Origin of the sequence: Alteromonas gilva, assembly GCF_028595265.1 — a bacterium.
Taxonomy (GTDB): Bacteria; Pseudomonadota; Gammaproteobacteria; order Enterobacterales; family Alteromonadaceae; genus Alteromonas; species Alteromonas gilva.
Genome location: NZ_JAQQXP010000003.1, coordinates 172734 through 230404 on the forward strand (window position 1 = coordinate 172734; position 57671 = coordinate 230404).

The following is a 57671-nucleotide window of genomic DNA, read 5'->3' on the forward strand; positions in this document are numbered from 1 at the left end:
TCGGCAGGACAGCCCTTTCTGGCAGTACTGCCATGACATGGAAGTGCCTGAAACGCTCAAGCATCGCATGCAATTGTTTAAAGATTTTGGGCATGCTTTTCAGGAGGATGGAGAGTTGTTCAGAGTCGACTCCTGGACACAGGTAATGCTGGGGCAGGGAATAATGCCGGAAAGTTATCATGCCAGTGTGAAAGGGATGCCGGTGAGCGAGCTTCAGCGATTTTTACAGGGGATTGAAATGTCAGTAGAGAAAGGGCTGCAAAATATGCCCTCGCACGAGGCGTTTTTGCAACATTATTGCAGTAAAGGTTAAGACCCTTATCGTTACGATGCTGATCAGGAAAAGCGAAACCCTTTCGTCTTTCACGCATCGATATTGATGACCTGTGCAGAATATTTAACACCTCAAAGCAGGCCGGATGGCCTGTCTTGAGATGTTTCTGCGAACGTTGTTGAACGCAAACAGTGCAAATAAAAGTGCTTAATGGCGCTTATTTTATTTAATTTGACTCTTCTTCTGCTGAATCTAAATCGGTAACCGTAACACGACCTTCACCGCCGAAATTAATTGCACGTACCCGCATAAGCTCCCTGAGTTTTAATACCTGCGCATACGACTTTCCGCCTTTGTACGCTCTGGGATCGGTTGAGACACTGCCTTCATGATTTCGATAGGTGCCGTAAATATCGGCAATGCGGTAATTTCTGACATTGGCCACCACAGTGTCATCTTGTGAAATATTCGATTTGGTATAAGGGTCGGCATAGACAAGCAGGTGGCTTTTTAAGTCTTCCTCAAAATTAGGAAAGAACATGGCATTTCGTTGATAATATTTCGAAACCCTTACTGTGTCGCTGCTACCGTTAAACTGCGTGCCTCTGTTTGAGTTAATAAATTCCTGAGCGTTATCCTGCAGGTTTTTGAACACGTTTTTGCCGGTGTAGGCTTTCTTACGAATATTCGGACTCCCTTTATAACCCTGGTACAAGCCATAAATAACCAATGGTTCATCAGGATACAGCGCCGGAATAATATCAAAATGAATGTCGTTTAAGCTAAGTTCAACGCCTTCTACATTCAACAGCTTTTGGTGAAAGAATGAGTTTTCATCTTCCAGTAAATCTCTGAAACTCTCTATGGGGTAGAGCTTGGCAATCTCATTAATAACCGTCACGTTATAAAGATTAAGCCAGTATGCCAGTTGCTGCTCTTTGGTTAGCAGCTTCATGGGAGTTACCGTTGGGATGGCTTCGAGTTCTTTTCTTAGCTTAAGTATTTTAACCTGCTCTTGTGCTAAGTTTTCGTAAAAGAAGCGGTTTGCTTCATTCTCGGTGGCGCCATCAATGGGTTGTCTCATTCTGGTGCCAGTAAGTGGTGTGGCTTTGTCAGCGTACTTTCTTGTGGAGCGGCCCATATTGAGCACCCCCGCGTGTAATAACTGATTCAGCACTGAATAATCTAAAGACTGCGTGGCGCGTTCGGCGTGCTGGTTAAAATGTACATGGGCTTTAGGCTCACTGCTCGTTGCGGCAACATTCATTGCTACTGAACAAACCAGGCCGGTAATGAGTATTTTTACTGCCTTATTTTTACTAAACATAACTTCCATATCCTTTTATTAATCCGTTGCCGTTAAAGTATAGAACAAAATTTATACTATCTCAGAAGAATAAACAGCTGTCCATTGGGCGGTATTTTTATGGGGTGTATCGCTCAACGTTAACCGCCTGGTCACCCATTCACGTTATGCCCTGCCAAATGTAACCGTCACATTTCAGCGACATTTTAGTCACATTGGTTTTGTTAACCTCCCTGTGTTTCAGCAAATAAGTGCGGTCAATGTTTGGGATGTTTGGAGAACTGGTAACATGAATGAGCAGTTGATTTACGTATTGCGTGAAGTACACAAAGAGGTAACGCCATGAGCCGGCAGTTTAAGTTATTCGCATGGTTGGCATTGTGGCTACTTTGGAGCGGTTTTTCGCCAGTTACCCGCGCTGCCGAAGCGCCTGGTGCATTGACGATGATAGTCAGTGATCAACGCTCCGACAGACCGTTGTCAGGTGCGCAGATTATACTCAAAGAACGGCAAACCGAATCGACGCAAACCTTAGTCACCGATGAGCGAGGACGCGCGGTTGCAGAACAACTCGACCCCGGCCTTTACTCGGTAAACATCACTAACAGCGGGTTTTCGTCTTTTTATGAACCGAGCATACGTGTTGTGACACGCAAAAATACCAAGCTCGAATTTACCCTGCTGGCGAATCCGGTTGAGGTGGTGGAAATCAGAGCGCAGCGAAGCAATGCTTACGCTTCAGGCTCTACTACTTATCTTGACAGAGAAGCACTGCGAAGTGCTGTGGGAGGCGGTGCTGATCCACTCTTGTCGCTGGATGGCTTGCCCGGTCTGGCCTCGGCCAGTGAATTTGCCAGTTTTAGCGTACGCGGTCGTGGGCCGAGAGATAATTTAATACTGGTCGATGACCTGCCGTTTGATAAAGCGGTGCATTTTGATGCCACGCTGGGCGAAGAGGAAGATATTGGTGGCGGCGGTCGCTTTTCTATTTTCGCTCCGAATGTAATCAGCGGCGCAGAATTTTCACCCGGTGGTTGGGGCCCCGCATACGGCGGCCGCGCGGCCTCCCTGCTCAAACTGGAAGTCGCCGGAGGCAACCCCAGTCCGTCAGCGAGTTTACGCCTTGATCTGGCAGGTTTTGAAGTGGGCTATGACGGCCCGACCGGTATCACTGATGACTCAACCATGCTCGTATCCGCCCGGCGGCTCGATTTCGGCGCACTGTTTGAAACCATCGAAGAATTAGACATTGGCGAACCAGTGTTAAGAGACGTCATTGTTAAGTCGGTGGTGCCTGTTAATCAGAACCACACCTTCGAAGTATTGCTGGTGGATACGCATGAAGACTATACCCGGGATGTAACACATGTGTTTGCGTCGCCTGATTTTGAAGATGCTGCGCTGCTCGATTTTGAGCAGGACAGCGACCTGTACGGTGTGACGTTGCGCTCGTTAATCGGCGAAGAGGCGGTGTGGACAAATAAAGTTTACTATCGCAAAAGTAATAAGCTGAGTAGCGAGGGCGAAGCGTTTCCGGACCTTGTCCCCGACGGAACACCCGCTGCCGGCTTTCCGGTGCGGGAGAACATCATTACCATTGGTGAAAATGAAACGGAAATTGGCTGGCGCAGCGACTACGAAACCGCCAACCACTGGGGCCGGTTCAGCGCTGGTGTTCGGCTTACGCAAGTGGAACTGGACTACAACACGGTCCTGGATGGTAATTGGAACCGTTATGTTTACGACGAAGATGATTTCAGAACTGATCCCGCGCAGCGTTTTATCGTATTGACGCCAGAGAACATTAACGCCTCGATTCAACAACAAGAAACGAGCGTGGCTGGCTACGCCGATCAGGAGTTTGAGTTGGATGACTGGGCATTTTCTGCTGGCTTACGGGTTGAGCGTGACGGTTTTGCTGATCAGAGCCTGGCGTCTCCTAGGTTCAGCGTCAACTGGCAACCGATGAAAACGGTGCGGTATTTTGCCACTGCTGGCCTGTTTCACCAGTCACCACGCTATTTAGAACTGGCAGCGGATGCGTCAAACGATCTCAGGAACGAAACCATCACGCATGCCAGCGTGGGGGTTAACTATTTTCCGTACAACCAGTGGTCGGTATTAGTGGAGGCCTATTCTCAACACCTGGATAAGCTGGTTGTGGATTTGGACCGCGCAAACGGGACCTTTGCCAATCGTGGGGAGGGGGCGTCCTATGGCCTCGATATTGTGCTTAACGGGACGATTTTTGAGGGGCTTTACGCTACGGCTACCTATTCGTATAACGATGCGGTTGTAGATCGCAAAGACGGCCGCGGTGAGGTTGCCGCTGAATTTAGCCGCGAGCATGTTGCAACCCTGGGCCTTACCTGGGAAATCAGCGATCGCTGGAAAGTCGCAGGCCGTTATAAGTACCTCTCCGGCAGACCAGATGACCAGTTTATTATTCACTCTGATGTATTGGGGCCTGGTCAGCCCCTGCGCTATTCTAAAGAAATTACGGCGCGGAATGTCGGCCGCAAAAGTGGTTCAGGCTTGTTAAACGTTCGCGTAGACTACCGCCGGGCAGTTGGCCCCATAGACATAACGGCTTTCCTGGATGTGATCAACGTGACAGCAGCATCGTCGGGCGATGACAGCGAGTTTGACTATCGTCGGGGGGTTGAAGTGAAAGACGAAAGTGAAGCCGAACCGCTTATTGGGTTAAGGCTGGATTACGCATGGTAGAGGAAAGGTTCATATGGTGAACAGGCTGGGGGCAGCGCCAACCAGAGTGTTGATAGTTGAAGATAACCGCGATATTTGCGAAAACATTGCGGCGTATCTCGAAAAGCACAACTATATTCTGGATTTTGCTTATGACGGAATAAGCGCCATGCACCTGGCACTGACCAATCCCTATGATCTTATTGTTTTAGATCTGATGTTACCGGGCATGGATGGCTTAAGTTTCTGCCAAAAGCTGAGAACAGAGGCCAAAGCAGACACGCCCGTACTTATGTTAACGGCCAGAGATACACTCGATGATAAGCTCAGGGGGTTTGCCGCGGGTGCCGACGATTATCTGATAAAACCATTTGCCTTACAGGAACTGCACGCACGAATACAGGCGTTGTACAAACGCAGTCACGGCAACACCGATAACCTGTTAACGGTGGGCGATCTGACCTTTAACAAAGACACCTTACAAGTGCATCGCGCCGGACGACGTGTGGTGCTCAATCCCACTGGCTTGAAGCTCCTGCAGCGTTTAATGGAGGAGTCCCCCTCGGTGGTGCCCCGCAGTACGTTAGAAACCTTGTTATGGGCCGATGAGCTGCCTGATGGTGACGCGCTTCGATCGCACATGTACAAATTAAGACAGGCCGTCGACAGACAGTTTGCTAGTGCGCTTATTCATACAGTGCATCGTATTGGTTACCGAATTGCTGAGGATGAGCAGTAATGTACCGGCAAAGTCTGCGTAAACGTGTGGCCATTGCTTTTGCTGTGTGTGTTGCGCTGCTGAGCGTGGTATGGGGGTTCGCCTTCTTCGCGGCGATCAGGTTGAGTGAAGATCGGGTGTTGTCGCAACAGTTGCAGGTTGCGGCCGAAAATTATCCTGCGTTATCGATGAACCTGCGCGGCTACACAGCGGTGAATGATTTGCCCGAATCACTCCGGACATGGGCGCAGACCAATCCTGTTGAGGGCTTATATGAGTTTGATGGCGAAGAACTGCATGTGGCGGTGATCCCCGGCGATAATGAACGGCCACACGCCTTTGTGGTGTTCGATGTTGCTGGCATTGAGGCGGCGTCGTCAGAAGACTGGTGGTTGCTGCTCATGATTACCGGTGTTGTGGGCACGCTGGGTGTGTTGGGCTTTGGTTTAGGGGTGTTAGTAATGCGCCGGGCCGTCGCGCCAGTAGTAGAACTGGCAACCACGGTGGCAGGCATCGATCCTCAAAAACTGGCGGCGGATGATCATAAACGCATTCAGGCCCAGCGCTTCGGCGATGATGAGGTGGGACTACTCGCCGCGACGATTGAGCAGACTTTTGCGCGGATCAGCGCGTTTGTTGAGCGGGAGAGAAACTTTACGGATTCGGCCAGCCATGAATTGCGAACACCTATCACTGTTATCACCGGGGCACTCGAGTTGCTGGAACAAAGCGAGCTGTCAGCAAGCGATGCAAAAACACTGGATCGGGTCAGGCGTGCAACCCTCGACATGAAAAACATGATTGAAATGTTTTTGTGTCTTGCCCGGGAAACCGATGACGCATTGCAACACGAGCAGTTTTTGGTCGCACCGCTGGTGAGCAAAGCTGTCGAGCAACAACGTTACCTGTTAAGAGGCAAACTCGTTAACGTTGAAATCGACGCTCTCGCCAATCCGGGACTTTTTGGCCACCCCCAGGCATTTTCGATAGCGGTCAACAATCTTGTTCGAAACGCCTTTGAGCATTCGCTGGCGCGGCAGGGGGCAATCACGATACGTATTAAGGAGCATGAGCTATTGGTGAGCAACCAGGTCAGCAGTGAGGCGTATGAGCGGCAAACGCAGAGCGACATACCATCCCCTCAGGGATATGGCCTGGGATTGGGGATCGTGCAGCGCCTGTGCGAGCGCAACGGTTGGCGGTTCGTGCTAACCACTGAACAAGATCACGTCATTGCCCGGTTCTCCTGGTGACAGCGCGCCTGGTGATTGTGAGCTTATTAGATAATGACTTTCTTACAAAGACTGGTTCAACCAACACATTTTAGGATGTATAAAAGATGAAAAAAATTAGCATATTGGTGTTGTTTTCGTTGATTAGCGGGCTGACATTTCAATCAGCTCTGGCAAGCGACAAGAGTAAAGCGCTGGTGCCTTTGCCCTCGCTGGATGATTTTACCCAGGGCAATGATGGCTGGGCTTTTGGGCTGGGTGTTGGTGTTGAATATGAAACAGCGTACGAGGGCTCCGACGAATTTGGCTTTGAGATCCAACCCGCGGGCGCCGTGCAGTGGCGTCGCGGTGACAATATTTACTACTTTGCCGGGGAAGCCTTCGGCTGGCGTGGCCGGTATGATGACAAATGGCTGCTCGAAGCGTTATTAGGGTTTGAGGAAGGTCGTGAAGAAGACGACTCCGACGACGGCCACCTGGATGGCTTAGGCGAACAGGACGAAGGCTTTGAACTAGTGCTTCAAGGGCGGCGGGCTTTTACTGCCGACTGGCGTTACTGGCTGGTGGGCCGGATCGTGACGGGCGGGGATGGAAACCTGGGCCTGTTTGGTGTGGGCCGTCGGTTTGGAGAGCAAAACGATGGAACCGGTCATGAGGTGAATCTGGTTGCCGTTTTTCATGACAGCGAATATGCCAATAAGGGATTCGGCATAAACGCTACGCAATCTGCCGCTTCTGGCCTGGCTGCAACCACCCTCAGTGGCGGACTGCGCTCGGTTGGCATTGATTATAGTTTCCGACGTTATATCAATGCCAACTGGCAGGTTTACGGCGAGGCGCTTTTTGAATACTACAGCAGCGAGGTTCGTGACAGTCCAATTGCTCGCAGTGATTACGAGACTGAGGTGGGGCTTGGCGTTATATATGTTTTCTAACCTCAGGGCAGGCAGGCTCAATGGTTAACGCAAACAATAACCTGTTGCAGTACGGCGTGTTTAGGCCAGCCGCCAGGACTTGTTATTTATGCCCGGTTGTTGCAATGTGTGGCAGTCATTCAACGGTGGTCGCGATTTAATAAAAACCGCATAACCCGCCTCAACCTACTATTTGGATAGCTGCATGCACATTGCCCAGGTCGGCGAAGCCGTACTCAAACAACCGGCCCAGGATGTCCCCGATGAGGCATTTGGCACGTCAGGCCTGAAAAATTTTACAGCCGCGCTGCTGAAAACCATGCTCGACGCCAATGGCGTCGGCATTGCCGCCCCGCAGGTATTTGACGGCCGGGCCATCATGTTTGTGGCCAGCCGGCCCAGCCCGCGTTACCCCAATGCGCCGCAGATGGAGCCGCTATTATTAATCAACCCGCGTATTATCAGTCAGTCGCAAGAGCATGTCTGGGAGTGGGAAGGGTGCCTTTCGGTGCCTGCACTGCGCGGGTTTATTCAGCGTCCCGAGCAGGTGAAAGTGCATTATCAGGACATCGATGGCAATCCCTGCCAAATTCACTTTGAAGGCTTCTTAGCGCGCATTTTCCTGCATGAATACGATCACCTGATTGGTAAAACCTGGCTCGATCACGTGACCAGCACCGATCAGATAATGGCCGAGTCAGTATGGCTGCAGCAGATCGCCGGGCAAAAAGGCACGGCCCATTAACGGCGATTAAGCAGAATACTTTGGGTAGGCATGGTGTTGATTGTATCGGGTTAATCCATCGCTTTTTTATTGTTCGGGCATGACTGTCTCCTAACAACCTCCCAACAACCATGCCATTCAGCGCGTAAATGCAGTAAACTTGCGCCATACAGAGTTTTTACAGGACAGTCCGAGTGGCCTTACAGTGGTTTCCGGGGCATATGCACAAAGCCCTTAAAGAAATAAAAGAGTCGATAAGTCAGGTTGATATCCTTATTGAGGTGCTCGATGCGCGTATTCCTTATTCCAGCGAAAATCCGGAAATCAGCAAGGTAAGAGGTGATAAGCCGGTCCTTAAAATACTCAATAAATTTGATCTGGCCGATCCGGAATTAACCGCCCGGTGGCAGGCTCACCTGGAAGCGGAACGAGGGGTTAAAACCATTACCACCTCCACTGATAACCCACTAAACAGTAAACAAATCATATCTTTAGTGCAGGGGATTTGTGCGCAAAAGCACGCGTCGGTTAAATCAATTAATGCCATGATTACCGGTATTCCGAATGTAGGTAAATCAACCTTAATAAATATTCTGGCCGAGCGGATCATCGCTAAAACCGGCAATGAGCCGGCAGTCACCAAATCGCAGCAGCGCATTAACATAGGCGGCGGTATTGTGCTCTATGACACTCCCGGGGTGCTGTGGCCAAAAATCGAAAACCCCAATTCTATCTATCGGCTTGCGGCGTCTGGTGCCGTTAAGAATACGGCAATGGAATATGATGATGTGGGCTTTTACGCGGCAGATTATCTGATTAAAGCCTACCCTGAGGCCATGAAAGAACGCTTTAAGCTCAATGAATTACCCGATACCGAAATTGAATTCTTAGAAGCGGCAGCAAAGAGCCGCGGCGCAATTATGGCTGGCGGCAGGGTAAACCTGCATAAGATTTGTGAAGTGCTGTTAACCGAACTACAGTCGGGAAAACTGGGCCGGTTAACCCTGGAAACGCCGGCCATGATTGTTCAGGAACAAATTGAAATGGTTGCCGCGGCTGAGAAAAAAGCAGCCGATAAGGCAAAGCGTAAGCAGAGATTTAAAGACGGCTCACTCACTCCGGATAAGCGCGATCGCAAAGAAAAACGCGACCAAAAGCGCCAGGAGCAAAGCCGCAGAATGAAGCAGGGACGCCGCTAAAAACTCAGCGTTAAAGCAAAAAACTATGCTGCGTTATTTAGCGCGCAGATTGCGCTAACTGATACACACAAATGCCCACTGCGCTGGCCAGATTGAGAGACTCAATAAGGCCGCTGCCGCTAATAGTAAATGCATCGGCGTTGGTGTGTTGTAAGGCCTCAGACGGTACCCCCCTGGCTTCGTTGCCAAATAAATAACACGGGTAATCAGTAAAGGTACTGTGATTGATATCCTTACCGTTTAAATCCAGATAAGCAAAACGGTCGAACCTGGCGTGCAGTTGGTCCAGGGTAACTTCTTGTTCCACCGGAACATGAAAAATCGCGCCCATACTCGCGCGCACGGCTTTTGAATTGAACGGGTCAACACTGTTAGGGCTTAGCAACAAACGAAAGCCGCCGAACCATGCCAGGGTTCGTAAAATGGTGCCTAAATTGCCCGGATCCTGTATTTCGTGCAGATACAGGCAGCGTTCGCCCGCCGCGGTGTTGTGATGAATGTTGGCGGTAAGGGGCACTCGGGCAATCACGCCCTGGGGCGTTTTGGTGTCGCTGAGCATCGCCATTTGTCGGTCGGTCACGGTCACCACTTCAAAGCGCTTGTCTATGGGGACGCCGCGCTCGCGCCAGCTATCGGTGACGTACAAGGTTATGGGTTGCGACATAAGTGATGAGCGTTGTAATTCCTGCACTAAATGCTCGCCTTCTACTAAGTAAAAGCCAAACTGCCCACGGTACTTTTTTTGATGCAGCTTTTTAACGTCGTCTAATTTCATGGTGCAGGGCTTCCGCAGATTAACAGGCTAAGGGGCAAAATAACGTGCTGGTTGTGCTGCGCATTGTAGCCTGTAAAAGCGGTGAAGTCAGGCAGGCGTTAAAGTTTGTTGCCGGCTGAATTGGCATTTGTCTTAGGCATGTTTACAATGGTCACCGATTTCCACTAGCCACAGCAGAGTTGATATGGCCCGCTCAAAAACCAGTAAAAAATGGATGGAAGAACACGTAAACGACCCGTACGTGAAAAAAGCGCAAGCGGACGGGTATCGCTCGCGGGCAAGCTATAAGCTCATCGAAATCAATGACAAAGACAAGCTGTTTCGCACCGGCAGTGTGGTGATGGACTTAGGGTCGGCGCCGGGCGGCTGGTCACAGATTGTCGCCCCCATAGTGGGTGAGCATGGCCGCGTGATTGCCTCGGACATTTTGCCTATGGACAGCATTATCGGGGTGGACTTTGTGCAGGGCGATTTTACCGAGGAGGCGGTGTATAACCAAATTCTTGAGGTGCTCGGTGATGATCGGGTTGATGTAGTGATTTCGGATATGGCGCCCAACTTAAGCGGGGTGAATACCACCGATCAGTATGCCTCTATCTATTTAGTGGAACTGGCGCTGGATATGGCCAGAAACGTGTTACAACCCGGCGGCAGCTTTTGCGCGAAAGTGTTTCAGGGTGTTGGTTACGAGGAATACGTTAAAGACGTGCGCAGCTCGTTTAATAAAGTGATTGTTAGAAAACCCGCGGCATCACGGCCACGCTCCCGCGAAGTGTATCTGGTTGCAAGCGGATTTAAAGGGTAGCGGGCGTTAGTGGGCCCCGGCCGCCAGGCTTAGCGTTCTAAGCCTAGCGCTCTAGCAAGGGCAGCTTATCGGGAATACCATTCCATTCGTCGGCATCCTCAGGCGCTGCTTTTATTTCGGTGATATTGGGCCATAGCTGACTGAGCTCTGCATTGATGGCTAAATACGGCGCCTGATCTGGCGCTAATTCGGAGTCCTGAAAAATCGCTTCGGCCGGGCATTCGGGTACACACAACGCACAGTCAATACAAATAGCCGGATCAATGGCCAAAAAATTTGGCCCTTCAAAAAACGCATCAACCGGACACACTGCGACGCAGTCGGTATATTTGCACTTTATGCAGTTGTCGGTTACTACAAAGGTCATGACTATTCAGTGCTGGATTAATTTACGCCAATTATAAGGGTAAAGGCGCCACAGCAAAAGGCAATTCATGTCGAATGGCTACCGCCATGCCAATAACTGCATTACACTATACATGCTCTGACAGAAAGGCTGTCCGGCAAACCAGGATCTTCCTTCATGCTACGTATAACCGATATAAAACTCCCCCTTGATCACACCGAAACGGCGCTCACGCGGGCCATAGTTAACAAACTTGGTATTGAGGAAGCGCAATTGCGCAGTACTACGGTGTTTAAACGCGGTTACGATGCCAGGAATAACAACGATATTCAGCTTATCTACACGCTGGATGTCGACGTCGACAACGAAACGGAATTACTTGCCCGGTTTGCTAAGGATCCACAGGTGCGTATCACGCCTGATATGACCTATAAGTTTGTGGCGCAGGCACCAGCGCATCTGAATCAGCGTCCGGTGGTAGTGGGCCTTGGCCCCTGTGGCCTCTTTGCTGCGCTGATTCTGGCCCAGATGGGCTTTAAACCTATTGTACTGGAACGTGGTAAAGCAGTGCGCGAACGTACCAAGGATACCTTTGGGTTTTGGCGCAAGCAGCCGCTCAACCCAGAATCTAACGTACAGTTTGGTGAAGGCGGCGCTGGCACCTTTTCTGACGGCAAGCTGTATAGTCAGGTAAAAGACCGTAAACATTATGGCCGCAAGGTGCTGCACGAATTTGTTGCAGCCGGTGCGCCAGAAGAGATTCTGTATGTCAGCAAGCCGCACATCGGCACGTTCAAACTGGTCAGCATGGTAGAGAAAATGCGCCAGCAAATTATTGATCTCGGCGGTGAGATACGCTTTTCCACGCGGGTTGAAAAACTCGATTTGGACGGTACGGACGGGCAGTTTTCGGTAAAAGGTCTGCATTTATCCGGTGGCGACTACCTGGCCTGTAAACAAGTGATCCTGGCATTAGGGCACAGTGCCCGCGACACCTTTTACAACCTGTACGAACAAGGGGTGTATATTGAGGCCAAACCATTTTCGATTGGCTTTCGCATTGAACACGAACAAAGCATGATTGACCGCTGCCGGTTTGGTGATAACGCCGGCCATCCCATTCTGGGTGCCGCCGATTACAAACTGGTGCATCACTGTAAAAACGGCCGCACGGTATACAGCTTTTGTATGTGCCCGGGTGGCACCGTGGTTGCAGCTGCCTCCGAGCCGGGCCGCCTGGTCACTAACGGGATGAGTCAGTATTCGCGTCGCGAACGTAACGCCAACAGTGCGATTGTGGTCGGTATCACGCCTGAGCAGGATTATCCCGGCCATCCGTTGGCGGGCATTGAATTGCAGCGCCGCCTTGAAGAGCTGGCTTTTAAAGTAGGGGGCGAAAACTACCATGCGCCGGGTCAGCTCATCGGCGACTTCCTGGCTGGCAAGCCCAGTTCTGCTCTGGGCGAGGTGACCCCCTCTTATACCCCGGGTGTAACACTGACCGATCTCAGTAAAGTAGTGCCGGATTTTGTGACTCAGGCTATTCGCGAGGCGATCCCCGCGTTTGACCGACAAATCAAAGGCTTTGCCAAAGCCGAAGGTATGCTCACCGGTGTGGAAACCCGCACGTCATCGCCGGTGTGTATCAAACGTGGCAAAGACTACCAGAGCGTGAATGTGCAAGGGCTCTACCCCGCCGGCGAGGGGGCCGGGTATGCCGGTGGCATCTGGTCGGCCGGTATCGATGGCATCCGGGTGGCCGAAGCCTTAGCCGAGGCGTTCGATAATCAGCCATAGTAAAATAGCTTTTACAGTGGTTCGGCGGAGTATTCAGCGCCTGAAGCATCACTTATAAATGTTTCAGTTTAGGATACCTGCCCGAGTGGTATATCGGTGTTGGCGAATTGCCAGCATGGTTACTACATTCAGTGTTGTTTTTTAATCATAAAATTGCCCCTTTTCTGGTGAAAGTCTGTAGTAATACCTTTAACTATGAGAATGGAAGAGCTCGTGAAATCAATTTTTTCTGCGCGGCATGCGTTAGTCACCGGTATCTGTATTGTTGTTAGTGCAGCGTTGGCCTCACCAGCGATTGCCCAGGAGCGCAATCAGCAAACTAACTCTCCCAATCGTGATTTGACCGGCTTTGAAGCACTTAACGAAGCTTTGCCGCTGTGGGAATTTGGGGTTGGCGGCGGGGTTGGGGAAGTGCCTAATTACCCGGCCTCCAGTGAACGCAACTTTATTGCGCTGGCCGCCCCGTACGTGATTTATCGGGGTGATGTATTGCGTGTTGGCGGCGGAGGTGGTGCCCGCGCGGTCATGCTGGATAACAATGATATTGAAATAGACATCTCGGTGGGGGGTGCGTTTGCTGCCGATAGCGATGATGGCACCGTGCGCGAGGGCATGCCAGAACTGGATTATCTGTTTGAAATCGGCCCACAGCTGGTTTACCGCGTTAAAGACTATAACTTTGACGGTGGTGGTAATGCGCGCCTGAATTTCAGGCTACAGGCACGGGCGGTGTTTTCTACCGACTTTTCACGAATAGACGACAGGGGCTTTGTGTTAGAACCGCAATTAGCCTACCAGCAGCGCGGAACGCTTTTTCCTGATACTGCCCTCAATGCTTCGTTCAGCGTGGTCTTTGCCAGCGAAAAACTGCAAGACTACTTTTATCAGGTTGACGAGGCCTTTGTGACCCCAGACAGAGACTTATTTAACGCACAGGCGGGTTTTCTGGGCGCCGAGGCAAACCTGAGTATTGCTTTTCCAATCCGTAAAAACATACGCGGCTTTGTTGGCGGCACCATGCGGTTTCATGGCGGGGCTGCCAACGAGGAGAGTCCGTTGTTTGAAGACGACATCACCTACAGTATCGGCGCCGGGTTTGTCTGGCGGCTCTATCAGAGTGAGCAAAGAGCAAGCTGGTAGCTTTTCAGGGTAACGGTTTGTCGTGCGTTTAACGTAATAAACCTGTAGTCATCAGGCAGTTTTTTAGTTATCTGTATTATTGTTACCTGTATAAAAGTGAGCCGTTGCAAACATGGCTGTCGGCGCTTCGTTCGATGCTACAATAGCGAGAGTATCTTAACAGCGGTAAGTGTTTATGAGTTTTTCGTCTTTTGGGTTTCATGCCCGTCTACTGGCAGTGCTGGATAGTCTTGGCTACGCTGCGCCCACCCCCATCCAGCAAGCAGCCATCCCTGAGATTCTGGCAGGTCACGATGTGATGGCTGGGGCGCAAACAGGCACCGGTAAAACGGCCGCCTTTGCCTTGCCCCTGATCCAACGTTATCTCGAAGACCAGACCGAACATCACACCGACAACAACCCTGTCGAAAAAGCAATTCGCGTGCTGGTGCTCACCCCCACCCGTGAGCTGGCGCAACAGGTCCATCAAAGCTTTGTGAAATACGCTGAGGGCTCGGGCCTGAGGGCAGTAGTGGCTTATGGTGGCGCGAGCATTAACCCGCAGATTGATGCGCTAAATAGCGGATGCGATGTGTTGGTGGCAACGCCGGGACGCCTATTGGAACTGGTTTACAAAGAACTTATTGATGTAACCACTATTGCAACACTGGTGCTTGATGAAGCGGATCGCATGCTGGATATGGGGTTTATTACCGACATCCGGCGAATATTAAAACAACTGCCGGAAAACCGCCAAACCCTGTTTTTCTCCGCCACCTTTAACGATGACATATACGCCCTGAGTAACACCATTTTGCGCCAGCCGAAGCTTATTGAGGTGGCGGCGCGCAATGCACCGGCTAGTAAAATTGAACAACAGTGTTACGAAGTCGACAAGTCGCGTAAAGCTGCCTTAGTTGCTTACCTGATTGGTGCTAAAAACTGGCAACAGGTACTGATATTTACGCGCACCAAACAGGCGGTGGATGCGCTGGCCAAAGAACTGGAAAAAGACGGTATCACCACGGCGGCTGTGCATGGCGATAAATCACAGGGCGCTCGTGAGCGTGGTCTTGAAGCGTTTAAAACCGGCAGCGTGAGAGCGCTGGTTGCCACCGATGTGGCCGCGCGGGGGCTGGATATTACGCAGCTCCAGTACGTGATTAATTTTGAGCTGCCCTACAATGCCGAGGATTACATTCATCGTATTGGCCGCACGGGGCGCGCGGGTCAGGCGGGCCTTGCCGTGTCATTAGTATCGCGCAAAGAAAAATACCTGCTCGAAGACATCGAAAAACTCACCGGCGAGCCATTGTCGCTGCAGTGGATGCCGGGCTTTGAGCCAAATATGCTCGAAGATGGCGATGCAACCACGACAACGCGTAAACCATCCAAAAAGGCGTTACGGGCTAAAGCGCTGGGGCAGGAGGGGCAAAATAAGCCTAAAGCGGGTAAGCGACGCCGGCGTTAGAGATGTGATAGTCCGCGGCACGCAGGTATAGGCCATGGAGTTATGCTAACTGAAGCATCACTGGCAGTTGCCACTGGCGCAAACTACTGTCTTTAGCCAGTTCAGTGGTCGGGTAATACTACATACTACCGTCAACGGCGCCCCTCAATGGCAAGGTATTAACAACCGACCCTGCAAAGCCAGTGGGTTTCGCATTGTCCAAACCCCTGGCATCACGCTTAAAGCAGTCAGTAATATCAGGGGGATTTAGGCCTGTCTGCGTTACGTGGTGCTGCCAAAGGGCAGGTTTACAGGAACCCGATGCTATGTGCAGACTAGAGTCTGAACCGGTTTACCAGTTGTTTCAGTGAACTTGCTTTTTCCAACATGGCCGCGAGGGTATGGGATGTTGAAAGTTACGCATTTATAACAAGCATTCTAATCTGACTGCCTTTTTAGCATCTTAGGGTGTGAGTCCTACCCGAACGACGAATATATAAAAGCGTTAAACGTTAGGTAATATCTGAATGTTTTGGGGCAAATGCTCGCGAGGTACGCTGTCACGAGCATGATAGTTACTAAGAAGAGCAGCTGTAATGCGAAACGCCACCCGCCCGCATATACTCATCAGGGCGCAATTGATAATACTTCTGTTCAATTGCTGCGGATTGTTCATCGTAAGGCCGGGTAAGCACCTGCTGTAGCTCATCAATCAGTGTCGTGTCACCGCTCGCCGCTTGCTGATACGCTGGCACAACTAACCACTCCCGCCAGGTGTACTTGGGGTTGACTCGTTTCATCTGCGCTGACACCTCACCGGGGTTTGCATGATTAAGTGCCTGGCTGCGCCAGGTTGCTAACCATTTATCCCAGTCGTTTGACAGCGAATCATCAACGGGCTTATAAAAACTCTTACTAATACCGGACACACTATCAGGCAGCGAAGACAGTTCACGAAAGAACATGGTGTAATCCACCTCGGTGCGAGTCATTAGCTTAAACAATGACGTCACGAGATCACTATCAAAGGCGGCTAGCCCAAGCTTTTTTGCCCACATGGCGTTAATTTGGGCATCAACGAGTTTTGGAAAATCGTTCAGCACGGTTTCCAGTGCCTTTATTTGCCCGGTATTATCCGCTATGAGTGGGGCCAGTGCGCGGCAGAACATTTCAAAGTTTTTAAAGGCTGCGACAGGCTGATTAAAAAACGAAAAGTGCTGGCCGCCGCCTGTCCAGGGCTGAAACATCGGATCGAATTTCTCGCAAAACCCAAATGGGCCATAGTCCAGCGTGTAGCCACCCGCTGCGCAGTTATCACTGTTAAAATTCCCCTGGCAATACCCGACACGCAGCCAGTTGGCCATCAGCGACGTTAATCGCCGAGAAAAGGCATCGGCAAGTTGCAGGATCTGCTTATCAAAGGGTTGTGAGGGGGCAATTTCATTAGGATATTCGCGTTTAATCACATGCTGCACAAGCGCTTTAAGCTCTGACATGGCGTTGTCGTGTTGATGACTGCGAGCGCGCCGCGCAAACAGCTCCAGTTGCCCAACGCGCAGAAAAGACGGGGCAACACGGGTGGTAATCGCAACCGGATTCGTTACCAGTATTTCAGGATTTTCAGACGTTGAACCTTCAAGGTACCACGGGCGTTCAACCGTATCGGTTTGCGACATGATTAAACTCAGAGAGCGGGATGTGCTGACCCCTAAGGCATGCATGTGCTCCTGGGCTAAAAACTCTCTGACACTCGAACGCAGCACTGCCCGTCCATCAGCGCCGCGGCAGTACGGCGTACGCCCACCGCCTTTTAGTTGCATTTCCCATCGTTTGCCGTTGGCAACCAACTCCACAACCGACATGGCCCGACCATCACCATAACCGTTACCTGTCTGAAACGGACACTGCTGAATATACTCGGTGCCGTAAATCGATAAGGCATAACCTGTGGCCCAGCCAGTCTTCTTCATGGGCTCAGGCACCTGCGTCATATCGCCGGAAAATAAACGAACAAACTCATCGGTGTGCGCCAGCGCATCATCAAGTCCCAGCTCTTCGAACAGAGCTTTGCTGTGCGCCAAATACAAGGGGTCATTAAGCGGGGTGGGCTTCACCGGTACATAGTGACCCGAAAATACCTGCCTGGGATCATAATCGTCGCCGGACTCTGTGGACTGCGGATCAGGCGATAACGTATCAAGCAGGGAGTAATCGGTAAGTTTTGCAAAATCGACAAGACGGTTTATCTTGCCTGACTTGTTCAATGTGTCTGTCATGGTTTTGGCTCTTTGTGCTTTGTATGCATTTATATCAACGCAATGCATTCTTCCTGAAACACATTATCGATTAACATTGGTATTTACCATCCTTCCACAGTGTGAAGCAAATTAACACTCCTAACGTCATGAGTTAGTTTATGAGCACTTGCTGTGCACGCCTATTACTATGCCTACTGCTTGTTTATACCAAAACCCAGCCCCGACGATGTGATTGCCATGTTTTTAAGGCTCGTCTGTAACGTTATTATTTCTTACAGGAAGGCCTTTGGGTTACATTCGACTTGTCTGTATTTTATACTGTAGTGACGCTGGACGCGGTTTTGACTATGGGCAAATGATCCCGGCTAATTTTAATCATTTTGTGCAGTGGACTGGCCAATGATAGCTAATCAACAAATTCGTGTGTGGGTGTTGGCGCTAATATTATTCGGGGCAGGGTGCAGCAGTATTGAACCTGAGACTGAAGTTGCCCCCATGGCGTTATTGCCAAACTGGGAACAGGTTTCAACCGCAGAATTAGTGGCGGATTGCCTTGATTTCGACAACCAGGATGAAAATGAGGCAGTTGCGTCGCTGGCTTGTTCCAATCAGGCCCTTGGTCGCGCAGATCTCACGCCGGAGCTGCGCACTCAGGCGCTTGAGCAATATAATCAGGCCAGCCGTTATTTAATTAGTCAGTACATTGAGAGTCAGGGCCGCTACCGCGGATTGATGCCTATTCGCATAAAAATTAATAACCTTAATGTAAGCGACCTGCGTTTATTACCAATCCGACAATTCAATATCACCGGTGATATCGGCGTACTTGCTGCCGTTCCTGTAGCCAATTCAGCGCCTGCCAGCGGCGCTTCCCGGGCCGATAACATTATCGTTTTTGTATTTGAGCAGGTGGATATTGTGAATCATTTGCTCGAGGCTCAGTTTTCTGCTTTGGAAATGGATAAGAATTTGATTCGCGAAATTGGCGATAATCCTTACCGGTTACGCCAATTGAAACCCTGAAATTTATGCTTGCCCGCCCTCATACCACGGTCAGTATCTCGCCTGTTTGTAGAATTTTAACTTTCTGATTTCACGTCGAAATTATCAGTGTTGATGTCGTCTTCCCGGCGATGTTACTACCAAGCTTCTGCAAAACACGAGTCGGGTAAACCTTATAGCAAACCTTCAGTGAAAGTGTCGTTAAGGCTCGTCAGTAACGTTAATACTTCTCATCATCTTAGCGCGACATACTGACGCTTATTGATGTTTTTTTATTGTAAATGTTCAGTTATGAAATTGTTTTTAAATTGTTCAATCATGTTGCTGCAAAATGCGTCACCGTGACACATACTTGTCGCCAACATCGCAGCAGTGAGATGCGGTAATGCCTTTTCTGAGAAAACGGTGTTATCGGCATTTTGCTGTGGATAATGGCAAACAGGAGACAAAAGTATGTCGATAGGACACAGGGTAAAACGTGGCACGTTGCCGCTGTCGCAAACCGCATTGCTACTGGGCACGTTATTACTTGCCCAGGGCTGTGAGCGCGACGTTGAAGCGCTCGACAGAGGGCTGGTAGCCCAAACAACCAATGAAGGGGTAACCCTGAGCTGGCGGTTACTGGGAAATGATCATCAGCATGTACGCTTTAATGTATTTAAAAATGGCCGGCAAATTAATGGCGCAGCATTGCAGGATGCCACCTTCTTTACCGATCCGGATGGCAGCCAGGACGACAGTTATTATGTTGAGGCTGTGGTAGGTAATAAAACCTATAATCAATCGCGTACGGTAGCGCCCTGGCAGCAGCCTTACCTATCGATCCCGCTAATCAAACCCCGTGACGGCTTTATTGAAGGTAACCGGTTTAGCTATGTGGCAAACGATGGCAGCGCTGCCGATTTGGATGGCGATGGCCGCTACGAAGTGTTAGTGCAATGGGAACCGACTAACTCCAAGGATAACTCGCAGTCTGGCGCCACGGGCGATGTATTGCTCGATGCCTATACCCTTGAAGGGCAGCGCCTATGGCGAATTAATCTTGGCCCTAATATTCGTGCCGGCGCGCACTATACCCAGTTTATAGCCTACGACTTTGACGGCGACGGCCGCGCAGAAGTGGCAATGAAAACGGCCGATGGCAGTATGGATGGACAGGGTAATATCATTGGTGACGCTGACGCCGTGTATCGCAATAGCGCTGGTTATGTGCTGAGTGGCCCGGAATATTTAACCATGTTCGACGGCTTAACCGGTAAAGCACTCGATACCATTGATTATGTGCCACAACGCGGTACGGTAACCGACTGGGGTGATGGCTACGGAAACCGGGTCGATCGCTTTTTGGCCGGCGCCGGTTATTTTGATGGTAAAACACCATCACTGGTAATGGCGAGAGGTTATTACACCCGTGCCGTGGTGGCCGCATTTGATTTTAACCACGGTAAGTTTAAAGAGCGTTGGGTATTTGACTCTGATAATGGCGGTGCCGATGGCGCTGTGTTTGGGCAGGGCGCGCACAGCTTGCATGTGGCAGATGTTGATGGCGATGGTAAAGACGAAATTGTCTATGGCGCCGCCACCATCGACGATAACGGCCATGCGCTGTACTCCACTAACCTTTGTCACGGCGATGCCGTGCACGTTGGCGATTTAGATCCCGAGCGTGACGGTTTAGAGGTCTTCATGGTACACGAATCGCCGGGTTGTTACGCTAATGCCGAGCAAGGTTACGACTACGGTTTTGAAATGCATGATGCCGCTACCGGCGAAATTTTGTGGGGCCGTTCGGGCGAGGGGCGCGATGTTGGGCGCGGTGTAAGTGCCAATATTGACCCACGTTACCCGGGCAACGAAAACTGGTCATCCCGTGGCGGCATGGTATCGGCCGCCGGTGAGGATATTACCAACAGTAAACCGCGTTCGATGAACTTTGCGGTGTATTGGGACGGCGATCTGTTACGCGAGTTACTCGATCACACCCGTATTACCAAATGGGATTACATTAATGAGGAAGAAAACCTGATCATCGATACCGCCAGTTTGGGTGCGGTGTCTAACAATGGTACTAAAGGCAATGCGGTATTGTCGGCCGATATACTGGGTGATTGGCGCGAAGAAGTGATTTGGGCTAACACTGACAGCACTGAACTGATGGTATTTAGCTCAACCCATTCCACCGAAGTACGCATACCCACGCTGATGCACGACCGTCAGTACCGCCTGGCCATTGCCTGGCAGAACGTCGGCTATAACCAGCCGCCACATCCGAGCTTTTATATTGGTGAAGAAACATCCGTACCGGCCTCGCTGCAGGTAAAAGCCATTAAACCGAGTCCGCTTAATACACTGGTGGCCAGAGGTTACGACGACTACATTGGTTTAACCGTGTATTCGGACGCAAAGCACAATACTGGCGACATTGATATCTACCGTAATACCGAGGATAGCTATGCCGGTGCGGTATTTTTAGCGGCGTTAAGCGAGGGGCAGACCCGCTTTGACGATACCACCGCCGAGCCGGATACCCGTTATTTTTATTGGGCCAGTGTAGACAATAAAAAGAAGGATGATGTATTACTCGCGGCCAATGCGAAGCGCACCGGAAACGATGAGCCGTTTTATGACATTTACCTAAGCAGTGAAACTGGCGCAGCAACACTAAGCTGGTTTACCGATAATATTGAACTGTCGCAAATCGATATTTATCGCCAGCGCGCAGATAGCGAATCAGTGCCCGCTGATTTTACTACCGCAGAGCTGGCCGATAGCGTGAACATTAGTCAAACCAACTGGACAGACACCAGCGCACAGCCCGGTGAAGGCTATTATTACTGGATAGTGTTTACCGATACCGAGGGCAGAGAATATGGTTCCGATGTGTACTGGAACCTGTATTTGTTACCGACCACCAATTTAACCACCCGGTTTGAAAATGGCGCGGTAACTATCGATTGGAATTTGCAGTACTTCCCGGAGATCCGAGGTATTCAGTTTTATCGTAATACCCGCAATCAATTAAGTGGAAGAGAGCGCATTAGTACCAGCGTACCGACCAGTGGTTCGTTTAGCGACGGCACTGTCGCAAGCGGCGTTACGTACTGGTACATGTTTAAAATTACGCTGGCAGATGGCAGCACTTATAACACTAACCCGGAAGGCCAGATCAGCATACCGTAAGGCACCTTAATACCACTGAAAACATCGAAAGCGGGCAGTCGCCCGCTTTTTTTTGCTAAATAAATGGTGGGTTCGTCGATAACGGTTGCCTGGTCGGCGCAGCCCGTCACCGCTTCAAAAACATTTTTGCTGCTACAGAGAGTATTTCAGGCACAAAAAAACCGACTCAAGGGTCGGTTTATTGTTTTGTAAAGACTAAGCAAATGGTACCAGAGGCCGGACTTGACTGCGCCGGTCACCGGACGGCACGCCCGCGAAGGCAACGGATTTTGAAAAGAGTGCGCTTAAATTAATGGTTAAAAATCAATAATTTAAAAATAGATAAAAGACACTTTGCAAATTCTTTGCATACTAAGTGCTACTTAGATAATAGATGTAGAATCAGCAGATCTGCTTGCTTTCTAGAAACCTAAACGTGGCTGCATTGTTAATTCTCCCAAATTACGGCACATTGTCTCTTAATAAGAGAACGACGAGGTCATGCGGATAAGCTTTTGCAAACTTTTACACTGAAAATGGAATTGATAGCGTTCTGCTAACTGGGATATGTTTCAACTTATTGCATTAGTGTTTGACCCTTCGAGAGCTTTTTATCAGCCAAAGACCCCAGCTAAAACATATAGCGACCGTTACCAAGGTCCAAGAAGCTAAAAATATCTGTACCGACATGTAGATATTAGGGAAATGTCTTACCCCCTCAATCTCGGGACCTAACATTTGAATACGAATGACAGCCATAATTAAGGTTAAACACACCACGATAAGCGAGGTATATACCGATACTGCCATGCGACGGGCACCAGCAGGTGAAGATTTTGCCGCATTACGTTTTACATACATCCACGTACCACTCAAAGACAAAAAACTCATGACAAGACCAAAGATCACCCAGAGCATTTTTGTGATCCAACCGCCAAAATTACCAAAGTGTATGGGATCTGCCATATTCGACCAATACCAATATGCTGGTAAGTCTGAGGCTTTTTGAGCGTAAGCTACATCACTCGTTGTGGGGTCCACATATATTTTATTACTGCGGTCTCTGACTAATACACTATCAGTTTGGCCAGTAATATAGGTATAACCACCACGATTAGGGGTAATGTTGCGAACGTCTAAATCAGGCATTGCACGTAGAGCTGATGAAACTAATGTTTCAAGCGGCAACTCAACTCCCTTTTGTGGAGGTGGCAGACGAATAGACGCCGTCTTAATGCTATCAGTATAAGAAAACGTCCCGTCTAGCATATCCAAACGTGATTGCTCAAATAGATACCACAGTCCTGTTAGCCCCATGATGACAACAAACCAGAGTGCCCAAAGTCCAGATAATCGATGGATACTACTCCATAGGGCCCGGGGTTCTTTGCCTTTTGGTTTTTCCCAAAAGCGTCGCCACCAGCGTTTATAAAACATTAGTCCGGATATAAGCGATGCCAGTAGTGTGACCGAAAATAGACAGACAACATATTTTCCGATCCCATAGAATCCAAACAACGACATGTGAAAATCACGGAAAAAACGTGACACAGTTAGGAAGGATAATGTATCGATAATCTCTGCCGTAGCGGGATCAACCAAGACATGTTGTATGGCTTTTTGCTCAGTAATTATAGTCACAGTTAATGGGTGATATTCACTGGCTAATTTATCGATACTCAGGATCTTGGCCTGTGGCATTGCCACTTGAGTGACTTTATAAGCGGCTAACATATCGTCGCTTGTGGCCTGATGCTTAGCGACTCGCATGGCTGGATTTAATAACCAATCAAGCTCCATTGAAACCGTCGCAAACGTGCCGCTCCAACAAATCACAAACAGCAGCATTCCTGTGGTCACTCCCACAAAACTGTGCCAATCTAACCAACGCTTTTTGGTAGGAAGTCGGATCTTTTTGGCTAGTGAAGATAGAGACATTTTTGCTGGTTAGAATGTTGCTGAGACAGAAGCATAAAGACTTCTTGGTGCGCCGATACTCACCCGCAAATCTCCTCCGCTAGCCGAATAGTAGGTTTTATCCAATATATTTTTAGCCGAAAGTTGCAAACGAACGTTACCGCCATCTTCGCTTAACGGCGAAAGGGTATACCATATTGATGCGTCAACAGTGGTATAACTGCCAAGCTCCCAACTATTGGCATCATCACCATAGCGATTGCCCATATAAAATACACCAATACCGCTACCTAACCCTTGCCACTTACCTTGATGAAACTCATAACTTGTCCATACGCTGCCATTATGTTTGGCCACATTTTTAGGAGTATTACCCACATTAGCTTCACTGAGAATTTCTGCATCGGTATAAGCGTAACCAGCCATGACGGTCCAACCGGGTATGGGCTGCCCATTAACCTGTAATTCAAGTCCTTTGGACTGCTGTCCTTTAATTAATTCATAACTATCGTTGACTGATGAGAGCACATTTTCTTTTTCAATTTTGTAAACCGATACGCTAGAGTTTAACTTGCCGTCGAAAAACTGACCCTTGGTACCCAATTCATACTGTTTAGAATTCTCTGGATCAAACAACTCTGTTTCTGAACTACTGCCGCTGTTATCAAGTTTAAATACCGTATTAGGGGTGAATGCTTCTGAGTAACTGGCAAATGTGGATATATTGTCGGCAATGCGATAATTTACCGCAACTTGTGGCGAAAATGCATGGACTTCATTTGCGGGTCCATCTCTATCCACATCTGAGTAATCTAAACGGCCACCGACCAGTAAGCTCACAGCTGAGCTTAATTCCATATAGTCATTAACAAAAAAACCATGATCTTCTGTGGCCGCATGAATTTTACTTGCTCCCTCGGTAGACAATGTCTCGGGCAAAAAGTCATAAACAGGATTTTCAACATTAAACAAGGGGCCTCCGCCGCCCAAGGATACTGGTACACCATTGGTTATCGGCGTGGCAATAAAATATCGGCTGCTATCATAACGACGACGATCAGCACCGATGGCAATACGATGATTAATACTACCTGTGTTTATTTCACCACTTAGTAAGGTATTGAGATAAGATACGAGGGTTTTAAAATCTCGGCTGCCATCAGTGCGGCGAACCATAAAGACTTGGTCGTCATCCTTATCATATATCGCTTTTGGCGTTGGTGTAGCAGTAAAATACCCATCTACTATTGGTGCATCGGCAGCTAAAATAACCACCGCCCCCGGTCTTGCTTGTAGATCATCAGAAGTCGAATTTTCCCACGCGGCACCCACTTTCAAGCGCCATCCGTTATCAAACATATGCTCTATATTGGCCGTACTAAACTCAAATTGTGTATCAATTTCTTCAAACTCTTCACCGAAACGCCGGGAAATAGGAATATCCTTGAGATTATTGATTATTTCTCTGCCATTAGCCGTAGGGACGGTAATCGTGCCACGGTCGAAGGAGCGAAATTCATCGCGATACTCATACGATAAGTTAACACGGGTGCTGGGGGCGATATCGACTCTTCCGCTCAACGCTATTGCATCACGTTTAATATCAAAAAAATCTCGAAATGAGCCTGCATCTTGATGTGAAAAGTTAGCTCTCAATGACGCGTTATCTGCGACCGGTGTTGAGATATCGCCTTGTACTAAATAGTTATCCCATGAACCTGCTCGCAGCTCTCCGGAAAAGTGACGAGCATCTAATGGTTTTTTGGTGATGACATCAACTAAACCGCCTGGCTCTACTTGTCCATAGGTAATAGAAGCGGGGCCTTTTATCACTCTTATACTGTCTAAATTCGAGGTATTAACGCGAAAGTTTGATTCCACCCGTAAACCATCTCGGTAAATGGTATTACGCCTAAAACCCCGAATAAGATAATCGTTGTTACTGCCACCAAAACCATCGGATAAACTCACCCCAGGCACATTACGTAAGGCTTCTTCTAGTTCTGTTACCTTTTGATCTAACAATAGCTGTTCAGGGATCACATCAACAATGCGCGGTAATTCTAAAAATTCTAGCGGAAGCCCCATCAGTGCATCGCCACTGTTCGTTTGATAGCGATGTGGGCTTGTTCCGACTACTGCAATGCGCTCAACTTCAGCCTTTGATTCATTTGATATTGATTGCGATATTGCTAGGTGAGAAAAACTCAAAATAGGCATTGCAAGCAATAATTGAGGAAATTTCAATTTAAATGGGACTACAGGGCAAAACAGCATTTACAACTCCAGAGATAATTAGCCAGTAAGAGTTAGGTATAAGCAATATGAAGGGCGTGTAATGAAGAACAGCACTGCGAGAGCTAAATACAGATGTAAGATTTATTGATATAGATAATAACCTATGGTTTTACGCAAATGCAAATAGAAATGATTATCAATTGCAAAATAAATTCATAGCTTCACGTAGTTTTTGATCTCAGATGTAATTGTCCACTTCCCCTAAACTGAGAAGCTTATTGAAAAGCTGGAGCAGCAACAAGAACTGGCCACTTGCATGATAGAAAAGCGACCGTTTGAAGCCTACCGCGAGAAGTTAGTGAAAGACCCCGAAACTGGCGAACGCAAAAAGCAACGCCGCCAGATTAATGTTCGGCCATGGTATTACGATAGTGATGGTCACTATTACCAGGAGGTTAAGGTCAACAACAAACCCATCGAATTACAGCAAGGTAAACCCGCTATCGATGTAGGCGATAAAGCCAAACTGCCCGAAGTTATAGAGACCATCATCAAAGCCACCGAAAAAGGGGAGCTGGATGCGTTTCTGCTATCAAAAGATGCGGGGAAACCATCGGCCAAACCTAACTTAACACCAGCGAAAAAGCCGTAAATCTAAAGCGACTCTCTTTCACTAAACCACGTATTCCTGCTACGCCATATAAAGCATCGTTTAACCCGTTTCTACTGCGGTTAAATTAGCATTTACGCGCAGGCGTAGCAGGCTTCATCCCCATTCAAAAAGGCCGTATGCATGCATATTGAATATCAAGATTTAGCGTTACCCGTATCAAAACGATTTGTTGATGCCATAACCAAACTCACCGAACACCAACAGGCAGACGATAGCATTACCTTCAACTTTCGCGACCCGAACTACTCAGCAGAAAACGGTGGTTTTCATGCGGTAGAAATACAGTTGGAGAAACACGGTGTTTCATGGCACTTCTGCTATATCACCGATTTTACATATGTTGGTATTGGTCTTTTTGCGGAACTTGCCAAAGACCTCGACTTTGATTTTCAGGCCGGTGTATTTCAAAACCTGCATGGCCTGTTTCCGATAGAAGTTGCTCTGGATATATACCAGATATGGGAAGGAAACTTTCTGCACTACTGGCAAGTGTTAAACGTATATACCATACAAATCGCCAGCGACTAAACCTGCCAAATTAAAAACTGTAAAGCGTATTTAAGAATTCACGCTACTACTTACAGGAGATTAAAATGGCCAGAGACTTCAGTACTATTAATTCAGCAGGCAATTCCAGACGAGCGGCCTATGTCGTATTTGAAGGCCGCAAGCCAGGAATATATGCAACTTGGGAGGAAACTAAAGAGCAGGTACATCGATTTTCGGGGCAAAGCTATAAAGGTTTTGACAGCTAGAAGAGGCGCGCGAAGCGTTTGATAACTATCGAAACGGCAAAGGCGTTTGCCCACATACGAGAACCACTTCAAAGGATAATCAACCTAAATGCAGAACGGTAAAAAGGCGGCAAGCTTCGAAAATGGAAGACCTTCCGCCTTGGAATTTTGATTTTGATTAAGCCGTCGCAAGAGACTGTAACTAATTTTGTGTAACTGCCTATCACAACATACTCTATTAAGAGTTAAGGATAGGCAGATGAACATGAATAAGAAAGAGCTTGAAGCTTTCGCTAAAGAAGCAGCCAAAGGGATTAAAACACCTGAGGACTTGAACGAGTTTAGCCAGATGTTGAAGAAAATCACTGTTGAAGCGGCATTGAACGCTGAAATGGAAGAACATCTTGGCTATGAGAAACACCAACAGTCCGCGTCGACCAATACCCGCAACGGCAAGAGCAGTAAACGGGTCAAAACCGAAGACGGCGAGTTTAAACTCGATACGCCTCGCGACCGTGAAGGCTCCTTTGAACCGAAACTGGTCAAAAAGCACCAAACCCGTTTCACCTCCATGGACGATAAAATCCTCTGGCTGTATTCACAGGGCATGAGCACCCGTGACATCGTCAATGCCTTTGAGGAGTGGTATGGCGCTGAGATATCGCCCACGCTCGTTTCTCGTGTCACTAATGCCGTTATTGAGCAGGTGATTGAATGACAATCTCGCCCTTTAGATGCTGTCTACCCAATTATTTACCTGGACTGCATCGTAGTGAAGATTCGCCAGGATAAACGGGTCATCAATAAGTCCATCTTCCTGGCTCTGGGTATCAACACCGAAGGTCACAAAGAACTGATGGGTATGTGGATTGCTGAGACTGAAGGCGCTAAGTTCTGGTTGAGCGTGCTGACTGAGCTTCAGCAGCGTGGCGTCGAAGACATTCTCATTGCTTGTGTGGATGGCCTGAAGGGCTTTTCCGATGCTATCAACACCGTTTTCCCTCAGACACACATTCAGCTGTGTATCGTGCACATGGTAAGCAATTCATTGAAGTTCGTATCGTGGAAGGACTACAAGGCTGTCACGACGGATTTAAAGCGGGTTTACCGCTCAGCGACTGAAGATGAAGCCTTGCTTGAACTGGAACGCTTCAGTGAAATCTGGGATGGCCAGTACCCACAAATCTCAAAATCATGGCGTAACCACTGACACAATCTCAATACTGACCACGTCATATGTTGTTCAGTTACCCTGAGGATATCCGTAAAGCAATTAACACCACCAACGCCATTGAGTCGCTCAACAGTGTTATTAGAAAGGCTATCAAAAAGCGGAAAATCTTCCCCAGCGATGATGCAGCAAGAAAAATGGTTTACTTGGCGATTCAAGATGCCAGCAAAAAATGGACAATGCCCATTCAAAACTGGCGTCAGGCTATGAGTCGTTTTATTATCGAGTTCGAGGAACGCCTCGAAGGACACATTAACTAAATGGCAGTTACACAGAATCTGTTACAGGCTCCGTCGCAATTTTGGGGCGATATAAAATAATCTGCGTCCCTTTGCCTTTCCGCTTCATCGTTTTAAATATGAAGATAAATTCGAAATAATATCGGTAACATTCGCAGCTCCATAGGCTCTGCAGTCAAAGTCAGGTTTGGCAAACTTAAGAACGCTATTCGCTGGACACTTTCACGTAACCGTTCACCAGGGCCCTATTGACATCTAAAATATTTATTTTCAATGATCTTTGGGATCCTGTTGATTGATCCCGCCAGTCTGTCAGAGTGGACTCATGCCACCTAAAAAGCAGCCAACAAAGCCACCCGTCGCCACTAATCTCGATGATGCCAATGAGCTCATTGGTGCATTGTGGGACAGGCTCAACGACCTCGAAGACCGACTGAATCAGAACAGTCGCAATTCATCGCGCCCGCCATCTTCAAATGGACCGGGTGTGTCATCGTCTTCTCCGGCTAAAAAACCGACGGGTCGCAAGCGCGGTGCGCAATCCGGTCATAAAGGGAGTAAGCGGATGCTGGCCGATAGCGTTGATGAAACCTTGGTCTACTATCCCGATGATACCTGTGCCTGTGGCGTTGCCATTGCAATCAGTACTTCACCATATCGCCGTCATCAGGTGTTCGATATTCCCAGCCAGGCATTCTCTGTGGTTGAGCATCAGTTGCATCAGGGCCAGTGTTGTCAGTGCAGTAAAACGGTAAAAGCCACACTACCCGACAACGTGAATCAAGGGCAGATGGGCAATAACCTGCTAGCGTATGTGGCGATGCAGTCTGGTCAGTTTCACCAGAGTATCAGTAAAATCCAGCAACAACTGGAACAGAACTTCGGTTTATCGTTCAGTCGCGGTGCTATCTCTGAAGCACAAGGTCGCGTCAGTGCGGTGCTGACGCCTGCCTATCAGGATATCAAAGAGACTATGCATAATGAGGCGGTGGTTCATTGTGATGAAACCCGTCATCAGCGCGGCAACGAAAACCGCTGGATATGGCAGGTTTGCACACCGGAGTTATCGTGCTTCATGACACACTTCTCACGCGGCGCATCGGCAGCGAAGAAATTACTGGGCGATAATCCAGAAAACATTGTTGTTACTGACCAGTATGCCGGTTACCACTGCATTGACACTGACCACCGTCAATTATGTTGGGCGCATATCTTCCGAAACATGAATGCGTTGGCGGAAAGCTGGGGCACGAATAAAATCTACGGTATGAAATTGGTCAGGCACATTCGCATACTGTTCCGCCTGCAACACCGGTTTGAAAAACACACCCTGAGTGAAAAGGCATACAGGGAGCGGATGAAAAAAACTACGCATCGCCTGGCGACAGCAACTTGAACTGGCATCAAGACGCTGTGTTACCCCACGCTATCAGAACCGGTGTAAGCTACTGCTTAAACACGATGACATGTGTTGGGTGTTTCTCAAACATAATGGTGTACCACTAACCAATAATGAAGCAGAACGCTCATTACGTAGCTATGTACTGTGGCGCAAAGGCAGTTATGGTGTGTGGTCACATCGGGGCGAACTGTTCAGGCAGCGCATCCTGACCATTCTGCCGGAAACAAAAGCTGAATCCTCTGAAATGGATCCGAGCCATTCTCGGAGCGACGCTGCACAAAACTACCTATCCACTGCTCAACGACTTTAAAGCTGCCTGTCAATAGGGCGCTGGTGAACGGTTACAGCAAATGGTACCAGAGGCCGGACTTGACTGCGCCGGTCACCGGACGGGACGCCCGCGAAGGCAACGGATTTTGAAAAGTTCGTTCTTAATAAATTCTTTTTAATTCAGCGGATTGATTGGTTTTTGAGAGACTTTGCAAATTCTTTGCACGGTTCAATTTCTACTTTTGATATATGCCAATATTTCGTGAGATACCGCTTCCTTTTGAGCTCCCCGCAACATTTCATGTTCGGACGCAAAAAAATAAACTAGCTTTTTATCACTTGATGATGAATTAATATTGTCTAATATATACTCACCACTGACATTGGGTACTACTCTGTCAGCTTTGCTTTGTATCACGAGTATCGGTGAACTTACTTGATTGAGCACTTTGTAAGTTTCTTTTATCAAACTAAAAAAAGTAACTATAGACTCCACGGGAACCCATTTATAATTTTTATTTGAGTCCAAAATATTCTGCTTAAGAGTCCATGTTTTATAGAAAAGAGAGAGTGGTGTTGTAATGAAATGTAGTTTGTTCCTTGGAGCTAAAGGATTTTTTAAAATCAAGGCCGGTGCAACTAAAACCAGACTATCGATGGTTGATTTATTGTCGACTTGAAGGTTTATTGCAATTAGGGCTCCCATACTGTGGCCGACAATTATAGCTTTGTCACATCTATCGAGTAATTTTTTAAGAGACTTTGAGCAGTGCTCAATCCAGTCTTTCCAAGATTTACCTATTAGAGCAGATGGGCATTCCTCAGAATGGCCTGGCAATACAGGCATTTCATAAGGAAGCCTTTCATTATCAAAATAGTGTGCTAGAGTTTCAACACAGCTAATGTGAGCAGTAAAACCATGTATAACTAAAACACCTAGTCTACTTTTCACAATAGCTCCTCTATAAATTGCTCAGCTTTTATTATACATCTGTTTTCTGAGGTAACAAGAAATGGACAAGGATACTAACCAAGCTTCTAAAAGGTCCTATGCTGAGGAACCAGCTCAAGACGAAATCGAACATGACTCTAATGATTGGATTGATAATCGGGCATGGTACAATCAGTTAAATCCAGTTTGGCAATACAAGAGATTGAAACTCTTCTTCAAAAATCTTCAAGATATGTCCTAGGCGATGTAAAAATATTTCTTTCTACTATCCTCAGAAACTAGCCTCAGGGTGAAAGTATTTCATTTGGCTTACCATTGTATTCGGAATTCCAGTTTCTAATGACGGCCCTGTTTTCACTTCCATTTCTGACTCCAAAAAGTAATCGAGAAATTGTAGTGTTTCGTTGACACTGTTTTCGAGTAATTGCTCTACACTGTCTCTACATATATCGCCCGTTACTGGGTTTTGATATGCAAGCTGTGTTTTAAAGTCCAAAGGAAAGTTAAAACTATCCTTGAAATAACTCAGACTGAGTACATCTTCAACGGACTTTGGTAATATTGGGCATAGAAAGGATAAAGCTTTGCTTGCAAGTTTAGACGTGTAGATTTTTCTAGCTAAAGCATAATTTTTATAGCAAGAGTTTATATCAGAAAACTTCAAATCCAAGTTATAGCCATGTAGTTTAATGGTGTCTTTCATCGTAGACTCCAATTCTGATAAGCCCTTCTCTACCATTATATTTAAATCATACGTTGATTTTAAATGCGCTGAAGATTCAACATGCAAATCTAATTTTGACTCAAGTTCACGATGTTTTAATACCGCACCTAATTTTGTCTGTTTATTCTCAGAGTAATAATCTCCAGTAAAAAAATAAATCATCGGGTGAAAATTTTTATCTGTAAAGATATGAGAAGCGAATCCTATGCAGAAAGCTAAGCCTGCAGAGGAAACGGTTTGACAACTATAGTTATTTGGATCGAGAAAAGCCCTGACTAAGTTGAAGCTATCTTCTTTTTCTGAGGAATGAAGCGCATCTGGAATTTTTGTGAAATTGCTATTCTCTCCTGAGTAATAATAAAGAGCATCATGGAATACTGCACCAAGTAAATAAGTGTTGTATTGCTTCTCCAGTTGTTCTTTCAATTTAGGTTTATCAATTAATGATTTGTACACCTTCTCAGCAACCTTCCAATGGACAACTTCTTTTGGCATTTATTTGATCTCCTCAGGTGATATAGTATCAGTGAATACCCCGTCGAACCCAATTTTAGCTGCAAAGCTTTTTTCTTTAAGCGTGTTTACTGTCCAAGCGTATGCAGGTATATCTAACGATTTAGTAACTTTCGTAAGAGATTCTGACGCGGAGTCAAAACCGAAACCAACTTCATCGACTGAAGCTGCTTTTAATACGTCAGATAAATTTACAGGGTTTCCTTCTAGGAGTGCCATGGTTGGGATGTGATGTTTAATCTCTTTAACAAGTTTTAAATCATGATGGTTGAAGGATGAGATTATTAAATTCTTATTTTTGTATAAACTAGAACCTTCTATAGCGTTTAGTAATAACTCCATCTTTCCGAAGGAAATTAACTCTAAGTATAGTTGATATTTTCCTCCATCGAGAAAGGTCAACAAATCATCTAGTGTAGGTACTTTTTCACCATTTTTTAGTCTTACATTATTTTGAATTTGCTTGTATGTAAGCTCATAAAGATAACCACTACTATTTGTAGTTCTATTCAAAAGTTTATCATGCAATAGAAATGCAACACCATCCTTACTAAATTGAATGTCGGTCTCGAATGCGTGCACGTTGCAGTGATCTATCGTTCCTTTGAGTGCCTCCATGCTGTTTTCTAAGCCGTATCCACAACCGAGTCTATGAGCTATTTCTTTAAACATTAACCGCTTCCATATTTGAAGAATCAGTATTAAATGTCATTTTAGGAACAAGCTTTTCTCCATACTTTGTCCAATGAGTGAACCAAGTGTTATAAGTCTTAAAAAGACTCTGTTTGAATGCCGAGTTAATGTCTCTTTTAATGTACATATAAGGAGTAGCTCCCCCAACGAGTCCGCCGGCTTCAAAATGTGTAAAACCGATGAATAGATGTTCATCGTCTATTACAAATCCGTGAATAATGGGAGGACTGTCATAAGCATATAATTCGATCGAAAAGTTAGAGTCGGTTGAATTATCGATATCGGTTAGAATTTTGACAGCATCTTGAACAACAGACTGACTCAAGTTCGAGTTGCCACAACAGACCTTTGCTATTTTCTCATCATCTGGATGTATAACTAACCCTCTGTAATATATATCTCTGTGTGAAAGTTTGCTTGCAAAAGTATACCGAAACATTGGTCCTATCGTTTCTAGATCCAAGCCATAGTTGTCAATTCTGAGAGCTTTGTTTTGACAACTTTCTTCGTTAATTATTTCGATAATTTTAGCTTTTACCATTTCTACGTTATCAAGAATCTCATCAAATACTATATTGCCATCTTTAAGTATTTTTCCATTCTCCAACGAAGTTATTTTTTCTTGAAGAGTTTTAACTTTTGAAACTTGTTTAAAATGATAGGTTATGAGTGTCACGCCTACAGTAATTATTGATATCAAGGCGCTAGCTTTTGAGGCTATATCCCAAACTTCTTTATCCACAGTATCTTCCTAATGCTTGGTCCATTCTTATACTGATCTTTCGTACCATTTTTTTTTCTGGTAGTCCAGTATCTCGTTGAAATTCTGCACTTTGGCTTAAATTCTAGGATTAGAATTGTGATGAGTTAAAGACTTCACTGCGATAGCGAAGAACGGAAGCACTACTGATACCGTGTTGACGGCACACTTCCTCAACTTTTCTACCAGCATCAACTTCTTTCAATACTGCGATGATCTGAGATTCTGTATAGCGTGATTTTTTCATAGTCGTCTCCTGCATTAATCATTGCAGAAAACTCCAATTAAGTCTGTCTCAGTTTAGGGGAAGTGGACAACACCATGGGAATATTTAACCAAGCATGAACTGGCCGAAACCTCTAATTATGGGTGTATCTAATTAGTGGAGGTTTACAATGGCTTTCTTTTAGTCTTAGAACTATTGGGGGGCTGTGTCTTCTATAGCAATGGTCACTTTGTATAAGCGGAAGCCTAATCAAAGAAGATCATTTAAAAATAGAATTAAAAAGGAATAGGTTTGTTTTAAGGCTAAGCAAGTTACAAAAAAACCGACTCAAGGGTCGGTTTATCGTTTTGTAAAGACTAAGTAAATGGTACCAGAGGCCGGACTTGAACCGGCACGCCCGCGAAGGCAACGGATTTTGAATCCGTCATGTCTACCAATTTCATCACTCTGGCACAGACAATAGCTTTACAATGACTGCGTTACAGTCAGGTTGCGAATTATAACGATGTTGTTATTGGTGACAAGCCTTTTTTTGTTATTGCTTACTATTTGCTTAATATGTGTACGTTGATGTGCCGGTTAGTAAAATGCCAGTCGGTTGGCAAAAATTTTATTTACTTTTTTATGGCTGTCATAGGCTTGTGTGTAGGGCGGTTGCAGCAATTATCGTAAAATAAATAGTGGAAAGATTAAAAAATGACCTGACACCCTCCCTTAAAGGGTGTTATTATGGCTCTGCCTTTAGAAGGTTCTATTACATTTGAATATTGCTCGTTCCGTTGATCCATTGTTAGTCCCTAGCGCGATTCACATATTAACGATTACTGAATCAAGCCTGCCGCAAAACAGATAGCCCCTTCAGTGCAATACCGATTGCGTTACGCGATCAATTTAAAATTTATCCTATTAGGAGTTATCTATGTCTACTACTACAGGCACAGTAAAATGGTTCGACGAAGCTAAAGGTTTCGGTTTTATTTCTCAAGCAGATGGTGGCAAAGATGTATTCGTACATTTCCGCGCGATCAAATCTGACGGTTTCCGTACTTTAACTGAAGGCCAAAGCGTTCAGTTCACAGTAGAACAAGGAAACAAAGGTCCTCAGGCAGCTGACGTAGAAGTGCTTTAAGACCTTTAAAACAAGCGCCCGCTCGGGCGCTTGTTTGCTCTTACGATATACCCTCTATCATTCCCTGGCTGCATTAGCCACCCCACACCCTTGCTTTAGTTTATCTGTCAAACATCTACTTTCTTGCTATTCTGTGGCAAACTTGCGCCCAGTATTTACTGAACACTGAATTGCATGAGTAAAAAATCCAACAAAACGGCTAAAACCGTGACAACCGCACCTGTTAATACCGACATGGCCCGCGCTGGCTTTGTACGACGCTTAGCGGCGATGATTTATGACGCGCTGGTGGCAACGGCGGTGGGTATGTGTGCCGCCATGGTGCTGATTGTGGCGCTGGTGGTGTCGCTGAAAAACGGATGGCTGAGTTTGCAGGGGTACGGCGAACCAAACGAATTACTGCAACAGTCAGTACTGTATAAAACCCTCATACAGGTATGGGTGGTATTGTGGGTGTCGGTGTTTTTTTTGTGGTTTTGGAAACGCGGCGGTCAAACCCTGGGGATGCGTGCCTGGCGACTGCGTATTTTTAGTACCACCGATGCACCGGTAACCTGGTCCCGTTTAGTGTTGAGACTGGTTAGCTCGTTGGCAGGGCTGGGCACCTTGCTGGTATTGTTTGACGTTAACAACAAACTGTCGCTGCAGGATAGGGTGGCCAAAACCGAAGTCCTCAAACTCACCAAAGAGCAAAACAACCATAAAAGCTGGTAGTAACTGTGGCCAGCTAAAATGGCTCAGCGGGCAAGTAAAGCGGCAGCAATTGCAGCAAACAAAATGCTGGGTAGCAGGGCACCAAGGATGGGAGGGATGTTATACACCAAACTTAAGGGGCCAAACACTTCGTTGGTGATGAAAAAGCTAAAGCCGGTCAGTACACCCATAATAATACGCGCGCCCATTGTCACGCTGCGTAACGGACCAAAAATAAACGACAGCGCCATTAACAGCATAACGCTCACTGTCACCGGCTGTAATATTTTACGCCACAACGCGAGCTCATAGCGGCTGGTATCCTGTTCATTGTTAGCGCGGTAATTGATGTAATCAAACAGGCCGCGAATAGACAATGCTTCAGGTTTAATGGTGACGATACCCAGTTTGTCCGGCGTTAACGATGAGTTCCAGCGCCAGTTATCCTCAACGTCGGCAGTAATGGCCTCCTCACCAAAGCGGGTATGAGTTACCTGCGTGAGTGTCCAGCCGTTTTGTTCATAATCGCCACGGCTGGCGTTGGTAATGCTGTCGAGTTGTAATGCGTCGTTAAAGCGGTAGATGCTAATATCCTGCAAGGTGTCCCGACTGGTTACCTGGCCAATACTTACAAAGTGCTCGCCGTCTTTGGCCCACACCAGTTGGTCGGATGAAAACAGCGAGCCGCCGGTGATCGCTTCGGTGCGCAATTCTTTGGCGCGGGATTCACTCACAGGCGTTACCCATTCGCCGACCGCCATTACCACTAAAATCATCACTACGGCTGATTTCATGGCCGAGTTAATCAGGTTCCAGCGGCTTAAGCCCGCGGCCTGCATCACAACCAGTTCGCTGTTGCTGGCCAGCACACCCATACCAATAAGGCCGCCTAATAAGGTCGCCATCGGGAAAAACTGCTCCAGGTCACGGGGTAGGCTCAGCAGCACATAGACCAATGCAGCAAGCATATCGTAATTGCCTTCACCCACTTTTCGCAGTTGCTCTACAAACTTAATGAGGGCGCTTAAACCGATTAATACCGACAGAGTTACCGTAACAGTGCCGAGTAATGTTCTGGCGATATACCAATCAAGCAGGCGGATCATGACTTCCTCCTGGACAGCATAGCGCGTAATTCTGTGCCAAATTTTCGGTCGCGGGCGAGTAAGGTAAAGCCAATCATCAGCATAATGCCATGTACCCACCACAGCCCCAGCTGAATAGGGATTTTACCGTCTTCGAGTGCGCGGCGGCTGGCCAGTAACAGCATAAAGTAGCCAAGATAGAGCAGGATAGCAGGGAACATTTTACCAAATCGTCCCTGGCGTGGGTCTACTGCGCTCAGAGGCACGGCAATGAGTACTAAAAATGGAATAGAAAGGGGAATTGCCAAACGCCATTGCAGCTCGGCGAGGGCTTCAATTGAGCCATCGTTAAGTAATTCATCAGTGGGCAGTACCGACACTTTTTTGCGCTGTTGCTGCTGCTCCGGATCGTCTATCTGAATCTGATATTCGTCGAAGGCCACAACGCGATACGCCAGGCGTTTTTGTTCGCCCTCATACTGATTGCCATTTTTGAGGATCAGTTGGCGGGTACCATCGGGCTCTTTATTCACGGTGCCTTGCTGGGCATATACTACCCGCACCTGTTCATTTTCTTCGGCTTGTTGTTGGGCCAGAAATACTTTTTGAAGTGAGTCATCACTACCAATATCGTGTACAAATATTACAGCTTCCTGGTTGCCCGTTTGTTGAAAACGGCCGGGGATGATGGCGCTGAATCCTGCTTCGGCACGCGCTTGCTCGCGCAGGTTATATTCACTTTCGGCGGCCAGTGGCGCTAAATACAGTGTTATCACACCGGTAAACAGTGTAATAATGACCGATAAGAACAGCATGACGCGGGTGACGTACCATTCACTGATACCACAGGCACGCATGACGGTCATTTCACTGTCTACGTACAACCTGCCGTAAGCCATCATAATGCCTAAAAATGCACTGATGGGAATAACCAAAGAGGCTAGCACTGGAGCGTACAGCGATAAAAAGCCTAACACCAGGCTGGCCGGGATATCGCCGTCAGAGGCGTCGCCTAATACGCGGACGAAACGCAGAGTCACAAAAATCGCCATCAAAATTAAAAAAATGGCAACTTGTGATTTCAGCGTTTCCTTAAGCAGGTAGCGGAATATCAGCATATCCCACCTATGTAAAAAGTCGGAATTTTAGTGAAAGCAGCTATAATTTTGAGTAAACTTACCATTTTTACAAGTTTTGCCAGTAATAACTAACTGTTGGCGCCGGAAGGTGCGTTTGCCTGAGTAGTATTTAACGACAAATAAAACGCGCCCGCGCAGGATTGAATTCGTGCGTATTAAACCATAAACCCAGGCAAAACGGGATGTAAAAATTATTCCGAGCCAACCAGACAGAATAAAAAGAGGTGATATTGTGGAGTTTAACGTAAAAAGTGGCAGTCCGGAAAAGCAGCGCAGTGCATGCATTGTGGTGGGCGTTTATGAGCCGCGACGTTTATCCGGCGTTGCTGAACAACTGGACGAAATCAGCGAAGGCTATATCAGTAATCTGCTGCGCCGCGGCGATTTAGAAGGTAAAGCCGGGCAAATGTTGTTACTTCATCATGTCCCAAACGTGCTCAGCGAGCGCGTGTTGCTGGTCGGTTGTGGTAAAGAGCGGGAACTCGATGAGCGCCAGTACAAGCAAATCATCGCCAAAACCATTCAGACCCTCAACGAAACCGGCTCAATGGAAGCGGTCTGCTTTTTAACCGAACTCCACGTTAAAGGTCACGATACTTACTGGAAAGTCCGCCAGGCGGTAGAGACGTCCCAGGACACGCTCTATACCTTTTTACAGTTAAAAACCAAAAAGGGCGAACCGCGTCGCCCCTTGCGTAAACTGGTGTTTAATGTTCCTACCCGTCGCGAACTCACGGTTGGCGAAAAGGCGGTCGAGCATGGCCTGGCGATTGCGAAAGGCGTTAAGGTTACTAAAGATGTGGCCAACATGCCGCCCAATATTTGTAATCCTGCCTATTTATGGGAGCAGGCACAACAATTGGCCGCCGAGTATGACAGTGTCGATGTCGAAGTGGTTAACGAAGCCAATATGGCAGAGTTGGGCATGAACTCCTACCTGGCCGTTGGCCGGGGGTCAGTGAACGAGTCACTGATGAGTATTATTCACCATAAAGGTGGCGACAGCGACCAACCACCACTGGTATTGGTGGGTAAAGGCCTTACCTTCGACTCCGGCGGTATTTCGCTTAAGCCTGGCGAAGCCATGGATGAAATGAAGTACGACATGGGCGGTGCTGCCTCGGTACTGGGTGTGATGCACACGGTTGCAGCGCTCAACCTGCCTATTAACGTTATTGGTGTGCTGGCTGGTTGTGAAAACATGCCCGATGCCAATTCATATCGCCCGGGCGATATTCTTACCACCATGTCAGGTCAAACTGTTGAAGTGCTCAACACCGACGCCGAAGGCCGCCTGGTGCTATGTGATGCACTCACCTATGTTGAACGCTTTGAGCCCGAAACGGTGATCGATGTGGCGACGCTGACCGGTGCCTGCATCGTGGCGCTGGGCAAACATGCCTCAGGTTTAATGAGTACGCACAATCCGCTCGCCCACGAGTTGTTAAACGCGTCAGAACAGGCCTCTGACCGTGCCTGGCGTTTACCGCTATGGGATGACTATCAGGAGCAACTGGAAAGCCCGTTTGCCGATATGACTAACCTGGGTGGCCGCGCAGCGGGCTCTATTACCGCAGGATGTTTCCTGTCGCGCTTTACCAAGAAATATAACTGGGCGCATCTCGACATTGCCGGTACTGCCTGGAACAGCGGTAAAAACAAAGGTGCTACCGGTCGGCCGGTGCCTATGTTGTCGCAGTTCCTGATGAACCGGGCAGGCCTGGGTCAGGAGGATTAATTGCCGATGCCTGCTGTTTCGTTTTACGCGCTGACTGAAGCGTCGGTTACGCCCGAGGGGCTACCCAGCGTCCCGGCGGTTTGCGCGAAGGCCTGCGAGCTGACCGCCGAACTTTATGCACAGAAGAAAAAGAGTGTGGTACTGTGCGTCGATCAGGCACAGGCTGAGGCGATTGACGAGTTATTGTGGCAGCTTCCGGCTGCCCGTTTTGTGCCGCACAATTTAACCGGAGAAGGGCCGCCCGGAGGCGCACCGGTAGAAATCGTCTGGCAGCAAAGCGCACTGTCACGCAAACAATGCCTGATCAACCTCAGCGGGCAAATGATTGATAACCCGAACCAGTATCAGCAGGTGATCGACTTTGTGCCAGTAGAAGAGGCGGCCAAACAACAGGCCCGACAACGATATAAACAATTTCAACAAGCCGGTTGCCAAATGCAATTTTTGCCGGCCTAAAAAAGAGACTTTTTGAGAAACTGCATGGATAAAACCTACGAACCCCAATCTATAGAGCAGCAGTGTTACCAGCGCTGGGAAGACGAAGGCTTGTTTAAAGCCCAGGGCAACGATGCGCCCACAGGTAATCCGTACTGTATTTTACTGCCGCCGCCCAACGTTACCGGCAGTCTGCACATGGGCCATGGTTTTCAGCAAACCATTATGGATGTACTGACCCGCTATCATCGAATGAAAGGTGATAACACCTTATGGCAGGTGGGTACCGATCACGCGGGTATCGCTACCCAAATGGTAGTGGAACGCCAGCTCAATGCCGAGGGCAAAACACGCCACGATTTGGGGCGCGAAGATTTTATTAACAAGATCTGGGAGTGGAAAGAACACTCCGGTGGCACTATTACCAGCCAGATGCGTCGTCTGGGTACATCGCCCGACTGGGACCGCGAAGTCTTTACCATGGACGAGAACCTGTCAAAGGCCGTTACCGAAGTCTTTGTAAAGTTACACGAAGACGGTTTGATTTATCGTGGTAAACGCCTTGTGAACTGGGATCCGGTATTGCATACCGCGGTATCAGATTTAGAAGTGCTTAACGAAGAAGAAGCGGGCTATATGTGGCATATGCGCTACCCGCTGGCCGATGGCAGTGGCAGCATTGTAGTGGCTACTACCCGCCCTGAAACCATGTTAGGCGACACCGCTGTAGCGGTGCACCCCGAAGACGAGCGTTATCAGTCGCTGATTGGCAAAGAGATTAAATTACCCATTACCGGGCGTCTTATTCCCATTATTGCCGACGATTATGTGGATCCGGAGTTTGGCACCGGTTGCGTTAAAATTACGCCTGCCCATGACTTTAACGACTATGACATGGGCAAGCGTCATAACCTGCCTATGATCAATATCTTTACCCCCGACGCTAAGGTGAACGACGAGGCACCCGAAGCATACAGAGGTCTCGACCGGTTTGACGCACGTAAGCAAATCGTGGCGCAGCTCGAAGCTGATGGCACGCTGGTAAAAGTAGACGATCACAAGCTTAAAGTGCCCCGCGGCGACCGTACTGGTGCGGTTATTGAGCCGTACCTGACCGACCAATGGTATGTCGCCATCGACGAACTGGCGAAACCGGCTATCGACGCGGTTGAAAGCGGTGAAATTCGTTTTGTACCTGAAAACTGGAACAAAACCTATTACCAGTGGATGCACAACATTCAGGATTGGTGTATCTCCCGGCAGCTATGGTGGGGCCACCGTATCCCGGCCTGGTACGATAACGATGGCAACATCTACGTAGGACGCAGCGAAGAAGAAGTTCGTAGTAAGCACTCACTTTCTGCCGACATTGAGCTGAAGCAGGACGACGATGTCCTCGATACCTGGTTTTCATCCGCCTTATGGCCATTTGCCACCATGGGCTGGCCAGAGCAAACACCAGAGCTTGAGACCTTTGTGCCTTCGTCAGTGCTGGTAACCGGCTTTGACATCATTTTCTTCTGGGTCGCCAGAATGATCATGATGACGAAAAAATTCACCGGTAAGATCCCCTTTAAAGACATCTATATTACTGGCTTAATTCGTGATGAAAGCGGCGACAAGATGTCAAAGTCGAAAGGCAACGTGCTCGATCCTATTGATCTTATCGACGGCATTGATCTTGAGTCGCTGGTTGCTAAACGTACCTCGGGCATGATGCAGCCGCAACTGGCAGCCAAAATAGAAAAGCGTACCCGCAAGCAGTTCCCGGATGGCATTCAGGCTTACGGTACTGATGCACTGCGCTTTACTTTTGCCGCCATGGCCTCAACCAGCCGTGATATCAATTTTGATATGGGCCGGGTAGAAGGCTATCGCAACTTCTGTAACAAAATTTGGAACGCATCACGCTTTGTACTGATGAACACGGAGACCGAAGATACCGGTCGTGACGGTGGTGAGTTGGTGCTGAGCCTGGCTGACAAGTGGATTTGGGCGCAGTTCCAGCAAACGCTCACAGAGTTTGAGAAGGCCATTGCTGAATACCGCTTCGATATCGCCGCGCAAACGGTGTACGAATTTACCTGGAATCAGTTCTGCGATTGGTATTTAGAGCTCACTAAGCCGGTGCTTAACAACGACGAGGCAACCGAAGCTGAAAAGCGGGGTACCCGCCATACGTTGATCAACGTGCTGGAGAGTCTGCTGCGGTTATTGCACCCGTTAATGCCGTTTATTACCGAAACCATCTGGAACCGCGTAGCGCCATTAAGTGCGGTGAATTATGCCGAGGGCGACAGCATTATGGTGCAGCCATACCCGGTAGTTGATGCAGCGAAGCAAAACGAGCAGGTACTGGCCGACATTGAATGGGTTAAGCGCTTTATCGTAGGTATTCGTAATATTCGTGGTGAAATGGATATTGCACCGAGCAAGCCATTGTCGGTGTTATTGCGTAACGTTAGCAGCGATGATGAGCGCCGCTTAAGCATTTCCAGAACCTTTGTTGACCGCCTTGCCCGTCTTGAAGGCATTACGATTTTAGCCAGTGGCGAACAAGCCCCCGCCAGTGCCACTGCGTTGGTTGGCGAAATGGAAATCTTAATTCCTATGGCAGGCCTTATCGACAAAGAAGCCGAGCTCGCAAGAATTGCCAAAGCCATGGATAAACTCGAAAAAGATCTTGGCCGTTTTAAAGGCAAACTTTCCAACGAGAAGTTTGTCAGTAATGCGCCGCCAGAGGTGATTGAAAAAGAAAAAGCCAAGCTGGCTGACACGGAGTCTCAGTTAAGTAAACTCAAAGCGCAACAAGAGACGATTGCAGCCTTGTAATTTGTTGCGGAACTGACGACTCTGAACAGGCGAGCTTACATAGCTCGCCTTTTTTATGAGCATCGCCTGATGACGTAAACAATAGTTATATTCACTAAAAAGTTGCAATAGAGCCTACTGCGCCATTTAGCTGATAATCCTAAGTTTATGAAATTTATAGCTTTAATACTTGGTGTAAAGATTGCTTGGTTAGATGACATATAATCACTGAACAATGGAAAGAAGTGAATGGTTACCTTAGAAGATCGCCCCATCGAGCAAGTCCGCGAAGAAGTTATCGATAAACTCATTTATCACTACAGTCATGGCGTGATTTCGGCTGAGGCCTTCGAGCGACGCCTGGACGCGGCGATGCTAAGTCAGGATCATCATGAAATTGCCGGTTTGGCCGCCGATCTGACCATGGATGTGGATGACAGTTACACCCGCCAAAAAGAAAAGAAGCTCAATATAAATTATGCAGCCGGCGATGTGCCTCCAAACGAAACCATGATCAATGTAATGGGTGGTTCGGATCGCTCGGGTCGCTGGAAAGTGCCCGCCGAAATTCGCCTGCTGAATTTTATGGGCGGCTCAGATATCGACTTTTCAGATGCCGTGTTCACCACCCCTAACGTTACCATTAAGACTATCTGTATCATGGGGAGGACCAACATTAAGGTGCCGGAAAACATCAATGTGGTGACCAAAGCGTTTTGTTTTATGGGCGGTATCGATAACAAAGCTCCGTCTATTGCTGACCGTCAGGCGCCGACAGTTACCGTGGAAGGTTTTGTATTGATGGGCGGGATTGATATTGATCTTAAACGTACCATCAAAGAAAAGTTTGTTGCGCTGGCGAATCAAATGAAAGCGATGTTCAGCGCGACACCGCATCGTTAGGTATAGGCTCAGTAGGTGACAAACAAAGCGCATCCGTCACATTGCCCTTAAGATCGTGCTCAAGGCATAAAACCCTTAAGTTCGTGCTCACGGCATAAAACAAGGTATTTATCGAATAAAATAGCAATAACGGTTCAAGTTTTTAGCAATAAATGGTATATCAGGGCCCCTCGATTGATAGACCGATTAGAAGGCTGGATATGCTCGTTAAAATTATTCGAAACGCACTGGGACTGGTGATTGTTGCAGGCGATGTACTAACCCGCTGGGGCAAGGTTAAACGCTCTTCCGAGGCTCAGGAAAAAGTAGCGGTAACCAGCAAAAATATGACCCTGTATCATTTTTTTGGCTGCCCTTTTTGCGTGAAAACCCGTCGTACCATTCATAAGTTAAATCTGCCTATTAACAAAAAAAGCGCCGGGCAGGGCTCGCAATATCGCCATGAACTGATAGCCGGCGGCGGCAAAGTGCAGGTGCCTTGTTTACACATTAAGCACGAAGATGGTTCTGATCAGTGGATGTACGAGTCAAAACAGATCAGTGCGTATTTACATCAACGTTTTGCTGATTACCAATAAGCACATACCACACCAAAGCGTAAGTTGAATCAATCGACGTTACCACTCTTTACCTGGTAACGTGAAAGTCTTTACCCTATGACGTGAAAGCGGTCGGGTGCCACGCACCGAACCGCTTTTATTGTTTATCGGGCCATTAGTTATTACGCGTTAATTTGATGGGATCAAGCAGCTTGGTGAGCTCGTCTCTCGATAAGTCTGTCATCTCATCTGCCACATCAATAATGGGTTGTTTTTCTTTATAGGCTCGTTTAGCTATTTCAGCTGCTTTGCTATAACCGATGATCGGGTTCAGCGCGGTCACTAATATTGGGTTCTTATGCAGGGCTTTTTCCAGATTGTCGCGGTTAACGCTAAAGCCTTTAATGGCTTTGTCAGCGAGTAAGTTTGCACTGTTGCCAAGCAACTCAATACTGTTTAGCAGGTTAAAAGCAATTAAGGGTAGCATTACGTTCAGCTCAAAATTACCCGACTGGCCGCCGATCGTGATGGCGGTATCGTTGCCCATTACCTGGGCGGCGGACATTGCCACCGCTTCAGGGATCACCGGGTTAACTTTGCCAGGCATAATGGACGACCCCGGTTGCAGTTCGGGCAGGGCAATTTCGCCCAGACCGGCTAAGGGGCCGGAGTTCATCCAGCGTAAATCGTTAGCCACTTTCATAAAGGTGACGGCGGTGGATTTCAGGCTGCCGGAGAGCGTAACGGCAGTATCCTGCGATGCGATCAGAGCAAAATGATTGGTTGCCGGGGTAAAGTGAATACCTAATCGGTCGCTTAAATGCGAGGCAAAGGTTTTGGCAAATTCAGGGTGGCAGTTAATACCGGTACCCACCGCAGTGCCGCCCAGGGCAAGGGTCTGAATTGCCGGCTGTAATTGTTTAAGCGCATGAATTTGCTGTTCAATTTGTGCCTGCCAGCCAGATAAACTTTGATCCATACGAATGGGCATGGCATCCATTAAATGGGTACGTCCCGTTTTGCAGTAGTCCTTCAGAGTGGCTGCCTTGGCTGAAATGGTTTCGCACAAGTGGCTTAACGCGGGAATGAGCCTGGTGTGTACTTGCAGTGCAGCACTCACATGAATGGTGGTGGGGATTACATCGTTGCTGCTTTGGCCATAATTAACATGATCGTTAGGGTGTACCTTTGTGCCGGAAATTTGGCTGGCCAGGTTTGCAATCACCTCATTGGCGTTCATGTTGGTACTGGTGCCGGAGCCGGTTTGGTATACATCGACCGGAAAATGACTAAGCAGGTTATCATCACTGAGCAGTTGCTCACAGGCCTTACAGATGGCATCAGCAATGGGTTTGTCGAGTAGGTCTAATGCCGCATTGGCCGTGGCTGCGGCGTGCTTAACTTCAATAAGACCGCGAATAAATGGCCCGGGCATGGGCTGTCCGCTAATCGGAAAGTTATTTACTGCGCGCTGGGTTTGAGCTCCGTAAAGCGCCTCGGCGGGGACTTCAAGTTCTCCCATGCTGTCAGATTCTGTGCGAGTATTGGTCATAATTACCTTACTTTCTGTTAATGGAGAGAGACTAAATAGATACGGGTAAAAGACGGATTAACGATCAGCCTGGATTCGAATAAGGACAGGGAGCAACAAAGCCGGTCAGTGCCGGCTTGCTGATAAGCGGATCGACGCGGTGTTACAACGATAAGACTTCAAATACCAGTACGTAGCTAGCACGGCGCTTCATGGCAGGCGGCGATACCTTGTCATCTTCTAACTCAGCTTCGAGCCAGTACATCCCAGGCTCATCAAACTGCAAGGTAATATTGCCCTTCGAGTCGGCGGTGGTTTCAAGGCCTGCGGCGGTGTCACGGTACTTTTCGCCATCTTTTACTACCGTGACCTTGGTCCCTTCAGCGGCCTCACCGTTCATAAAAAACTGAAAGGCGATGTCTTCGCCTGTGTACGCGTCGTTAGGGTGAGTAAGCGCTTTTAGCTCCAGCCCTTTACCGGTAAGTGTATTGGTTTGTGATGTCGGGGCACCCAGTGTCACATATACTTCCAGTCGATTCGCCGTTTCCATTACCATTAAATCCCTGGCGTCTTGCGGTACGGAGTCATAAAAGTCTTCGACACTGGCTGTCTCACCCCGACCAGGCCAGCGGTGGCGCTCACCGTCCTCGTCCTGCCAAAATGCCATTAACGATTGCGAAGCAGTAAAAACTTTATAGGTACCAGTTTCGGTTAGCTCGACGTCAAATACGCTGCGGTATCGCAGTTTTTGCTGATGCTGAATAGTGACAGGCTGGCCAGCAGGCGACACCACCGATAAGCGCTCGACCGGATAGGCAAAGTGATCAGGATGAAAAATACCATTTGCTATCGCGGCATCAAAGGTAATCCATTCGCTGTCGCCAGACACCGCGGTGGTTGAGGGTTTTACCCATGCCCGGTGGGCATGGGTCAGAGGGCTTGTCAGGATAAGGACTAGCGCCGTGGCAGCGATAATAAGTGATTTGTTCATTTTGCAGGCTCCATTATGAGTTCTATCGATGAGAGTTCGTGTTCACCTTGAGCACGTGTTGAGAGAGGTTGTTTAACAGGTAGCGAAAGAGGGAGTTTTAGCGTTTCCCGGCCGCCCAGTTCGCGTGCCGCTTCTAGCCAAATGACATAGTTACCCGCGGGAACGTCCTTAAAGCGGCCATCAAGCATTAAGGTTGAGATGCCAGGGCGGCGGGTTGCGCCACTGACCCCGTCAATAGGGAGATCAGCACTGCGGCCGCTGCGGCGCCACCATAAACGCAAATCTTTGAGCCATTTTTCACCTTCGTCGTCGGCCATAGCAATGTCGTACCATACGGCGATGTCCTTTACCCGTTCACCCCGCTCGTTAGCCAGCCATACCGCTACATAAGGGGCATGGTATTCGGCCACCGGGATACGCGGCAGGCCAATACGTAATTCATCGGCTTTGGCGTGGGAGGGGAATACCAAAAAGGCAATAGGAATGATAAAGCCGGCAATGACCAGCGGCCAGGTTATTTTGCGCCCTTTGGCGTAGCGCTTGAGTAACATTAATCCTGTAACACTAAACACAATACATGCTCCTGAAAATATATCGAGAAACCAGCGCCACGCCCACGGCGTGTTGCGGCCCTTGTGTAAGTCATTTAAATAGGCGATAGCACCGCGGTTGGTTGTTTCCTGATAAAAATCGCCGGTATCGAGGGTGATAGTGAACCATGTATCGCCGCCGGCTCGTGGCATTGCTACGTATACCTCAAACGCATCCCACTGTGCATCAACCCTGCCCGGTAAAGTACTGCCTGTTGTCTCGCGGTACCATTTGCGAAAGCCGGGCGAAAAGCGTTGTTGTTCGACGAGTTCGCTCAGCAAGGACGGTGTAATACCCGCCTCGGTGACCACCGTTTGCGGCGAACTCTCGATGCTGCCAGCGTGATTAAGGGTTATGCCGGTAAAAGCAAATAGCAGCATACCGATGAGGCATATTGCTGAACTCACCCAGTGCCAGTTTTTCCAGTTCCAGAAATGGCGAGACATCCAACGCATTTATTACTCCATACCATAGGTGAAATGCCGTGAGCTCTGCTTCATCCATCGCCGCAGGCCGGATGATGTGCGGACAAGTTAACAGCAGAAAGCTTCAAACGTCAGTAACCGGTATTGTGAGTGGTTACCAGGTTTACCGGGTAAAAAGCCTTGCTCAAAAACCATCGTTGCCCGGCGATAAAGGTTAATCACGGGCGTACTGCAGGCGTTTTTTGATACGTACAAGCAGCTTAGTGGCCACGGTTAACCGGTTACGCCGAGAGAATACTGCAAGTGCCGCTGTTTATGCAAATATAAATGATAATAGTTATTGTTAAGATTGGCGTGGGGTCATGAGCGCTGACAATGGGTATCAGGTTGAGATATTTGTGTAAACGAGCATTTTTGATGCAGGGAGCGTATGAAACGCGACAGTGAATAAAGGGCCAGTGGGGGGCATTGCGCCCCACTGGCCCTGTTATTTTACTTGTTGATATTGGTGGATACGGGTAATGCCTTTTTACGTCGTATGAATACCATCAGTAATAGCGCTACACTTGCTCCTATCCCCCAGCTACCGCCGTGATGCTCTATAACGACTTCTGACGTTACAGGCCGGTCGTAATCGCTGCTTTCTATACTCTGGTAAGATAAGTCGGCATCACTGTAGGCGTCCAGAGTGGCAACATGCAGGTCAGTGTCGGCGTCTATCAACTCAATTAAGATATCGTAGTCGTTACTGGGATAGCCGGTAATTAATTCGTTTTCCAGCAATACGCCGTCTTCACTGCTATCACCGTACAGATCAAACACGTCGGTTACATGAAAGGGCTCATAATAATCTGCAGTGCCCAGGTAAACGATGGCATACACCGGGGCGCGATAGTAATTGGTGTCGGCATCAAACTCCAGATCGAACGCTGAAAAGTAGCCATCGTAGTCCCGGTCGTTATAGAGTGTCACCCAGGCGTCATAAAACCAGTAGTCGACACTTTGTGTGGTGCGCAGTTGTTCGCCGGTTTTACCCGACAAGCTGGCGAGTTCAACTTTTTTCCGGGCGGCTTTGTTTGCACTGTGACCGGCGTTGAGCGCTGGTACACGCACTGTTTCAGTAACCCTGATGTCGGCCACGGCAGACTCGGTAGCCAGTGTTTGGGCTGTGAGCAAACTCAATGAAGCGAATACGGCTGTAATCAATAAATGATGTGTAATATGGCTTTTCATAATCGCGATTCCTGTTTTAAGGGCAGTAGCTTTAAAAACAGTGTGCGAAAATTTAACTGAACAATAACTGAAGTTTACATTAACACCGGAGTCTGAACGCCATGCGTGCTGTTGCCTTTTATTTGTTTTCGTTGTGTTGCCTGAGCCTGCCAGCCACGCTGGTGTATAGTGCCGATTTCACGGTGACTCAGCTTAAGGATAAGGTTTATTTGCACCAATCCGGCCGGTATGTCGAAGGTTTTGGCATGGTTACCGGCAATGGTTTACTGGTGCTCACCGACAATCAGCAGGCGGTACTGATTGATACTCCCTGGGATGCGGCTGATATCGAGGCTTTGTTTAACTGGCTTGAAGCGCGCGACATTACGCTGCAAGGTGTAGTGGTAACCCATTCACATGACGATGCCGGAGGGCATCTGGCCTACTTCCATGAACGAGGCATTCCCAGCTGGGCATACTCTCTCACCAATAAGCTGCTGGCTGAGCAGGGTGAAACGCCGGCACAGCACACTTTTAACAACAGCGAATGGGTGGTCGCCAGTAGTATTGAGGCCTTTTATCCGGGGCCTGGTCATACCCTGGATAACACAGTGGTATGGCTGGCTGCCCATAACGTGTTGTTTGGTGGATGTTTTGTAAGAGAAGCTGCGACTGAGTCGTTGGGTTATACGGCCGAAGGTGACGTGTCGGTATGGCCTGATTCAGTGGCAAAGGTGCAAGAGCGTTACCCCAGCGCGCAGTGGGTTATCCCGGGCCACGGCGAAGTGGGAGGCAAGGCCTAGCATGAGCATACAGCAGCCCTGGCCAGTGCCGCGCAGCGCCAACCTTAATTTGATACCCATAAGGTAATGAAGCAAGGTAATCCCGCTACTAACCGCGGCACCAGCACTGCTCGACCAGTAACATTGTATCGAAGTGAAAGTCTGGTTATGCTGAACAAAATAGCATCAGACTATTCGCCAGCAACACCGTGCTTTTCTTATCGTTATCAGGACTGTCTTTTTCTGTCTGCTCGTGCAGGCCGATGTTAATTTGGAGCAGTTATGCAACGACGACGTTTTCTTCAGGGCGCCTTAGGCGGCGGTATTGCCAGTTCCCTGATAGGGTGTGCGAAAACCTCAAAGCCTGTTAATCATTCATTACCGTTATCGCCGGCCGGGTTGCCAATGCAAACAGGGCCTCTGGCGCCTATCAATGCTCAACCTGATCGCATCATTAGTACCAATGTGTGTACCCGACCGTTTCGTGCTCAGGGGCCGCGTATCGAAGTGGAAAAATCTGGCAATAAAACCCTGATCCATAATTACGGTCACGGCGGCAGCGGTTGGTCTCTCTCCTGGGGCACTGCCGCGCTGGCTGAGTCGCTGATCACTGCGGATAAGCAAACCCCGCTAGCGGTTGTCGGGTGCGGGGCGGTGGGATTGACCACTGCTATTCACTGCCAGCGGGCAGGTTATAAGGTCACTATATACGCCAAAGAGCGCCCGCCTTATGTTCGTTCTTCGTATGCAACGGGGATCTGGTCACCGGATTCGCGGATCGTAACACTCGACCATGCCAGGGCATTTGCCGATCGCTGGCAGTGGATGGCGCGGCTATCTTATCTGCGCTTTCAGACCCTGCTTGGTTTAGCCGGCACACCGGTAGAATGGACCACGATGTTTCGCATGGCAGATAAACCATTCGATGATCATGGCGGGCATAATATTCCCGGCGAGCCGCCATACCCTGATTACAGCAAGGCATTACTCAGTGACTTAACGCCAAAGGAATACGATTTATCTGCCGGGCAGAGCCCGTTTAACGCGCCCTATGTGCGCCAGTTTCCGCTGCTTATGTTTAATATCAGTGCTTATTCGCAGCATTTGCTCGATGTATTTCATCGCGGCGGTGGCAAAGTTGTAGACCGGTCGCTGAGTAGCGTTGATGACTTTAAACAGTTTGGTGAGTCAGTGATTGTTAATTGCACCGGATACGGCGCTAAAGCGCTGCTCAACGATGACTCAATCATCCCGGTGCGCGGTCAAACCTGTAAACTGATCCCACAAGATGAAGTGAAATATGGTATCCAGTACTTTGACCAGCATACTTCTGTCTATCCGCGCAGGGATGGTTTGCTGGTACAGGCCGGTGCTGAGGGCGATTTTAATAATCCCCTGGCAAATATAGATCCACAAGAATCCGTTCATGCCGTAGAGCAACTGGCCAAAATTATGCAGAGTATCAAAACAAGGACGTAGCGCGGGTGAGCAAAGGCCGCTGAGCAGGTCGCTGCGGCGCAAGAGCATTAGCGAAGGGCTGGCAAACATGTATCCCCACAAAATCCGGTGGGGATAATCAGCATCACGCTACCGGTTATTCTTCCTCGGCGTCGCTGTCATCGACACCGTCGCCGATAAAGTAAGTTCCCCAGCCGTCATAATGCACATTATGTTTGTCAGCAATTTGCAGCAGCGTGTCGATGTCTTTATCGAGAGCTTCGCGTTCTAACTGACGCTCGGCAATAATATCAAAACAAAACACGGTGCCACCGTCGTCTAAATAGACTTCTTCGGCATCGGTAACTTCAAAACCAGCTTTGAAGGAGTCAACCGCGGCTTTCTCAAGCAGGTCAAAATCCTTGCAGGCCATGTGGTGTTCAATAGTATAAGTGGCGTCCGCTTCACTGCCGTCGCTAAGCAGTGCATCGATGGTTTCCTGATTAAATTCGTACCATTCGGTACGTTCGTCGAATTGCGTCATAGTTATTGGCCTTAAGGGCAGATGTGACTAGTTTATCGCGATTTCTCGTTGTGAGCGACTTCATCGTTAAGTGTCGCAAACTTTTTTTCCATTTCACTATGATAGTAGGCCATCCAGCTTTTCGCTGAACGACTTTCGTCGAGCTGCTGCGGCGGCTGCACGTCAATAATCATTTCACCGTTATTCCAGCGGTTCCACTGGATTTTTCCATGCAGATTGCTTGCAGTAATCATTAGTACGGGCGTATTAGTGGCTAAGGCAAGGCGAAAGGCGCCCACTTTAAAGGGTAAAATGCCACGGCCATTGGAGCGTGTCCCCTCAGGGAAAAACCACACTGACAGGTGTCTTTCGGTAATTTTCTTAGCGGTTAACTGCAAGGTATCGAGTGCTCTGGCGGTATTTTTGCGATCGATCATTATATTGCCGCTCAACCAGTAGATCTGGCCAAATACGGGGATCCACTTGAGACTTTTTTTGCCAATTGTGACCACTCCGGGAAAAGCCGCCTTACAAATAGTGATGATATCGTAGCTATTTTGATGATTAGCGATCACAACATATGATTTTTGGGTGTCCAACTCAGCGGGCTTTCTAATGGTAATTTTAAGCCCCAGCAATTTTGCTAGCTGGCCGTACAGTTGACCTGCAATATACACATTGTCGCGATGGAAGGGTCTGATAATACAGGCAATAAGTACCATGAGGTTGATGACTAAAAAGGCTATCAACACCAATGGAATTCGGATCAGAGCTAACACATATTTTCCAGTTTAGTGATTGAGACGGCGATTATAGCGATTTCTCTACAGAGTGCATCTCCGATCAGTCTCAGTGACTGTTTTTGCAAGACACAGTAAAGATCTACACCTCCTGACATCTCGTGCTATGCTTAATCTATTATAACCTTAGTTTTTTATGCCTGTTCATTTGGTCATTTTGTCATGGCGTTGCTTTGTACCAGCGCTTGACTAATGTGCAGATCAATAGCATTGGTAATTAGAGCCGTCTAAACGATGCAAACATTTATTCCAGAAGATTTAGAGCCAGAAATACTCAACGATTTAATCGAAGAAATTAACGAGTTGTACGAGGCCAGCGAACAAACGTTAATTGAACTTGAGCTTAAACCGGAAGACAATGAATTGCAGCGCGCGCTGTTTCGTTCAGTGCACACTATTAAGGGTGATTTAGGTCTGGTGAATTTCACCCCCATTATTCCTTTGCTTCAACACGTAGAAGATCTGCTCGATTATTTACGTAAAGGACAGGTAAGCTACACCAGTATTATGAGCGATCTGGTACTGCTTACCATGGACAGGGTCAAGCAATTCGTAGAAAGCGTGATTGCTCGCGGTCAGGCCGAATATGACGATGTGCTGTACCAACAGTTAATTCTGGCCATTACTCGTATTACCCCGGGCAATCAGGCCGAGCATGACCGGTTGCTGGGCGAAGCGGTATTGCTGTTAAATCCGGATCTTGACCAAACCCTGACGCAACACGAACGCGGCACCGCAGATGCTGACTCTGCCGAGACTGTTAGCCGTCCGAAACTGTCGAAAACCGGCGTACCTAAAGATCTCAGTGCTGAAAAACGCGATGACATATTGTTTTTCCGCGAGCTTATGCAAACCATAGAACAACGTTCAGAGGAGTGGGCGGGCAAAGGCGATCGTATTGCTAAATTAGCGCTTTATGTCAATGATATTGCGGGTAATCCGATAGAAGAAGATCAGCTTGCCGTGGCCTGCTACGTGCATGATTTTGGCATGGCATTTATGCCATCAAAGTTAATTCGCAAAGATAAATCCTATACCGATAATGAGTTTAATTTAATGCGCTCGCACGTGTACAAAAGTGCGCGTTTACTTGAGCATCTCGACCAATGGGATATGGCGCGTAAAATTGTTATGCAGCATCACGAACGTGCCGATGGTTCGGGCTATCCTTTAGGGCTAAAAGATGACGACATCTGTGATGGCGCGTGTTTATTGGGCATCTTGGATACCTTCGATGCTATTACCCACTCGCCGTCGCGCCAGCAGCAACCAATCTACTCAAAAAAACAGGCCGTGGTTGCCCTGAATCGCCATAATGTGGGTAAATTTAACAGTAGCTGGCTGAATTACTTTAACCAGGCAATGGCCAGAGTGCTTAAACGTTAAAATGAGCACAAGTAAGGCTCAGGCGACGACTCATTGAGACGCCGCCAAATCGCTTAGCTATCGATACCAAGCTCTTTGAGTTTGCGGGTCAGGGTGTTTCGACCCCAGCCAAGACGTTTAGCCGCTTCCTGTTTGTGCCCATGAGTGTGATGCAGGGCACGTTCCAACATAATCTTCTCAAATGTCATTAAGGCATCATCAAGAATATTGTTCTGGCCATCCTTGAGCTGCTTATCAACCCACGAAGACAGCAAGTCTGTCCAGTCACCACTTTGCGCGGTGATTTTTTCAGCGGTATTGTCGGTATGAATCTCCGGTGGTAAATCAGATGGCAATACCTCCTGTCCGGATGCCATTACCGTTAACCAGCGACAAACGTTTTCCAGTTGGCGCACATTACCCGGCCAGGGCAGCTGTGCCATGACCTTTTCGGCTTCTTTGCTGAGCATTTTGGTTTCGACATCCAGCTCCTTGGCGGCGCGCCGTAAAAAGTGATGCGCCAACAAAGGAATATCTTCACGCCGTTCAGAAAGCGACGGAATATGGATCCGAATAACGTTCAGGCGGTGAAACAAGTCTTCGCGGAACTTTCCTTGTGCAACCCGTTGCTCCAGGTTTTGGTGGGTCGCGGCGATAATTCTCACATCTACAGTCACCGATTGATGGCCGCCAACACGATAGAACTGACCATCGGCCAGTACCCGCAGTAAGCGGGTTTGCACATCAAGGGGCATATCACCGATTTCATCTAAGAACAGCGTGCCGCCGTTAGCCTGTTCAAAGCGCCCCTGCCGGGCGGTTTGTGCGCCGGTGAATGCGCCTTTCTCATGACCAAATAATTCGGACTCGACCAGGTCTGCCGGAATTGCCGCCATGTTCAGTGCTATAAACGGGTTAGCCGCGCGCGGACTATGCCGGTGCAGGGCTTGTGCGACAAGCTCTTTGCCGGTCCCTGACTGGCCGTTAATCAGGACACTGATCGATGAGCGGGATAACCGCCCAATGGCGCGAAATACTTCTTGCATGGCGGGCGCTTCACCGATAATTTCGGTGGCCGATTCAGCCTGTGGTACCTGTATAGTGCGCGACTGCTCGCGGGCATGCACCAGCGCGCGCTCCACCAGCGTGACAGCCTCATCGATATCGAAGGGCTTGGGTAAGTACTCAAAGGCACCGCTTTGGTAAGCGTTGACCGCGCTGTCCAGATCCGAGTGAGCGGTCATAATGATCACCGGGATCATTGGCGCTATCTGATGTACTTCGTTAAGCAATGTCATGCCGTCCATTTGCGGCATGCGAATGTCAGAAACCACAACTTCCGGATAATGGCCGGATTCGAGCTGCAACAGCAGATCCTGCGGGTTTTCAAAACTGCAGCATTCAATGTTGGCGACCTGCAACGCTTTTTGCAGTACCCATCTGATAGAACTGTCGTCGTCAACAATCCATACGGACTCAGTAGTCATTATTTAGACTCCTTGTGGTTGATAGGTATGGATAGGATAAATTCTGTGTGTCCCGGGCGACTATCAACTTCGATTTTTCCTTCATGATGATTTACTAATGTTTGCGCTATGGATAACCCCAACCCCGAGCCAGAATCTTTACTGGTCACCAAAGGATAGAAGAGTGTGTCTCTAATTTCCGCTGGAATACCAGGGCCGTTATCGATAATTTTAATTTGGGCGGCCAAAGGATGGCGATGACCATGAATAGTAAGTTGCCGCTCTATGCGAGTGACCATGCGAATCTCAGGATTCGGTGTTTTGGAGTCACGCAGTGCCTGCACGGCATTGCGAACAATATTGAGTACCGCTTGCTGGAGCATATCCGGATCGACTCTGACATCGGGTATACTCGGATCGTAGTCACGGGTAATCGCTATTGCCTGTGACGTATCGGCCTTCATGAGACTGCGGACCTTTTCCATTGGGCGATGCAGATTACACCATTCAAGGCGCGGCAAAGAGTTAGGACCGAGAAGGCGGTCTACCAGATTACGCAGCCGGTCAGACTGTTCGATAATTAACTGGGTAAATTCTTTTTGTTCTGATGAACCCAGGGCTTTTTCGAGTAGTTGCGCAGCGCCGCGTATTCCGCCTAACGGATTTTTAATTTCATGGGCGAGACCACGAATAAGCTCACGTGCCGCGTAATGCTGTGCGTGTTGTTGATTTTCTCTTGAAATGCGCTTTTGCTGATCGATGGTTTTTACCTCAAACAGTAACCGCGGGCCTTCCTCAGTGCTCAGGTTTGTTACCGTCAGATCGGCCAACACAATTCTGTTATCACGAAAATAAAGTTTAACCTCATTTTCAGTGAAGTCTTCGCCGCGGCGAAAGGCCGCGCGCAGACGCGCTTTGTTGATAGTATTGGGAACAAAAAAATCGGCGAGAGGTTGGCCGTAGAGCTGTTTGGTGCCAGTGGCAAACAAGGCCTGACCTGCATGATTGGCGTAATCAATGCGCAGTGTGCTATCAATGACAACCAGCACTGTATTCAAATTATCGAGCAAATTATTGGTTTCAAACGACGTGGCTTGCATGCCAGCATTCTCCAATCGCACCATATTGGTGCTTTAATGTTTCTGAGTGTTATTACCTGCGTTGTGATCTTGCACTCAAAGACTCTTTTGATCCCTGATAGTGCGTGGGGTGCGCCAACTTGCTCCCGGTTAACGCACTTGTCATGGATTAATGAGTCGCGAAGCCTGATGCAGATAAAACGTTCTTGGCGTGGTAGATGCAAGAGTCTTGCCCTTATTATCGGTATGCTCAATATAAAAAGTGTGAGCGCCGCGGTTAATCCCCTCTACTTGAAATACCGGTGTTGACTGTTCTTTTAGCAATGCGCCATCCATGTATAAATGATAGCGGCCGTCAGTGTCAGGGTGGGTCACTTTAACTGCAATCTGCATGTTGCCTGAATTATTACGAACAGTGGCTTCATCCGCCGGGCTCAGTACTTCCAGTTGCGGCTTTGGCGTGGCGGGCGACGTTTGCCTGGTTACCCGGGGTGTGATCTGTGGTGTAGGCATGGCAACCTGATTAAGCGGGCCAAGCTGCACAGGTTGCGCGCCCGGCAGCGGCTTATCGGTATAAGTTACCGAGCCATCCTGATTGACAACCTTATACACCTGCTGAGCATAAGCAGGGGCAAGACATA

At 48.2% G+C, this 57671-nt stretch carries 48 protein-coding genes, 1 tRNA gene and 4 pseudogenes (2 of these 53 cut by a window edge); 30 read left to right on the top strand and 23 right to left on the bottom strand.

Annotation, left to right across the window (positions count from 1 at the left end; genetic code table 11):
• Positions 1-313: the 3' end of a tryptophan halogenase family protein gene (locus OIK42_RS17105; protein WP_273642304.1), read on the top strand. The gene continues 1169 nt to the left of window position 1, outside the view; 313 of the gene's 1482 nt are visible here — the last part of the coding sequence; its start codon lies off the left edge, out of view; the stop codon is at positions 311-313.
• Between the two features lie 187 nt (positions 314-500).
• On the opposite strand, the gene OIK42_RS17110 is transcribed toward OIK42_RS17105, so the two are convergent.
• Positions 501-1601, bottom strand: a complete 1101-nt coding sequence (locus OIK42_RS17110) for a DUF547 domain-containing protein (RefSeq protein ID WP_273642305.1) — start codon at positions 1599-1601, stop codon at positions 501-503.
• Positions 1602-1922: 321 nt separating this feature from the next.
• Here OIK42_RS17110 and OIK42_RS17115 point away from each other — a divergent pair, with 321 nt between their 5' ends.
• The 6 genes from OIK42_RS17115 (at position 1923) to ylqF (ending at position 9073) form a co-directional block, all read left to right on the top strand.
• Positions 1923-4307 (top strand): TonB-dependent receptor, encoded by a 2385-nt coding sequence (locus tag OIK42_RS17115; protein WP_273642306.1) that lies wholly within the window; start codon positions 1923-1925, stop codon positions 4305-4307.
• A gap of 13 nt (positions 4308-4320) precedes the next feature.
• Entirely contained in the window at positions 4321-5025 is a 705-nt protein-coding gene (locus OIK42_RS17120; protein WP_273642307.1) for a response regulator transcription factor, read from the top strand.
• The gene (locus OIK42_RS17125) at positions 5025-6257 is read left to right on the top strand and encodes a sensor histidine kinase (protein WP_273642308.1); all 1233 of its coding nucleotides are present in this window, start codon (positions 5025-5027) and stop codon (positions 6255-6257) included. Before OIK42_RS17120 ends, OIK42_RS17125 begins: the two co-directional genes overlap by 1 nt.
• Before the next feature lie 86 nt (positions 6258-6343).
• Positions 6344-7171, top strand: a complete 828-nt coding sequence (locus OIK42_RS17130; protein ID WP_273642309.1) for a MipA/OmpV family protein — start codon at positions 6344-6346, stop codon at positions 7169-7171.
• Positions 7172-7355: 184 nt separating this feature from the next.
• Positions 7356-7895, top strand: coding sequence for a peptide deformylase (gene def, locus OIK42_RS17135; protein WP_273642310.1), 540 nt, complete (start codon positions 7356-7358; stop codon positions 7893-7895).
• Between the two features lie 173 nt (positions 7896-8068).
• The gene (gene ylqF, locus OIK42_RS17140) at positions 8069-9073 is read left to right on the top strand and encodes a ribosome biogenesis GTPase YlqF (protein ID WP_273642311.1); all 1005 of its coding nucleotides are present in this window, start codon (positions 8069-8071) and stop codon (positions 9071-9073) included.
• Positions 9074-9110: 37 nt separating this feature from the next.
• Here ylqF and OIK42_RS17145 read toward each other — a convergent pair whose 3' ends face one another.
• Positions 9111-9848 (bottom strand): TrmH family RNA methyltransferase, encoded by a 738-nt coding sequence (locus tag OIK42_RS17145; protein WP_273642312.1) that lies wholly within the window; start codon positions 9846-9848, stop codon positions 9111-9113.
• A 184-nt stretch (positions 9849-10032) separates the two neighbouring features.
• On the opposite strand from OIK42_RS17145, the gene rlmE reads away from it, so the two are divergent.
• Entirely contained in the window at positions 10033-10653 is a 621-nt protein-coding gene (gene rlmE, locus OIK42_RS17150) for a 23S rRNA (uridine(2552)-2'-O)-methyltransferase RlmE (protein WP_273642313.1), read from the top strand.
• A 43-nt stretch (positions 10654-10696) separates the two neighbouring features.
• Here rlmE and fdxA read toward each other — a convergent pair whose 3' ends face one another.
• Entirely contained in the window at positions 10697-11020 is a 324-nt protein-coding gene (fdxA, locus tag OIK42_RS17155) for a ferredoxin FdxA (RefSeq protein WP_273642314.1), read from the bottom strand.
• Between the two features lie 156 nt (positions 11021-11176).
• Here fdxA and OIK42_RS17160 point away from each other — a divergent pair, with 156 nt between their 5' ends.
• From OIK42_RS17160 to OIK42_RS17170, 3 genes are all read left to right on the top strand, one after another.
• Complete coding sequence (locus tag OIK42_RS17160; RefSeq protein WP_273642315.1) at positions 11177-12796, top strand: NAD(P)/FAD-dependent oxidoreductase; 1620 nt, start codon at positions 11177-11179, stop codon at positions 12794-12796.
• Positions 12797-13009: 213 nt separating this feature from the next.
• On the top strand, positions 13010-13936 hold the full coding sequence (locus OIK42_RS17165; protein ID WP_273642316.1) for a MipA/OmpV family protein: 927 nt from the start codon (positions 13010-13012) through the stop codon (positions 13934-13936).
• Between the two features lie 175 nt (positions 13937-14111).
• Positions 14112-15386 carry a DEAD/DEAH box helicase gene (locus OIK42_RS17170; RefSeq protein WP_273642317.1) on the top strand — a complete coding sequence of 425 codons (1275 nt, stop codon included), beginning with the start codon at positions 14112-14114 and terminating at the stop codon, positions 15384-15386.
• A 557-nt stretch (positions 15387-15943) separates the two neighbouring features.
• Here OIK42_RS17170 and OIK42_RS17175 read toward each other — a convergent pair.
• Complete coding sequence (locus OIK42_RS17175; protein ID WP_273642318.1) at positions 15944-17641, bottom strand: protein adenylyltransferase SelO; 1698 nt, start codon at positions 17639-17641, stop codon at positions 15944-15946.
• Between the two features lie 381 nt (positions 17642-18022).
• On the opposite strand from OIK42_RS17175, the gene OIK42_RS17180 reads away from it, so the two are divergent.
• Positions 18023-18646 carry a hypothetical protein gene (locus OIK42_RS17180; RefSeq protein WP_273642319.1) on the top strand — a complete coding sequence of 208 codons (624 nt, stop codon included), beginning with the start codon at positions 18023-18025 and terminating at the stop codon, positions 18644-18646.
• 432 nt (positions 18647-19078) lie between these two features.
• Entirely contained in the window at positions 19079-21805 is a 2727-nt protein-coding gene (locus OIK42_RS17185) for a rhamnogalacturonan lyase (protein ID WP_273642320.1), read from the top strand.
• Between the two features lie 564 nt (positions 21806-22369).
• Here the strand turns inward: OIK42_RS17185 and OIK42_RS17190 are convergent.
• Together OIK42_RS17190 and OIK42_RS17195 are read right to left on the bottom strand one after the other, a co-directional pair.
• Entirely contained in the window at positions 22370-23722 is a 1353-nt protein-coding gene (locus OIK42_RS17190; RefSeq protein WP_273642321.1) for a PepSY-associated TM helix domain-containing protein, read from the bottom strand.
• Between the two features lie 9 nt (positions 23723-23731).
• A complete protein-coding gene (locus tag OIK42_RS17195; protein ID WP_273642322.1) occupies positions 23732-25978 on the bottom strand; it encodes a TonB-dependent siderophore receptor in 2247 nt (748 codons plus the stop codon).
• Between the two features lie 232 nt (positions 25979-26210).
• Between OIK42_RS17195 and OIK42_RS17200 the strand changes: the two are divergent.
• The 5 genes and pseudogenes from OIK42_RS17200 to tnpC form a co-directional block, all read left to right on the top strand.
• A pseudogene (locus tag OIK42_RS17200) lies at positions 26211-26591 on the top strand (DUF6641 family protein); the annotation flags it as partial.
• A 141-nt stretch (positions 26592-26732) separates the two neighbouring features.
• Entirely contained in the window at positions 26733-27140 is a 408-nt protein-coding gene (locus OIK42_RS17205) for a DUF2787 family protein (RefSeq protein ID WP_273642323.1), read from the top strand.
• Between the two features lie 65 nt (positions 27141-27205).
• A complete protein-coding gene (locus OIK42_RS17210; RefSeq protein WP_273642325.1) occupies positions 27206-27367 on the top strand; it encodes a ribonuclease H1 domain-containing protein in 162 nt (53 codons plus the stop codon).
• Positions 27368-27611: 244 nt separating this feature from the next.
• A pseudogene (locus OIK42_RS17215) lies at positions 27612-28837 on the top strand (IS256 family transposase).
• A gap of 304 nt (positions 28838-29141) precedes the next feature.
• Positions 29142-30544: pseudogene (tnpC, locus tag OIK42_RS17220) on the top strand (IS66 family transposase).
• Between the two features lie 173 nt (positions 30545-30717).
• Here tnpC and OIK42_RS17225 read toward each other — a convergent pair.
• Complete coding sequence (locus OIK42_RS17225; protein ID WP_273642326.1) at positions 30718-31440, bottom strand: alpha/beta hydrolase; 723 nt, start codon at positions 31438-31440, stop codon at positions 30718-30720.
• 61 nt (positions 31441-31501) lie between these two features.
• Between OIK42_RS17225 and OIK42_RS17230 the strand changes: the two genes are divergently transcribed.
• A complete protein-coding gene (locus tag OIK42_RS17230) occupies positions 31502-31681 on the top strand; it encodes a hypothetical protein (RefSeq protein WP_273642327.1) in 180 nt (59 codons plus the stop codon).
• A gap of 30 nt (positions 31682-31711) precedes the next feature.
• On the opposite strand, the gene OIK42_RS17235 is transcribed toward OIK42_RS17230, so the two are convergent.
• From OIK42_RS17235 to OIK42_RS17255, 5 genes and pseudogenes are all read right to left on the bottom strand, one after another.
• Entirely contained in the window at positions 31712-32659 is a 948-nt protein-coding gene (locus tag OIK42_RS17235; protein WP_273642328.1) for a zinc dependent phospholipase C family protein, read from the bottom strand.
• Positions 32660-33349, bottom strand: a complete 690-nt coding sequence (locus OIK42_RS17240) for a glycerophosphodiester phosphodiesterase (RefSeq protein ID WP_273642329.1) — start codon at positions 33347-33349, stop codon at positions 32660-32662.
• Entirely contained in the window at positions 33342-34112 is a 771-nt protein-coding gene (locus OIK42_RS17245; protein WP_273642330.1) for a hypothetical protein, read from the bottom strand. The genes OIK42_RS17240 and OIK42_RS17245 overlap by 8 nt, the downstream gene beginning before the upstream one ends.
• Before the next feature lie 133 nt (positions 34113-34245).
• Positions 34246-34377 (bottom strand): annotated as a pseudogene (locus OIK42_RS17250) (transposase); the annotation flags it as partial.
• A 344-nt stretch (positions 34378-34721) separates the two neighbouring features.
• A tRNA-Leu gene (locus tag OIK42_RS17255) sits at positions 34722-34808 on the bottom strand.
• Between the two features lie 467 nt (positions 34809-35275).
• Here OIK42_RS17255 and cspE point away from each other — a divergent pair.
• Positions 35276-35485, top strand: coding sequence for a transcription antiterminator/RNA stability regulator CspE (gene cspE / locus OIK42_RS17260; protein WP_273642331.1), 210 nt, complete (start codon positions 35276-35278; stop codon positions 35483-35485).
• Positions 35486-35719: 234 nt separating this feature from the next.
• On the top strand, positions 35720-36199 hold the full coding sequence (locus OIK42_RS17265) for an RDD family protein (protein WP_273642663.1): 480 nt from the start codon (positions 35720-35722) through the stop codon (positions 36197-36199).
• 23 nt (positions 36200-36222) lie between these two features.
• Here the strand turns inward: OIK42_RS17265 and lptG are convergent, their stop codons facing one another.
• Together lptG and lptF are read right to left on the bottom strand one after the other, a co-directional pair.
• Complete coding sequence (gene lptG, locus OIK42_RS17270; RefSeq protein ID WP_273642332.1) at positions 36223-37284, bottom strand: LPS export ABC transporter permease LptG; 1062 nt, start codon at positions 37282-37284, stop codon at positions 36223-36225.
• The gene (gene lptF / locus OIK42_RS17275; protein ID WP_273642333.1) at positions 37281-38381 is read right to left on the bottom strand and encodes an LPS export ABC transporter permease LptF; all 1101 of its coding nucleotides are present in this window, start codon (positions 38379-38381) and stop codon (positions 37281-37283) included. The genes lptG and lptF overlap by 4 nt, the downstream gene beginning before the upstream one ends.
• A 253-nt stretch (positions 38382-38634) precedes the next feature.
• Here lptF and pepA point away from each other — a divergent pair, with 253 nt between their 5' ends.
• The 5 genes from pepA (at position 38635) to OIK42_RS17300 (ending at position 44867) form a co-directional block, all read left to right on the top strand.
• Entirely contained in the window at positions 38635-40140 is a 1506-nt protein-coding gene (pepA, locus tag OIK42_RS17280; RefSeq protein ID WP_273642334.1) for a leucyl aminopeptidase, read from the top strand.
• A gap of 6 nt (positions 40141-40146) precedes the next feature.
• Complete coding sequence (locus tag OIK42_RS17285) at positions 40147-40596, top strand: DNA polymerase III subunit chi (protein ID WP_273642335.1); 450 nt, start codon at positions 40147-40149, stop codon at positions 40594-40596.
• Between the two features lie 24 nt (positions 40597-40620).
• Entirely contained in the window at positions 40621-43407 is a 2787-nt protein-coding gene (locus OIK42_RS17290; protein ID WP_273642336.1) for a valine--tRNA ligase, read from the top strand.
• A gap of 228 nt (positions 43408-43635) precedes the next feature.
• Positions 43636-44289, top strand: a complete 654-nt coding sequence (locus tag OIK42_RS17295; RefSeq protein WP_273642337.1) for a LiaF domain-containing protein — start codon at positions 43636-43638, stop codon at positions 44287-44289.
• A 200-nt stretch (positions 44290-44489) separates the two neighbouring features.
• Positions 44490-44867: a glutathione S-transferase N-terminal domain-containing protein gene (locus tag OIK42_RS17300; RefSeq protein ID WP_309568781.1), complete on the top strand. Its 378-nt coding sequence runs from the start codon at positions 44490-44492 to the stop codon at positions 44865-44867.
• 136 nt (positions 44868-45003) lie between these two features.
• On the opposite strand, the gene OIK42_RS17305 is transcribed toward OIK42_RS17300, so the two are convergent.
• The 3 genes from OIK42_RS17305 to OIK42_RS17315 all read right to left on the bottom strand — a co-directional run bounded on the left by OIK42_RS17305 (position 45004) and on the right by OIK42_RS17315 (position 48396).
• A complete protein-coding gene (locus tag OIK42_RS17305; RefSeq protein ID WP_273642338.1) occupies positions 45004-46380 on the bottom strand; it encodes a class II fumarate hydratase in 1377 nt (458 codons plus the stop codon).
• 142 nt (positions 46381-46522) lie between these two features.
• Positions 46523-47350 carry a DUF4198 domain-containing protein gene (locus OIK42_RS17310; RefSeq protein ID WP_273642339.1) on the bottom strand — a complete coding sequence of 276 codons (828 nt, stop codon included), beginning with the start codon at positions 47348-47350 and terminating at the stop codon, positions 46523-46525.
• Entirely contained in the window at positions 47347-48396 is a 1050-nt protein-coding gene (locus OIK42_RS17315) for a PepSY-associated TM helix domain-containing protein (protein WP_273642340.1), read from the bottom strand. The genes OIK42_RS17310 and OIK42_RS17315 overlap by 4 nt, the downstream gene beginning before the upstream one ends.
• A gap of 29 nt (positions 48397-48425) precedes the next feature.
• Between OIK42_RS17315 and OIK42_RS17320 the strand changes: the two genes are divergently transcribed.
• Positions 48426-48584, top strand: coding sequence for a hypothetical protein (locus OIK42_RS17320; protein WP_273642341.1), 159 nt, complete (start codon positions 48426-48428; stop codon positions 48582-48584).
• A gap of 274 nt (positions 48585-48858) precedes the next feature.
• Here OIK42_RS17320 and OIK42_RS17325 read toward each other — a convergent pair whose 3' ends face one another.
• Positions 48859-49599: a choice-of-anchor H family protein gene (locus OIK42_RS17325; RefSeq protein WP_273642342.1), complete on the bottom strand. Its 741-nt coding sequence runs from the start codon at positions 49597-49599 to the stop codon at positions 48859-48861.
• 101 nt (positions 49600-49700) lie between these two features.
• Here OIK42_RS17325 and bla point away from each other — a divergent pair, with 101 nt between their 5' ends.
• Together bla and OIK42_RS17335 are read left to right on the top strand one after the other, a co-directional pair.
• On the top strand, positions 49701-50381 hold the full coding sequence (gene bla, locus OIK42_RS17330; protein WP_273642343.1) for a subclass B1 metallo-beta-lactamase: 681 nt from the start codon (positions 49701-49703) through the stop codon (positions 50379-50381).
• A gap of 261 nt (positions 50382-50642) precedes the next feature.
• A complete protein-coding gene (locus tag OIK42_RS17335; RefSeq protein ID WP_273642344.1) occupies positions 50643-51839 on the top strand; it encodes an FAD-dependent oxidoreductase in 1197 nt (398 codons plus the stop codon).
• Between the two features lie 115 nt (positions 51840-51954).
• Here the strand turns inward: OIK42_RS17335 and rraB are convergent, their stop codons facing one another.
• Both rraB and OIK42_RS17345 read right to left on the bottom strand, forming a co-directional pair.
• Entirely contained in the window at positions 51955-52341 is a 387-nt protein-coding gene (gene rraB, locus OIK42_RS17340) for a ribonuclease E inhibitor RraB (protein WP_273642345.1), read from the bottom strand.
• A 32-nt stretch (positions 52342-52373) separates the two neighbouring features.
• Positions 52374-53099, bottom strand: coding sequence for a 1-acylglycerol-3-phosphate O-acyltransferase (locus tag OIK42_RS17345; protein WP_273642346.1), 726 nt, complete (start codon positions 53097-53099; stop codon positions 52374-52376).
• A gap of 255 nt (positions 53100-53354) precedes the next feature.
• On the opposite strand from OIK42_RS17345, the gene OIK42_RS17350 reads away from it, so the two are divergent.
• Positions 53355-54506: an HD-GYP domain-containing protein gene (locus OIK42_RS17350; protein WP_273642347.1), complete on the top strand. Its 1152-nt coding sequence runs from the start codon at positions 53355-53357 to the stop codon at positions 54504-54506.
• A gap of 53 nt (positions 54507-54559) precedes the next feature.
• Here OIK42_RS17350 and glnG read toward each other — a convergent pair whose 3' ends face one another.
• From glnG to OIK42_RS17365, 3 genes are all read right to left on the bottom strand, one after another.
• Positions 54560-55972, bottom strand: coding sequence for a nitrogen regulation protein NR(I) (gene glnG, locus OIK42_RS17355; RefSeq protein WP_273642348.1), 1413 nt, complete (start codon positions 55970-55972; stop codon positions 54560-54562).
• Entirely contained in the window at positions 55972-57051 is a 1080-nt protein-coding gene (gene glnL, locus OIK42_RS17360; RefSeq protein WP_273642349.1) for a nitrogen regulation protein NR(II), read from the bottom strand. The genes glnG and glnL overlap by 1 nt, the downstream gene beginning before the upstream one ends.
• A 141-nt stretch (positions 57052-57192) precedes the next feature.
• Positions 57193-57671: the 3' portion of a DUF4124 domain-containing protein gene (locus tag OIK42_RS17365; RefSeq protein ID WP_273642350.1), read on the bottom strand. 28 nt of this gene lie beyond the right edge of the window; the window shows 479 of its 507 coding nt (coding positions 29-507); the start codon falls outside the window, past its right edge; its stop codon occupies positions 57193-57195.

What these genes read in the sequence shown, in the direction of transcription:
- OIK42_RS17110 (WP_273642305.1), bottom strand. Translation starts at nt 1,601, where the DNA reads ATGTTTAGTAAAAATAAGGCAGTAAAAATACTCATTACCGGCCTGGTT.
- OIK42_RS17115 (WP_273642306.1), top strand. Translation starts at nt 1,923, where the DNA reads ATGAGCCGGCAGTTTAAGTTATTCGCATGGTTGGCATTGTGGCTACTT.
- OIK42_RS17120 (WP_273642307.1), top strand. Translation starts at nt 4,321, where the DNA reads ATGGTGAACAGGCTGGGGGCAGCGCCAACCAGAGTGTTGATAGTTGAA.
- OIK42_RS17125 (WP_273642308.1), top strand. Translation starts at nt 5,025, where the DNA reads ATGTACCGGCAAAGTCTGCGTAAACGTGTGGCCATTGCTTTTGCTGTG.
- OIK42_RS17130 (WP_273642309.1), top strand. Translation starts at nt 6,344, where the DNA reads ATGAAAAAAATTAGCATATTGGTGTTGTTTTCGTTGATTAGCGGGCTG.
- def (WP_273642310.1), top strand. Translation starts at nt 7,356, where the DNA reads ATGCACATTGCCCAGGTCGGCGAAGCCGTACTCAAACAACCGGCCCAG.
- OIK42_RS17145 (WP_273642312.1), bottom strand. Translation starts at nt 9,848, where the DNA reads ATGAAATTAGACGACGTTAAAAAGCTGCATCAAAAAAAGTACCGTGGG.
- rlmE (WP_273642313.1), top strand. Translation starts at nt 10,033, where the DNA reads ATGGCCCGCTCAAAAACCAGTAAAAAATGGATGGAAGAACACGTAAAC.
- fdxA (WP_273642314.1), bottom strand. Translation starts at nt 11,020, where the DNA reads ATGACCTTTGTAGTAACCGACAACTGCATAAAGTGCAAATATACCGAC.
- OIK42_RS17160 (WP_273642315.1), top strand. Translation starts at nt 11,177, where the DNA reads ATGCTACGTATAACCGATATAAAACTCCCCCTTGATCACACCGAAACG.
- OIK42_RS17170 (WP_273642317.1), top strand. Translation starts at nt 14,112, where the DNA reads ATGAGTTTTTCGTCTTTTGGGTTTCATGCCCGTCTACTGGCAGTGCTG.
- OIK42_RS17175 (WP_273642318.1), bottom strand. Translation starts at nt 17,641, where the DNA reads ATGACAGACACATTGAACAAGTCAGGCAAGATAAACCGTCTTGTCGAT.
- OIK42_RS17180 (WP_273642319.1), top strand. Translation starts at nt 18,023, where the DNA reads ATGATAGCTAATCAACAAATTCGTGTGTGGGTGTTGGCGCTAATATTA.
- OIK42_RS17185 (WP_273642320.1), top strand. Translation starts at nt 19,079, where the DNA reads ATGTCGATAGGACACAGGGTAAAACGTGGCACGTTGCCGCTGTCGCAA.
- OIK42_RS17190 (WP_273642321.1), bottom strand. Translation starts at nt 23,722, where the DNA reads ATGTCTCTATCTTCACTAGCCAAAAAGATCCGACTTCCTACCAAAAAG.
- OIK42_RS17195 (WP_273642322.1), bottom strand. Translation starts at nt 25,978, where the DNA reads ATGCTGTTTTGCCCTGTAGTCCCATTTAAATTGAAATTTCCTCAATTA.
- OIK42_RS17205 (WP_273642323.1), top strand. Translation starts at nt 26,733, where the DNA reads ATGCATATTGAATATCAAGATTTAGCGTTACCCGTATCAAAACGATTT.
- OIK42_RS17210 (WP_273642325.1), top strand. Translation starts at nt 27,206, where the DNA reads ATGGCCAGAGACTTCAGTACTATTAATTCAGCAGGCAATTCCAGACGA.
- OIK42_RS17230 (WP_273642327.1), top strand. Translation starts at nt 31,502, where the DNA reads ATGGACAAGGATACTAACCAAGCTTCTAAAAGGTCCTATGCTGAGGAA.
- OIK42_RS17235 (WP_273642328.1), bottom strand. Translation starts at nt 32,659, where the DNA reads ATGCCAAAAGAAGTTGTCCATTGGAAGGTTGCTGAGAAGGTGTACAAA.
- OIK42_RS17240 (WP_273642329.1), bottom strand. Translation starts at nt 33,349, where the DNA reads ATGTTTAAAGAAATAGCTCATAGACTCGGTTGTGGATACGGCTTAGAA.
- cspE (WP_273642331.1), top strand. Translation starts at nt 35,276, where the DNA reads ATGTCTACTACTACAGGCACAGTAAAATGGTTCGACGAAGCTAAAGGT.
- OIK42_RS17265 (WP_273642663.1), top strand. Translation starts at nt 35,720, where the DNA reads ATGGCCCGCGCTGGCTTTGTACGACGCTTAGCGGCGATGATTTATGAC.
- lptG (WP_273642332.1), bottom strand. Translation starts at nt 37,284, where the DNA reads ATGATCCGCCTGCTTGATTGGTATATCGCCAGAACATTACTCGGCACT.
- lptF (WP_273642333.1), bottom strand. Translation starts at nt 38,381, where the DNA reads ATGCTGATATTCCGCTACCTGCTTAAGGAAACGCTGAAATCACAAGTT.
- OIK42_RS17285 (WP_273642335.1), top strand. Translation starts at nt 40,147, where the DNA reads ATGCCTGCTGTTTCGTTTTACGCGCTGACTGAAGCGTCGGTTACGCCC.
- OIK42_RS17290 (WP_273642336.1), top strand. Translation starts at nt 40,621, where the DNA reads ATGGATAAAACCTACGAACCCCAATCTATAGAGCAGCAGTGTTACCAG.
- OIK42_RS17295 (WP_273642337.1), top strand. Translation starts at nt 43,636, where the DNA reads ATGGTTACCTTAGAAGATCGCCCCATCGAGCAAGTCCGCGAAGAAGTT.
- OIK42_RS17300 (WP_309568781.1), top strand. Translation starts at nt 44,490, where the DNA reads ATGCTCGTTAAAATTATTCGAAACGCACTGGGACTGGTGATTGTTGCA.
- OIK42_RS17305 (WP_273642338.1), bottom strand. Translation starts at nt 46,380, where the DNA reads ATGACCAATACTCGCACAGAATCTGACAGCATGGGAGAACTTGAAGTC.
- OIK42_RS17310 (WP_273642339.1), bottom strand. Translation starts at nt 47,350, where the DNA reads ATGAACAAATCACTTATTATCGCTGCCACGGCGCTAGTCCTTATCCTG.
- OIK42_RS17315 (WP_273642340.1), bottom strand. Translation starts at nt 48,396, where the DNA reads ATGCGTTGGATGTCTCGCCATTTCTGGAACTGGAAAAACTGGCACTGG.
- OIK42_RS17325 (WP_273642342.1), bottom strand. Translation starts at nt 49,599, where the DNA reads ATGAAAAGCCATATTACACATCATTTATTGATTACAGCCGTATTCGCT.
- bla (WP_273642343.1), top strand. Translation starts at nt 49,701, where the DNA reads ATGCGTGCTGTTGCCTTTTATTTGTTTTCGTTGTGTTGCCTGAGCCTG.
- OIK42_RS17335 (WP_273642344.1), top strand. Translation starts at nt 50,643, where the DNA reads ATGCAACGACGACGTTTTCTTCAGGGCGCCTTAGGCGGCGGTATTGCC.
- rraB (WP_273642345.1), bottom strand. Translation starts at nt 52,341, where the DNA reads ATGACGCAATTCGACGAACGTACCGAATGGTACGAATTTAATCAGGAA.
- OIK42_RS17350 (WP_273642347.1), top strand. Translation starts at nt 53,355, where the DNA reads ATGCAAACATTTATTCCAGAAGATTTAGAGCCAGAAATACTCAACGAT.
- glnG (WP_273642348.1), bottom strand. Translation starts at nt 55,972, where the DNA reads ATGACTACTGAGTCCGTATGGATTGTTGACGACGACAGTTCTATCAGA.
- glnL (WP_273642349.1), bottom strand. Translation starts at nt 57,051, where the DNA reads ATGCAAGCCACGTCGTTTGAAACCAATAATTTGCTCGATAATTTGAAT.